The following is a 57671-nucleotide window of genomic DNA, read 5'->3' as shown; positions in this document are numbered from 1 at the left end:
TATCGTTCTGCAAGGTGCTTGTAAGCATTTTCACTCATGATGATGCCATTGTCGACAATCACGCCTATCGCCAGGGCGATCCCTGTGAGCGACATGATGTTGGAAGAAATGTCAAAGGCATTGAGCAGGATGAAACTTCCAGCTATAGTAATCGGAATCTGAATGATGATACTGAGCGCACTGCGCCAGTGAAAAAGAAAAACAATCACGATGAGCGACACGACAATCATCTCTTCAATGAGTGTATGTGTAATGGAATCTACAGACTCTTTGATCAGCTCCCCCCGGTCGTACACAATATCAAACTTTACCCCCTTCGGCAACCCTTTGGAGACTTCTTTCATTTTGGCTTTCACCTGATCGATCACCTTGGCCGCATTTTCACCATAGCGCATCACTACGATGCCTCCTGCCCGCTCGCCCTCACCGTCCTGGTCGAAAATGCCCAGCCTGGTTTCGCCCGTCATCTGGACCGTTGCGATATCGGCAACGCGTACCGGCACCCCCTGTTGATTTTTCACAGCGATGTTGGAAATCTCGGCCACCGACTGCAGGTAACCGGAGGTTTTGATGATGTAACCGATGTCGCTCATCTCAAACTTGCGCCCACCCGACTCATTGTTGTTGCTCCTTACCGCTGCAATCACCTCAGGAACAGTGATCTTATAATACAGCAGTTTATTCGGATCCACATTGATCTGGTATTGCTTCTGAAAACCTCCGAAGGAAGCAATTTCACTCACCCCAGGTACCGTCTGCAGGGCAAACTTCACATACCAGTCCTGAATGGCACGTTGTTCACCAAGGTCCATATCAGGGGCATCCAGCGTATACCACAACACGTGACCTACACCTGTACCGTCGGGACCAAGCTGTGGCGAGGCCCCTTCCGGGAGTGTCCTGGAGATGGTGCTGATTTTTTCCAGCACCCTTTCGCGGGCCCAGTAGATGTCCACATCATCTTCAAAGATGACGTATATGAAGCTCATGCCGAACATGGAGGAACCACGTACGTATTTGATCTTCGGAAGTCCCTGCAGGTTTGTCACCAGAGGATAGGTCACCTGATCTTCAATGAGCTGAGGCGCGCGGCCCATCCATTCGGTGAATACAATCACCTGGTTCTCCGAAAGATCAGGAATTGCATCTATGGGATTCTTTTTAACCGCATAAATCCCCCATACGAACAGTCCGGCGGCGAGCAGTAACACGATAAACCGGTTCTGCATCGACCATTCTATAATTTTATGTACCATGATCTATAATGATAGCTATCTAATGACCCTCTTTCTTTTGTTTGTTATCTGTCAATGAAGACTAGTGTTTCATGGTAGACTTGATTTTGCCTGTACGGTCATACTGACAGCAGGTAGGCAGCTTTTTATAGGCAGCTGTAGTAGCTTTGAACTTTTCCGTATCATAACCTACAGCAGCAACCTTTTTCTGTACTTCGTCGTTACTCAATTTTGAAGCATCATAGTTTACTTTAAGGATTTTGGTTTCTTTGTCCCAGTTGGCGGAATTTACGCCGGGCACTTTCAGTGCAGTTTCAATTGTTTTTTTACACATGCCGCAGTTACCGAGCACTTTGATACTGTCAGTTTTGGTTTGTGCGAATACAGCACTACCGATAAAGGTCAATGCGACCACAGATAGGAATCTGAATGATTTCATAAGAATAGTTTTTAAGAAAAAATGAAATGGAAAAATTGGGCTACATCATGTAGCAGGGGCAGGAATCTGCCGGATTACAAAAGAAAGAGGGTATTATATTCTGTAGGTACAGTTTTTTATGAAGACAGGAACGGGCTGCCCATCGGGCGGCGCATTGCTGAAAGCAGCTTTGTTAAGGACTGCAGGAAGTGCTACGTCGTCACTCAGAAATATCGGCGTCGACAAAATAGCCACTGAGGGTGCATTAAAATCGTATACCGTCTGATTGACTTTCTGTGAATTGTCAACCTTCACCTGCTGCTGTTCATCCTTACAGCAGGATTTGGTTTTCGACTTACTGGTAGGCATGCCACAGTAGTCACATTTGTCTTTTTTATGCTGATGAAGACCCCAGCTGACCAATTCCCCCATGCAGTAATGAAAGTGCACAGTCGCCCCACTGGAAACACCCAGGTAAAAAATGGCGAGTATAGTCAACAGGGTTCTTTTCATTGCAGATCAAATATGATCATTTCCAGGCAAATATATTTATATAATTCGGAATATGTTTTACAGAATTCCTAAATTTCTTCTGCTACATAACCTGCATCGGCCAGCGAAGACTTGATTTCAGCAGTATTCAGCGTTTCATTTCCTTGTATTGTAAGAATCTTATCTGCCGAACTGGTGTCTACTTCCCAGTTGGAGATCGAGGCGATTTTGTCCAGAAAAGGAGTTACCGTAGCGATACATCCGCCACATTTGATGTTTGTTTTAAACTTTAAAGTTTCCATATTGATATTAGTAATCGTTTAATTGTGAATATTGTTTTCTGTCAATAATTGATGTAAGCATTGAAGTGGTTTGTTGTTATTCATAAGTTTGGTTTCAGCCATCAATCAAAACCTGATGAATTTCAGTCTGAGGCTATTGCTCACCACCGAGACGGAGCTCAGCGCCATTGCGGCACCTGCAATCATCGGGTTCAGGAGGAAGCCATTTACCGGGTAAAGCAATCCTGCAGCCAGGGGAATCCCAATCAGGTTATAGATAAATGCCCAGAACAGGTTTTGCCGGATGGCGCGGACGGTAAGCCTGGAGAGGCGCAGGGCTTTTGGCACCTGCATCAGCTCAGAAGAGACCAGCGTAATTTTCGCCACGTCAATCGCAATGTCAGAGCCCCTGCCCATGGCAATAGACACATCGGCCTGGGCCAAAGCCTGACTGTCATTGATGCCGTCACCAATCATGGCGACCATCTGCCCTTCCGCCTGCAGCTGCTCAATAAATTTAGCCTTATCTGAAGGCAGCATTCCAGCTTCAAAATGATCGATGCCCACTTTCGAAGCTACCGCTTCAGCCGTCTTCCGGTGGTCACCCGTCAGCATATATACCGCAATCCCCTGTGCTTTCAGCAAGGCAATTGCTTTGGAAGAACTCTCTTTGATCTTGTCGTTGATGGCCAGTGCCGCGAGCACCTGGTTTTCCGCACAGAAATAAACAACTGTCTGCGCCTGCTCTTCCCATTGAGCCACTTCAGCAATGAGCTGCTCAGGTAACGTGAGCTGTTCATCGTCCAGCATCTTGGCGCTTCCCAGGAGGTATCGGTTGCCATCGACCTTGCCCTCCAGCCCTTTACCGGTGATGCTTTTAAAGTCAGTAACCGAGGCAGGCCTTACCTGCTCTGTTTTCAGATAGGCCACCACTGCTGCTGCGAGCGGATGCTCGGAGGCCTGCTCCAGTCCCATCAGGACTTCTTTAAATGCGGCTTGCCTGTCGTCGCCAGTGATGGCCCAGTTGAGCGCATTCACAACCGGTTTTCCAGATGTAATAGTACCTGTTTTATCCAGCACCACAGCAGTCACCTTATAAGCAAGCTCCAGTGCCTCAGCGTCTTTAATGAGAATACCATTTTCAGCACCTTTACCTACACCCACCATAATGGCCGTAGGTGTGGCAAGGCCGAGTGCACAGGGACAGGCAATGACCAGCACCGTGACCATGGCAAGCAAGCCTTGTGTAAAGGCATGCTCGCCACCGAGCAGGAGCCATAACCCTAGAGTGAGCAGGGCGATCAACATCACTACCGGCACAAAAATACCAGCAATCTTATCTACCAGTTTCTGTACCGGAGCTTTAGAGCCCTGTGCTTCCTGCACGAGCTTAATGATCTGGGCGAGCATCGTCTGGCCTCCCACCTTAAGGGCACGAAAGCGGAAACTTCCTTTCTGGTTGATGGTCCCTGCAAAGACAGGATGGTCTTTCTCTTTCCATACCGCCAGGGGTTCTCCGCTGATCATGCTTTCATCGACATAAGAGTTTCCCTGCTCAACCTTTCCATCGACGGGAATTTTCTCTCCCGACCTCACCAGCAATAAATCACCCGGCTTGACATCGGTCACAGGAATTTCCTGTTCTCCATGGTCTGTAACCAGTAAGACGGTCTTCGGCTGCAATCCGATCAGCTTTTTAATGGCCGAGGAAGTATTTGACTTTGCACTTTCCTCCAGCAGCTTACCGATCATGATGAAGACGATCACTACTGCCGCTGCCTCGAAATAGACATGCGCATGCAGGCCCCGCTGATGCCAGAATTCCGGATTTAAGGTATTGAAAACGCTGAACAGGTAGGCGATGCCCGTGCTGAGTGCAACCAGGGTATCCATGTTTGCGCGACCATGTGTTGCCTGTTTCCAGGCGTTGATAAAAAAGGGGCTTCCGAACACAAAAAGCACCGGGCTGGTTAAGGCCAGCATATAATAATTGCCATAAGGCATGTCCATAAAAAACATACCGATGACGACCACAGGCAGACTGAGTATTGCTGCAGCGATGGTCCTCTTTTTTAAGGACTGATAATTGTCGTTCTGTATCTCCTGCTGGAGCTGATCCGCACCTTCCGTTTCAATGATGAGGTCGTACCCTACCCCCTGGACTGCTTTTTGAAAAACTTCAACTGAGGTGACTGCAGGTTCGTAACTTACCTTTACAGACTGTGTCGCATAGTTTACCTCTGCCGAGCTGACACCCTTCTGTGCGGCGATCATCGACTGAACACTGGCCGCACAGCCGGCACAAGTCATGCCCAACACAGGTATCGAAATGGTTTCCATATAATTATTAACGGGTTAGATCTTCAAAATATGCCAAAATACTTCTTTAAGGCCAATACAAAGATAAGCAGCATCCAGCAACTGCTTTTTATAATATTCCAGAAAAGATTTACATAATAACGGTATGGATTAACATTCAGCTAAAAAAAGAAAGGTCGAATGTAAAAAATATCATTTTTTGTTGTGCTTATATAAATCAAATATTATTTTTTTGGTAGCTTTGTCATTATTTATTTTTTATTGATACACCATGACAGGTAAATAAAGAATTCTGCTATGTTAACGTGATCTTATCTCTATGACCTACCTCAGTTTTGAAAGCAAAGAATTATAGCATCCCACTGATCTATATCATGCTTGGTGTCCTCTGGATTATGCTGAGTGATGTGTTGTTGGGTACCTTACGACAAACCCTTCCTGCAAAAGTCATTCCTTATGCCGATACGATCAAGGGCATATTTTTCATTTTCTTTACTGGTTTTCTTTTATACCTGCTGATCAAAAGAGATAGGAATCGTATGATTGCGAGCGACAACAGGAGGATGGCGGAAATCGTCGATAAGATGAACAACATGATCATCATTTCAGATACCTCAGGAAACATCAGCTGGGTCAACCGTGCATTTGTGAACATTACCGGTTATGCGATGCATGAAGCTATTGGAAGAAAACATGGCGACCTCTTATATGGACCAAAAACAGACATGGAGGTCGTAAAGGCACTCAATCAGGCCATATATAACAAAGTCTTTTTTAGTGGCGAGCTGGTGAATTATGGCAAACATGGAAACGAATACTGGTCGCAGTTTAACTTTTCACCAATGTTCAATTCGCGCGGCGGCCTGGAAGGATACATTTCTGTGGAGAACAACATCAATGACAGCAAGCTAAAAGAAGACGAAATCGTCCGTCAGCATGAAAAGCTGAAGGCAGTCTCCTGGCTGAACTCACATGAGATCAGGAAACCTGTAGCTTCCATACTGGCACTGACAGACCTGCTGACTGACGAAAAAGATGAGGAAGAACGGAAAGAGCTTCTTGATTACCTGATACAAAGTACGACCGAACTGGACCACATCATACACCAGATTAACGAAGAAGCGGCAGTTAAATAATATTCAGGGCTACTGTTAAACACCTCTTTCCACAGATACGGTCACTCCAATCACACGGTTAATACAGTTCAGGAATACCATTAAAAATACCAATACTAAACGGTCCGCAGCATTTCCCTATGTCTGTAAATGTTATCCGGAAATCAGCTGATACCGGAGCGTTCTTATTCCTTGAATAGGTTGATCTTCAAATTGATCTCAAAATCACCTCCAGTACGCTGCCGCTCACCTGCCAGCTGACTTGTATAAAATCCCTGAATAAAGTAACGGTCATAGTTTACACCCACGCCAAATGTAGAACTCTTGTCGCTGTGGTACATCGCCAGGAAGGAAATTATATTTTTCTCCAGCTTCAGGTTGGTACCGATATCCCAGATGTTATCAATGTCTTTTGCTCCCCTGAAGCTGATTTTAGGTTCCAGCGACAAAACATCCAATTGAGTGCCGATTTTGTAGGATACCGCAGCGAAGTAGGTAGAACCATCAATCGTATTCTGGTCGTCCTTTTCGAAGAACTTTTTAAGGTTTGGCAGCGCCGCCTGCATGGTCAACCGATCATTGGTATAAGCAATACCGAAATCACCATCGATATAAGCTTTACGCTGATTGAAGCGCTCTGCGAGGATATCATCCGGTTCCGCAATGATGTTGTTATTGTCCAGTCGTTCTTTCATCACCCCAAGAGAAACACCGAAATGAAGACTCTTTTTATCGCCATTTAATGGCAGGTGGTAAGCGTAAGTTCCCATCACACGCGTACGGCCGATCAGACCAGCCTTATCATTATACAGATTGAGTCCGACACCCACTTTATTATAGCGGTAATCACCACTCACAGCCATGGTTACCGGAGAGCCAGGGATAGAACGCCATTGATTTCTGTAGCTGATGTTCATGTTCAGACCTTCGTCCATTCCCGCAAAAGCAGGATTGCTGATGTATTGATTTTCATAATATTGGGCACCCAGCGGCCTGATCTGTCCTGCTGCCTCATTCATGCAACTCAGCAGACCCAAGGTCGCGAATCCCGCCAATATGCGCTTTGTATTTATCATTGTATTATTTATAATCTTTTTTATTCCGGACCTGATATTTCAGGTCCTTTACTTTCGTCTATCCTGCCAGTGTTTGTTCGAGATGATTTACCCTTTTTCTGCATTTCCTTTTAAAGAACAGGCGATCATTTTAACCAGGTGTATCTACTCTTTGACCGGTGCTACCATTTGACACAGGTACTACTCTTTGATACAGGTGCTACTCTTTGACAATAGAGATGAAGCCTGCTTTTTTGGCTTTACCTGAATCAATATAAAGGATGTAGTAATAAGTATCTTCAGGAAGCGGGTTGCCATTGAATTTTCCGTCCCAGGTATTGTCGTAGCCAATCATGGAGAATACCACCCGCCCCTCTCTGTCATAGATTTTCAGTTCATTATTGGGATAGAGGTGTATATTTTTAACAATCCAGAAGTCATTCACACCATCCCCGTTGGGAGTAATCATGTTGTTGGCTTCAATGTCCTTGTAGGGAGTAGCAGCAGTAGATTCCATCGTTACTGCAGTCAGATCCGAGAAGCTGATTGGCGCACTGAAGAGTTGCCCTATGTAACGTTCAGCAGGATTCACCGCACTTTCCTTCACGAGGCTGAAGTCTTTATAATTGCTGCTGGTTGTTCCCGAATAAGCCAGAACAAGGTCTTCTGCTCTGTTTCCGTTAAGTTCAATATTGGCGTAGGTCAATGCAATCTCGCCTTCAAAGGTCGCCGGTCTGCTGAAGCGGTACATGCGTTGGATACTGTTGAACTTTGGCCAGATCACTACGGTTGCTTCTTTTGTCACCATCAGGTTGTTCATGCCCCAGTCGTTGGAAGGGACAAGCGTCAGACCTTCCGTGCTGAACACAGTTCCGTTCTGAATGAAGAGTCCTTCAGAGCCTACTTTCAGCTGTGCGGAAGCAGCAGTTGAGCACAACAGCCCTATGGCTAAGTAAATGGTATATATGCGGTTCATTATTGTATTTTCTTTAAGATGCTGTTGATCTGCTCCTGTTGCAGCTTCATCTGTTCTTCCTGCCTGTTCACTTGTTCCTGTTGTTTGACCATCAGCGTTTTCAATGTTTCAATCTGTTGCTGTTGTTCTTTAACCGCCTGGATCAGGACACCTGTAAGCTGGGTATAGTCGACTTTAAAAAATCCGTCAGCCCCCATGACAACCATCTCCGGATACACCTTTCTGAGCTCCTGGGCAATGACACCAATCTTCGGTCCTGCAGCATATTTGTGCTGGTCTTTATATTCGTATACCACTCCCCTCATCTGTTCCAGATTTTGTAGTACGGTAGTCAGTGTTTTAATATTTGTCTTCAACCGTTCATCCGAAGGAATGGCAAAATTTCCGTTGACAGTGACATCATGAGCAGTCAGGTTCTGTGCGAAGAAAGCATCACCGGCAGTATTAAAAGTAAGTCCTCTACCCTCTGTGCCATCGTTGCTCAGTGCATATACGCCCAGTTTAAGGTTCGTGGCTGCCTGGTGATTACCCAGGTTATCTTTACCTGCAGCAGCTGCCGTTTCCAGTCCGAGGTCCACATATTTTTTAGTAGCTGCCTCCTGATCCAGCGTAGGGTCAATCAGATTTTTCAATTTAAAACCTCCGAAATCAACGTCAGCCATTGCAGGGCCAAATCCGCTGATCGTAATATTTTCCTTTGCTGTTGATATGGCATTTCCGCTGGCATCACCGATGAACAGCTGGCCATCAGCCAGTTTATTATCCAGAGGCACCCAGGCTGTTCCATTATACACATACAACCTGTTTTCAGTAGTATTGTAATAAGTATCACCAGCAACTGCACCTGTAGGTGCTGTTGGACCAGCAGGAGTTTTTGTGGTCTTGGAGTCTACATATTTTTTTGTTGCCGCATCCTGGTCTGCAACCGGATCAGCAACATTGGTCAATTTAAAGTTGGTGGTACCGTCCCCGAAGGCGACATCTGCTTTTGCAGCCCCCAGATCACTCAGTAGAATAGTGTTTTTGGCGACCGCTTCTGCCTTATTGCTGGCATCCCCTACCAGCACATGATCTGTCGCCAGTGTCAGCGATTCAACAGCACTTGTCTTCGTGTCGACATAATTTTTCGTTGCAGCATCCTGGGCAAATATCGGATCTGCCAGGAAGCTGATTCCATATTGGGTAGTCACATCACCCATGACTACATTTTCTGCTGCCTTACCAAAGCCGCTTATGGAAATCGTATTTTTTGCTACCGCCCTCGCCTGCCCCGTAGCATTTCCGACGAACAGATTTCCTGTCGGCAATGCCAATGAAGTTGAAGGCGTTTTGAAGAGGTCGTCAATGTATTTTTTTGTGGCAGCGTCACCATCTGCCAGCGGTAACCCCAGGTTGTTTAGTAAAAAGCCACCCAGATCGATATTAGATGTGGCAGCGCCGAATCCATTTAAGGGTAATGCGGAAGGTAATATTTCAGCAGCCTTTCCATCTGCGCCACCCAAAAATAAACTTCCTGTAGTCAGGTTGATATTTGCGGCAGCAACCGTCTTTGTATCAACATATTTTTTGGTTGCCGCATCCTGATCCGCTGCCGGATCAGCAAGTCCGGTCAGTTTGAAATTGCCGAAGGCGACATCCCCTGCAGGAGTACCAAAGCCACTCAGGGGAATAGCCGTCTTTGCCGTGGCCGTGGCCACATTTGAAGCACTACCTACATAGAAATTGCCTGAAGCCAGAGAAAGATTACCGGCATTGACCTGACGGGTGTCCACGTAATTTTTTGTAGCCGCATCCTGCGCTGCAGCGGGATCAGCCATATTGATGATCTTATAATTTCCTCCGGCGACACCGCTTCCCATGGAAACATTGGCGCCTGCTTTATCAAAACCACTGATTGGAATGAGGTTTTTTGCGATAGCCGTTGCTTTATTAGTGGCATTCCCCACAAACATACTGTTGTTGGCGAGGGTTAGGTTTCCGGAAGCGGACATGAGTGCATCCACATAACTTTTCGTGGCTGCATCTGAGGCGCCCGAAGGATTTGCCAGGTTGGTGATCTTGAAATTAGTGATGCCATCTCCGAAGGAAACGTTATCCGTAGGGTTTGCAAAGCCATTCAGCGGAATTTTGGATTTATTCAGTTTTTCATCTGTAATTGCGAGTGGCTTGATGGTCAGCATACCAGTATTGTTAATCTCAGCATCACCGGACAAGGTTACTGATACTGCAATATCAGAAGCATTACCAACAAAGATATTTCCACTTTTAAGGACGTTATCCAGTGGCACCCATGTGCTGCCGTTGTACACATACAGTCTGCGGTCAGAGGTATTATGGAACAGATCACCTGCCTTAGTCACAATGGTCTGGGTATCGGGATTGGCGTTTCCACTGGGCGTTGATCCGTTTGTTGATATTTTAAGCCATCCTATTCCATTATAGATATAAGTATTGTCTTCGTCTTTATTGAAAAACATATCCCCTGTTTTCGCCGGGTTAGGAAATTCAGCAGAAGTACCGCTGGAGATACCGCCTCCTCCTACCGGCACCCAGCCGTTTTCAGTATAGGCATAAAGTTTCTTTTCTGTTTTATTGTAAAACAAGTCGCCAAACTTACCGGTAGCAGGAATTTCCGCATCAGTACCGGACTTGAAGCCCCGGATGTCCTTGTCAATATTCGCCAAAGCAATATTCTGCATGGAAATCCTAAGGTTCTCATTCGCATTTTCGGCATCATAGGTGACCAATGGATAACCATTTTCCGTCGGTCGAAAGAGTGTTCCGGTTTGAAATAACGCAGGGTAGTTATTCCAGTCTGCTGTCGCACCTGACAAGTAAGTCACATCAACCGTTATGTTGGAGCCTCCACCTGCTTCCTTTGTAATTTTATCAATTCTAAATAATTTTCCTTCATAGTCAGCAATAAAATCACCTTTCAAAATTTCATCAGCGGTACGAATATATAGCGGATCCGTAAAGGTACCTTCCACAGAATAATTGGAACCAGGGCTCGAAGGGGCATCACTCACACCCGTAATCAGAAAGCGTCCGTTGAGTGGCGTTTGTGCATTGCTGTTCAAGCTAAATAACCCGAACAACAAACTTGAAATTATGTATCTGAATATTTTCATTAGCTCCTCATCGATCTTTGAATTTCAGCTCCGTTTCCTTTGTCTAAAAAGTAACCCTGAATGTCCATTTTTTATATCCACCTAACGTGAAATATGTTTTTACAGTGTTGTCAGCTATCCCCTGGATGGCTAGAAAATAGGAGTTGACCAAAGCAATCGTCCTCGTTGGTGAAGCCGACCGATCATAAAGAAATATTCCTCCTGGATATAGCCCATCAGCATCAGAATTGGCTATGGTTTTGTCCATATAGATATAGTCCATTGTCAAATTTGGACTTGCACCTTGTGCATTTGCTTCACCAAGCAATGCGTTGTCTCCATTAATCTGAACACTTTGAAGGACTACACCCTGAGGAATAGTAAATTCAAATAAGTTAGGAAATCCCGAAGGTGAGCCATCTTGTTTACGACCTGCCTTCTGAACTACAGTAACCCCCGGTCCGGATGCATACACATAAACTGCAGCGTGACCACTTGGACGGTACATTTGCATACCACCGCCACTTCCGCCGCCTGTTGCGGGAGCTACCCATGTTGCTGCCGTTCCGGCACCATTTACAGTCAGCACTTTATTGGCATCAGCTGTGGTGATGTCTGCAATTTTGTTGAGTTTAGTTTTATCCCCAGGGATCATCAGACTAGCATCAGTTGTTGATCCTGCCGGGATGGTTGCCGATGTTCCTGTACTTGAGTTTACTGCGCCCGCAGTTGCAGAGCTGGTATAGGTCAGATTCGTCGCTCCACCAGTTCCACCGCCACCAGAACCGCTCTTCGCAGCAGTAATGCGTCCTTGCGCATCCACAGTAATATCAGCGGAGGTATAAGAGCCAGCAGTTACTGCCGTTGCAGCCAGGCCGACGGTTGGATTTCCGGAAACCCCGTTTCCATTGGTCACATCTAGACCTGTACCTGCGGTGATCGTGCGTGCAGCAAGCGTACCATCGGCAGTTTTTGCGACCACGCCATTTGCTGTCAGACCGGAAAGTGCAGTCAGGTTTACATGTTTATCCTGCTTGCTTGCATCGGCGGCAGCAGTGATGGTGATATTGGCAGAGCCATCAAATGCAACTCCATTTATTGTCCTTGCAGTAGTCAGCTTATCCGCTGTAGCCGCTTTTGTAGCCGTACCAGTCAGGTTCGCCGTGATGGTTCCCGCAGTAAAGTTTCCTGAAGCATCCCTTTTGACGATGGTACCCGCCGTATTGGCATTTGTTGCCGCATTGGCCAGGTCAACACCTGTTTTGATGTTAGCCGCAGATGCACCACCAACCTCAGAGACTCTTGGCGCATCAGCAGTACTGGTTGTACCGGCTAAGTCGCCGCCCAATCTTACAATACCTTTTGTTGTAGAACTTGCATCACCCGCCCCGGCAGTCACCTGAGCATCAACATAAGTTTTTACTGCTTTTGCAGAAGGATATTTGGTATCCGATGCAGCATCTGTGCCGCTGATGCTGATCGTTTTATTGCTGACATCCTCTTTATCACCAATGCCAAGTTCTGTTTTCAATTGAGCTGGAGTAACCTGCCCCAGTGTTGTTGCACTCGTTGCTTTGATGTAGTTACCTGCAGTATAGGAGTTGATGCCTGTACCGCCATTAGCAACACCTACCGTTCCGGAAACCGTGGTTGCTGAAGCAGCATTACCAGTGATGTTACCCGAAATATTTCCGCTGCCATCTCTTTTGACAATCGTTCCTGCAGTATTTGCAGTAGTTGCCTCGTTGGCTAGTTTAGCACCTGCAGCAACCTGAGCTGCAGTTAATGCACCGACAAAACTTACCTTTGGCAATAGCGCCGTTCCGCTCAGGTCTCCACCAAGCTGAACAAGACCTTTGTTACTGATGCTCGCATCCGGCGCACCAGCCGCGGCCGCAGCATCAACATAGGTTTTTACTGCTTTTACGCTTGGATATTTATCATCCGAGGTCGCATCTGCAGAGATACTGATACTTCTGTCGGAAGTATTTTGTTTCCCGTCCAGAGCCGCTTGTGTAAGCGTACTGATTTGTTTATTGGCATCACTCGTATTTTGTACATTTCCAAGTCCAAGGTCTGCGGCTGTAATCGTCACATTACCTGTTTTGGTATTGACACTTTGTACACCACTTCCAGGGGTCAGGATTTCTTTCCAGTTGTTGATATCGGTTGCAGGTCCCTGTGCCAGCACATAACTTTTTGAAGCTGTAGTGTTGATGGCCGTACTTCCAGCCTGGGTCACGCCCAGGGCCAGCATTTGTGCCTCAGTAGTCACGACATTTACAGAAGTAAGCGACAAGGCCGGCAATTGAGCTGTAGGAATTTTACCATCAGCACCCAAGGTAGCTACACCATTGTTCTGGGCTTTCTCGGACTTGTCAATTTTTGTACTCAGACCAGCTGTCAATGCATCTTTTGTCTTATCACTCAGTTCCTTGCTGGCATCGCTGGTGTTGTCTACCAGATTGAGACCTAAGGCCGTTTTCAGTTGTAAAGGAGTAAGCTGAGCAAGACTCTTTTGACCATCTGCAACGAGAAAATTCCCTGCAGTGTAGGAATTGATCCCTGTTCCCCCTTTTTCAACAGAAAGTGTAGTAATTAAGGGTTCTTTGTCTTTTAGTCCCGGAACCGTTGGTGCCGAAGCAAACCCGCCCAGGTCACCTGCAAGCTGTATTTTACCGAGAATCGTTGTGGTCGCATCAGGAACTCCGCCGGCTCCTATTACTGCATCATTGACCTTTTTATCTACGTAGGTCTTTGTTGCTTTTTCTGACGGATATTTATTATCGGAGTTGGTGGCAAGCGTACCATCCGTTGTTTTATTCGCTACATCTTCTTTAAGATCAACGCCCAGATCAGTTTTCACCTGATCAGGTGTTCTCTGCTGCATCGTTGTAGCATCGAGTGCATTGATATAGTTCCCCGGTGTGTAAGAAGTAATCCCAGTACCACCATTGGGTACCTTTACAACACCTGTTACTGAGCCCGCAGAAGTAGCAGTCGTTGCGTTTCCATTCAGGTCGCCCGTTACTGTTCCTACGGTAATGTTTCCAGAAGCATCTCTTTTTACAATTGTTTCTGCAATGTTTTGAGGAGTAGCGTCGTTGGCCAGATCTACCCCTTTTTTAATATCTGCAGCCGCTACGCCACCTACCTTAACAACAGTTGGTGCATCGGCTGTTCCACCAAGTTCATTGGTCAGCATCAGTTTACCTTTCAGGGAGTTTGTTGCATCAGCAATCCCACCTTTCGCATCGATGTAAGTCATCACTGCATTTACGGTAGGATACTTCACATTTGATGCAGAATCCAATTGCATATCGGTACTTTTATTTTTAGTATCTTCTTTAGCTGCGAGTGCTGCCTCTGTATCCCGGCTGACCGGCTTATCAAGGTCGCTGGTGTTGTCAACAGCACTAAGGCCGAGGTTCGCTTTTGCATCCACAGCATTGTTAGCACCTGTACCACCATTGGCCACAGCAACAACGCCGGTGACATTCGCTGCATTACCGGAAATACTGCCGGTTACCTTTGTTCCGCTGACACCAGTAATTTTAGCATCCGTTACGCTGCCATTTTTGATTTTATCAGCCGTGATCGCGTCATTAGCAATAATTGGTGCCTCCGCAGTACCACTCAGGTCACCTGCCAGCTGAACTTTACCTTTCAATAGGGTTGTAGCGTCCGGTGTTCCCGAAGCTACTATTGCATCCAGTGCATCCTGCGTCGCTTTACTGATCGGCTTATCCAGATCTTTGGTATTTTCTACATTATCCAGTCCGAGGTTTTTAAGCGCATCGGTTACATTGGTTGCTCCCGTACCACCATTAGCGATCGCTAGTGTACCAGTATTACCTCCACCAGAGGTACCATTGCTTGCAGCGATAATTCTACCGTGTGCATCTACAGTAATGTTTGCAGCAGTATAAGCCCCCGGGGTTACCGCTGTATTAGCCAAACCAAGCGGTGAAGCGGTTGTACCTGCACCTGTTAATGTAGCATCATGTGATACTGCGGAAATGCCATTACCGTTACCGTTACCGTTACCGGAACCTACCAGCGCAGCAAGGTCCACATGACTGTTGCGCGGCCCGGAAATGGACAGTATCGTTCCTGCTAAGCTCAGCGACTGGTTAAGGTCGTTGAGACTAACGGAGTTTCCTCCTTTGATGGATAAATTCTGAGCAGCATCAAAGCTAAGACTTAGTTCCGGCAGCGTGATGCCGCCTGCAATCTTATCGTCGACGTATTTTTTTGTAGCAGCATCCTGGTTGTTGACTGGTGCAGCCAGGTTAGTAAACCTGAAACCTGCCATTGGAATGTTTCTTAAAGGTGTGCCAAAGCCACTCAGAGGGATGTTTGATTTATTAAGGTCTGCATTGCTCACGGTTCCATCCGCTATTTTTGCAGAAGTCACTGCATTGTCGGCAAGCTCAAGCGTAACATCTTTAAGCACCGCCTCCGATCCATTTAGGATATTGATAGTACCAGGAGAGGTAATAGATTTCCCCGTTCCTGGCAATGAATTCCCCGGATCGCCCTTTTCACCTTTTAGGCCTTGTTCACCTGCAGGCCCGGCTACACCTGGAATACCAGGCAAACCAACAGCGCCGGAATCTCCTTTTTCACCCTTTTCACCTTTTTCACCAGGATCACCTTTATCGCCTTTCTGTGCCACAGCTCCGTCCTGGCCTTTTTCACCCTTTTCTCCAGGGTCACCTTTGTCTCCTTTATCACCCTTATCGCCTTTCTGTGCTGCGGCCCCGTCTTCACCTTTATCGCCCTTTTCTCCTTTCGCACCTACGAGGAGGATACCGTTTACAGGCCAGCTGCCGTTTATTTTTGGACCATACAAGGTGTTATTTGAGGTGTTCAGATAAAAATCGCCATTTACGCCGATGGCCGGTGCAGGAATGACCGCACCATTGAGGATCGTGTTTCCATTTGCACCGTTTCCACCATTTCCGGTACCCAGTTCAGTGTGGTTCGTCAATCTCATCCACTGTCCGTTATTGTAAAAATAGAAACCGGCAGTGTTGTTGGTTTGATATACCAACAACCCATTGGCAGGGTTATTGATAGCATCACGCTGTAATAGTGACATTCTTGGAATCAGTAAACCTTTTGAAGTTGACAAAACTTCAAGTTGTGCACTGGCATCAGGGATGCTTGTTCCTATTCCTACTTGTGCTTTCGCGCCGAATGCGAACAGTAATGCGATAAGCATGGCGTAATGCTTAACTTTTTTATTCATGAGATACCGTATTTAGATGGAGTATTATATTTTAAATAAGTGTTTAATTTGAACCGGAAGAAAAGAACTTACCTTAACGTAAGACATACACCATCAAAATCAATCAGTAAAAGTTCCATACATACATCATTCAGCTGATTACTGAATATCGCACATGGAAACCCTCTATTAACCTATCCTTTATATTGTCCGTTTACCGCAATTCAGGCGTGTTTATAACCTGCTCTTTTAAAATAAATCACTTATTCCGTAGCAAAGCTACACTCCAAGTCGGAATATCATTGCACATATAGTAAAATAATTTTGATACAGAACGCCAAAAAAAGGCTAAAATTCTTATATACAGAGGTTTATCATAATTTTTATCTTAAAAAAATTATAAAAAAATGTCATTAAAAGAACAGAATAACATTTCAGTAAATCAAAAAATGTGAAATTAGGTCAATAGTGATTATAGTTAGGTACTAATTTTAATCTTAAATTCACATTTAAGGTAAAATTAACGATGGGGTTAAAAGTTATTTTCTGAAATATATTGCGAACGAACATACATTGCGCCTAAAAATATAGACAATCCGGACTTTTATGTAAACAGAAAAAAGAAATACAATTTTTCGCCTCCTCAAATCTTTTTCTGAAGGAAAAACATTTGCATGTCGGCTCAAAACTGTATTTCTTTTTTCTTTACGCATACCCAGTCCAGTGTTTTACCTTTTTAAATGGAAAAACTGATGTGTATAACGTCGGAGTTACAGTTTTTTATTCTCGATTCTTAAGTTGAACCTTGAATAGCCTTATAAATTGCTGTTTTTAAGAGCGTGACTTTCCTGGCATATTTTTCAGTTTTTCCCTTAACACCTCATATTCTTTGATTAAATGCCGGTATTGCTTATCGTAAATGATCATGCCTGCGCCACTGAGGATCAGTTTTTTCTTAAGTATCGCATCTATGACATCAAAACGTTGTTTTGTTTCTGTGTAACGTTTGTTGTTTTCAATATCCTTCACCGTTTCGTGTTCAGCATTCAGGTTTCCCGCATAAACCGAATCAGATACCGCCTTTCCATCACTCTGCCTAAAACTGATGTAAACCTCCATGTGCTTATGCAGATAAGATTTGGGTACTTCAAAGCAGCATGATCCGTCTTTTCGTTTTCCAGCATGGAAGGTCGCTAAAGAGAAGTTCTGTTCAGGGAAATAAACCAGGACCATTACGCCGTCTTGCCCTCTACGGAGCGGTCCTGGTGGCGCTTCCTCCCACTTGATCAGTACACCCTGATCTGTTTTACTGATACTTACGCCCTCAGGTGCAGGCACAGTCCCCCTACTGAGCAGCACTTTGCTGTAGTCTATACTTAAATTAGGGTATTCGCCTTTTACTGCATTTTTTTTCACAGCAGAGGTAGCCAGGTTAAAGGCATTTTTATTTGTCCCCATTGCCTCCAGCCCGAAGCCGACGTCAATGAAAGATTGTACGGAGCTCAGGAAACTCGTGGTGACCTTCATGGACATCATGTTGGCCAGTTGTTTGATACTGCGCTTTCCCTTATATTTGCCGATAGTACGCATGACGTACTGCCCATTTAGCATATAAGAAACGGTGTTGCCCACTTTTCCGATAAAGAGGCCATTGTTGTGATTTGCGACTGCCATGGTTAATTTAGTTTTTCGTAACTGATTTTCAATTAATTAGCCGACAAATTAGCCCACATCTGTTCAAGATAAAATGATATTCCTCATTTTTTTCATTTGCTTTCCCCATTTAGGCCGATTTTTACCCTGCTTTCGTTCCACATTCATTCTGTTTTGATTGCTCGATCAACACTGTTTGATGCTGGTTTAATGGGACTATTGGTACATGGAAGGTACTATCAACCAGGAAACAAGGTTAGCTGAATAAACTGTCTATTGGGTACGAGAACACAACGAGCATGGCATAGCAGTATACCATGACAGGCCATCAAACAAATTACAAGAAAAGGGGAACGCAGGAATGCTGCGCTTTAACTACGACTTCTTTTTAAGGATTTCCGAACGGAAAATCTTATCCCAAAGATCAGAACTTACACCATAACCTTTGGTCGCATCATCATAATGATGTAACATGTGGTGTTGTTTCAGCCTTTTCAGGATGGGATGGGAAAAACGGGCATGGTGCAGGAAATAGTGCATCATGTCGTAAACCAGGTAACCGATGATGAATCCTGTAAAGAAGCCATCCAGCAGATGAACAGGAAGTATCGCTTTAAAAAGAAAATAAAAGGCAAGTGCCAATGGAATACTTGCGGAAGGAGGCATTACCAATCTGTGCGCATCATTGGGATAATCGTGATGTACCCCGTGGAAGATAAAATGTATCCTCCTGCCCCATTCAGATTTCGGGTAAAAGTGAAATATGAAGCGGTGCAGGATATATTCAGTAAAAGTCCAGATGAACAATCCTAAAGCCACAGCACCTATCGCGGTAAGGATGGGGTTATTGAAAAAAGACTGGTATCCGAAATAGCCGATCACAGGAATGTATACGATAAGCGGCACATAAAAGGGAACCTTTGAAAGGCTCTCCAGAAATGAACTTTTAAACATTCTGACGGATTCAGGCGAATTTGATACGTAATTCTTTTTCATAAAATAATATTTACCGACAAAAATAGCGCCGCCAGCCTTTTTTTTCAAGGCCGCTGCGCAAATTTGACAATAGGATAGCTGATAGTCAAAGTTACGGTTTTATCAATTTTAATCAAAAGCCAAAAAAAAGACGACTAAAATCATTTCTTACGATATGATAAGATTTAGGAATCCGGGAGCCCTTAAATTTGTATCAGATTAAAACAACAAGTCATGAAAAAAGAAATTTTAGGTATACATCACATTACTGCCATCGCAGGAAATGCAAAAAAAAACTTCAATTTTTACACCCAGGTATTGGGATTAAGACTGGTAAAGAAAACCGTCAACTTTGACGATCCGAATACGTATCACTTTTACTATGGAGATGAGCATGGTACGCCAGGCACAATCCTCACCTTCTTTCCATGGGAAGGCATACAGGCGGGTCGCCGCGGCACAAGGCAGGTTACTGAAATTGGCTACAGCGTTCCTGCAGGAAGCCTTGACTTCTGGTTAAAAAGACTCGAGAAATACAATGTCATCTACAACAAACCTGCGGAGAAATTCGGCGAACGTTACCTCACCTTTTTAGATCCTGATGGATTGAAATTTGAGCTGACAGAATCCGCCACAGCAGATGACCGTCCGCAATGGATAACAGATGAAATCAGCGCTGAAAATGCCATCCATGGTTTTCACCACATTACCATTACGACCAACAAAATGGAGCTTACTGCGAAAGTGCTGACCGACATCCTGGGGTATAAACTCGCTCAAACGGAAGTCAACAGGTCGCGTTTCGTCACAGATGCCGTATCCCAGGCCGCAATTGTTGACCTTGTAGAGGCACCAGGCGAACAGGTTGGCCATGTTGCGGGAGGTTCGGTACACCATGTGGCCTTCAGGGTAAAAGATGAAGAGACATTGATGTATTTCCGCGACAAAGTGGTAGAAGCAGGGTTGAACATTACGGAAAAAATCGACCGCAACTACTTCTATTCGCTGTATTTCCGTGAACCAGGAGGTGTACTTTTTGAAATTGCCACTGATAATCCGGGCTTTGAGGTGGATGAATCACTGGAAGAACTGGGCACCAATTTAAAACTGCCCGCACAATACGAAAGCAACAGATCCGTAATCGAAGCCATTTTACCAAAATTAGACTAATCATGTATACACATCAAAAAAATATCATTACCGCAGGTCTCCCAATTGGGGAGGCCTCAAAAGCCGTCATCTTCCTGCATGGCAGGGGCTCTTCAGCCGAAGACATCATCGCACTGAATAACCACCTTAAAATCAATGATGCTGCCTTGTTTGCGCCACAGGCGACGAACAACAGCTGGTACCCTTACAGCTTCATGGCGCCGGAAGCGGAAAACCAGCCCGCCCTGGATTCAGCATTGGCACAGATTGACGCACTCACTACCGACGTCGTCGCTCAGGGAATCCCGCTGTCGCAAATCTATTTTGTAGGATTTTCACAGGGTGCCTGTCTGACACTGGAATACATCACACGTCATGCCGCAGCTTATGGTGGCGCGATTGCTTTCACCGGCGGCCTGATCGGAGAAACGATCAACCTGGACAACTATACCGGCGATTTTGCACAGACGCCGATATGGATCAGCACAGGGAATCCAGATCCGCATGTGCCGGTATCCAGGGTGATGGAAAGTAAAGAAGTGATCGAAAGCAAAAATGGAAAAGTGGCGGTACAGGTTTATCCCGGACGACCACACACCATCACCAGGGAAGAAATTACACTGGCGGTTCAACACGTCTTCGGCTAGGGTACCGACAGCGTAATGTTATTTTATTGTATTATCTTACGCTTTAGTTTATTTAAATGATCGATTTTTTGTTATTTTGATTCCGATAACAATGCAGACCATCTTTTATCTAAAACATACATGTCTGAAGAAGAACTGAACGATAATATATTATCTATAGATATCGGAGGAACAAGTTTAAAAGCTTGCATCCTGAGCCCCGAAGGTGAGTTGCTTTCTGAATATACAAAACTTCCCACTCCTGAAGATTCCACACCCAAAGCAGTGTTAAGCAGCATCAAAGAGCTGGTTACAGGACTTCTTCCTTTTCATAAAGTCTCTATTGGCTTTCCTGGATATGTCAAATGTGGCGTGGTGCAGACTGCTCCTAACCTGGCAGAAAACAAATGGACAAATGTAGATCTGGCACAGCAGGTAAGTGACCTTTTTGGTACGCCTGTGCGCCTGATCAACGATGCCGACCAACAGGCCCTGGGCGTGGTTGCCGGTAAAGGTTTCGAAATGGTGTGTACTGTGGGCACAGGTTTCGGGACTTCATTATTGTTCGACGGGGATCTCCTGCCCCACCTGGAGCTCGCACACCTGCCCATCTCGAAAAACAAGGATTATGACGATTACATTGGGTCCAAAGCACTGGCTAAAGTCGGCAAAAAGGAATGGAACAAGCGCCTGCAACGCATCATAGAAATTTACAAAACCGTATTTAACTACGATACACTTTATATAGGAGGTGGTAACTCCAAACATATTGATTTTGAACTCGACCATAACATCGTGATCGTCTCCAACAGGGACGGCATTAAAGGCGGTGCCAAACTATGGAAGCTGGAAGAGAAATATCATGTATTTACCACCTATCCAAAATCATAAATAGCTACAAAAATGAACAAGTATACTTTAGGAATGATTGGCCTTGGAACGATGGGCCGGAACTTATTGCTCAACATGGCTGACAACGGTTTCTCGGTAACGGGTTACGACAAAAGTGCAGACATGCTGAAGAAACTGGAAGAAGATGGTAAGGCCCATCAGCTAAAAGGGTTTGCTGATTTGTCTGATTTTGTACAAAGCCTGGAATTGCCAAGAAGGATCGTTTTACTCGTTCCTGCAGGAAAAATTGTAGATAGCGTTATTGAAGAACTGCTTCCATTGCTGGACAAAGGTGATCTGATCATTGATAGTGGTAACTCTCATTTCACGGACACGACAAGAAGATCTTTGGAGCTTGCCGATCAGGGCATCCACTTCTTTGGCATGGGAATTTCCGGTGGTGAAGAAGGTGCCAGATTCGGACCTAGTATGATGCCGGGTGGCGATAAAAAAGCTTATGAAGCTGTAAAACCAATTCTGGAAGCCGTATCTGCGAAAGTAAACGGTGATCCATGTGTGACCTACATCGGTCCAGGTGCTTCAGGTCATTTCGTGAAGATGGTCCATAATGGTATCGAATACAGCATGATGCAAATTCTTGCAGAAACTTATGACCTCCTGAAAAATAGCCTTGGGTACAATAATGAGCAGATTTATAGTGTATTTGAAAAATGGAATGAAGGCAGATTGAAATCTTTTCTGCTGGAAGTGACCAGGGATGTGTTCAAAGTCAAAGACGAGAAGACCGGTGGTTATCTGATCGATGTGATTAAAGATGAAGCAAAATCAAAAGGTACAGGAAAATGGACTTCCCAGGTTTCGATGGACCTGCAGCTGCCAATTCCGACCATCAATGAATCGGTAAGTGCAAGGGACCTTTCTAAGTTCAAAACGCTTCGTGTTGAGCTATCAGAAGCACTTCCGCATGTTAAAGAAGCAATTGACAATAAGGAAGAATTTGAGGTTCAGCTGGAACAGGCGGTTTATTTTGCCATGATCACCTCTTACGCTCAGGGACTACATCTGTTGTCACAGGCATCTAAAGAATATAAATACGAGCTTAACCTTCAGGAGATCTCACAAATCTGGCGCGGGGGATGTATCATCAGGGCCGTATTGCTGGAAGATATCTACCAGGCTTATAAGAAACAAACCGATCTGCCACATTTATATGCAGATGCAGGGATCCAGAAACAATTGCAGGAAATCATTCCGGGAACGAGAAATGTGGTAATCACCGCCATCAAACATGGTGTGGCCATGCCTTGTTTTGCTTCTGCCCTCACCTATTACGATTCATTGAGAACCGCCAACTCACCGCTTAACCTGACACAGGCACAACGCGACTTTTTTGGCGCCCATACTTTTGAACGTACAGACAGCGAAGGCATTTTCCACGCAGACTGGAACTAACGAAAACTCCTAACGAGAAAATAAGAATAAATAAATTCACAGAGATGAAAACAAGCATCAACCTTAATCCAACCATAGTAGTAATCTTTGGTGGAACTGGGGACTTAAATTTGCGCAAACTTGCGCCCGCACTTTACAACCTGTATTCCGATGGCTTCATGCCTGAAAAGTATGCCATCATTGGAACAGCGCGAAAGAAGCTAAGCGATGATGACTTCAGAAATACGATCATGGAAGGTGTAAACAGCTTTTCAAGATCCGGGAAGGTGAAAAAAGAAAAATGGGATAAGTTCGCAGAACATGTTTATTATACCTCTGTAGATGTACAGGCGGAAGAAACATTCGGCGACCTGAAAAAAAATATTGAAAAACACCAGCAGGAATTCGGCCCGAATACACAGATCCTGTACTACCTTGCCGTAGCACCGAACCTGTTTCCGCTGATTGCTACCTGCCTTTCAAAATACCAGCTGGCAGAGGAAAATACGAGAATTGTCATTGAGAAACCTTTCGGAAGGGATCTTGAAACCGCAAAAGAGCTGAACAACATATTGACCAGCATCTTCACGGAGAAACAAATCTATCGTATTGACCACTACCTGGGTAAAGAAACGGTACAGAACATCATGGCTTTCCGCTTTGCCAACTCCTTCCTGGAGCCGCTATGGAACCGTACTTACATCGATCACGTACAGATCTCTGTGACAGAACAGTTGGGTGTTGGTGAGCGTGGTGGTTATTACGAAAGTGCCGGTGCCCTGAGGGACATGATTCAGAACCACCTGTTGCAGCTGCTGTGTCTGATTGGTATGGAGACACCTGTTAACTTCGATGCCGATGAGATCAGAAATAAAAAAGTAGATGTATTGAAAGCCATGCGTCCTTTCTCTCCTGAAGATATCCGTTTCAGTACCGTCCGCGGACAGTATACCAAAGGATGGGTAGAAGGAAAAGAAGTTCCCGGATATCGCCATGAGACAGGTGTTGATCCGGATTCGAATACAGAAACCTTTGCAGCCATCAAGTTTTTTGTAGACAACTGGAGATGGCAGGGCATTCCTTTTTATGTGCGTACAGGAAAAAGGTTGTTCCAGACTTCTTCATTGATCACCATTCAGTTCAAAGATGTCCCTCACCACATTTTCCCATCAGCGGTATCGGAACACTGGCAGCAAAACAGACTGATCATCAGCATTCAGCCGGAGATGAGTATCCGTTTGCAGGTACAGGCAAAAAGACCGGGACTTGACATGGTGTTAAACCCTGTGGATATGGTATTCGACTATAAAGGCACTTACAGTGCACAGGCTCCTGAAGCTTATGAAACCTTATTGCTGGATGTCATGACCGGTGATCAGACACAGTTTATGCGTGCAGATCAGGTGGAAAGTGCATGGGAACTGCTCATGCCGGTAGTCAATGCATGGGAAAACAAGAAGTCATTGAGCTTCCCGAACTATACTGCAGACTCCTGGGGACCTGAAGATGCTGAAGCCCTGATTGCCAGGGATGGCTTCCATTGGTTCACACTGCCGTTGAATAAGGACTAGTCCGGTAACGAAGGGTTCATAGGAATATGAATCCCGCCAAAATAACGTAATCGTCATTCTGAATTGATTTCGGAATGACGATTTGCATAAATATCAAATTGCAAGGAAGCAGTTTGTCAGAACCTCTTAAAAATAATCGAATGAATTTACTGATTTATAAAACACAGGATAAACTTTTTGAAGATCTTGCCAACTACATCATCACCATTGCCAACAAAGCAATTGAAGAACAGGGATGTTTCAATTTTGTACTTACAGGTGGCAATTCCCCAAAAGAGCTGTATCACTTGCTGGCAACGACGTATAAAGATAAAATCGACTGGACAAAAGTGTTCTTCTTTTTTGGTGATGAGCGGAATGTGATGCCTGACCATGAAAGCTACAATGGTCTGATGGCAAAAAAGGCAATTCTTGATCCTTTGAATATCCCTGCGAATCAAATTTTCTACATAGATACTACCCTCGCACCTGAGAAAGCTGCAATAGAATATACAAAGGCGATCAACAAACATTTCAAAGGGGCAGACCTTGCTTTCGACCTGATCCTGCTAGGTATGGGTGATGATGCACATACGGCCTCGCTCTTTCCGGAAACGACCATCCTGCACAGCAAGGAAGTGGAAGTGGACACGGTGTTTGTAGAGAAACTATCTACTTATCGCATCAGCTTTACCGCGCCATTGATCAATAAAGCAAAAAACATCGCCTTCCTGGTATTCGGTGAAAATAAAGCGAATGCAGTGAAACATGTGATTGAGGATGAAAAGAAAAACACCCAGCTTTATCCAAGTCAGCTGATCAAGCCGATCGACGGTGCCGTCACCTGGTTTATGGACGATGAAGCGGCGTCCTTACTGGATAGTTAACCCCATTCTGTTCATTTCTGTAAACGTTTTTAGAGGTATTCTTATTGTTTGATGCCTATTTAAGTCTTGAATCAATTGTCAAGAGTCCGCCTGGATACTGAACAAAATGAACAATTTAAAATAAAAGATAAATAGTTTCACAAAACAAGCCTTTACAACCGAAAGTTGTAAAGGCTTGTTTTGTTTTGGAGGAAAATTAAACTTTGACGCCGGATTAAACTGAACAAGTTGAACGGCAATTCGCTCTCTTTCTGCAGTAATTTTGGGCTAAGAAAAAAACGCTTAGTTATTTCGATTAAAGAAAAATAACAGGGATACTTTAACTCAACTCTTTAAGGCTCTTGGCAAAAGCAAAATATATTATTGTTTCGTGTTGCATGATGATGGTGTTCGTCATGGGCAGCTGGAGCGCGGTGAAGGGGCAGTCTCGAACATATGCAAATACGTTGGGACTCAGGGATGTTAGCGGCGACCTTAGCAACGCGGTCAATAGCACTGAAAGCCATGTCGAAATTATTGCTGGTGCGGGGTTTGCAAAAAAATATGTGTTTTTGATTTTCCCGACACCGGTGCCGCCCAACAGCTCTGTATATGTCAAACTTGATAACTCATCATCTGTAGCTGCAACTGCCTATACAGGAACCACACCTTCGACTACGGGTACGTTGGTTGCAACCACGTCAAAAAATATTATGGCCGCAGATGGAAATCAGTTCATTGAAATAAACTCTACATCTTCTTTTAATTCTGTACGGGTTGAGGTGACAGGCAATCTTTTAGGCTCGAATACAAGGAAACTTTACTACGCTTTTTACAACAACACCAATACCGCCGACTGCGGCTCCGGGATGGCCACTGCTACTACTGTTGATGCTGTCCTTGCAGTTGGCGCCGGCGTCACCAGCCCCAACAATGCCATCGATGCCAGCCAGGCCACCTCAGCTAATCTGACATTAGGAACCTTAGCTGTTGTAGGCGTTGTAAGTGAGACTGTTTATTTCTCTGGTCCTTCCAATACAGGGGATGCAGTGAGGACTGTATTTTCTATCCCCAGTAGTCTCCTTAGCCTCGGTTTGTTAAATGGGATCAGTGTGCAGGCTTATAATGGCGGAACGGCTATTGGCAGCCCTCAGACGCTCTCTGCATTGTTAAGTCTGGACTTACTGGGGCTGTTGGGCTCTGACGCTAAATACACTTTTTATTTTGTACCAGGGCAGTCATTTGACAGGGTCGTGTTTACTGTCGGAGGTGTAGTTAGCTTACTTGGGGGTATCAATCTTTTTGATGTACAGCGTGTGCCAAGTCCATTGATCACTAACGCAGGTCCGTTAGGTGATATATCTGCATGTGGTACAACAACTACGCTGAGTGTATCGACCCCACAAAGCGGTGTCACCTACAATTGGTATAATGTTGCCAGTGGCGGGAGCAGTCTGCATACCGGTACTTCTTATAATGTAACAGGCTTAACCCCAGGTACCCCTTCAACCTACTACGTTGAAGCAGTAAAATCAGGATGTAGTAATGCCATGAGGCATCCGGTTAAAATCAATCCAACTGCATTGCCTGTAGTTGCAGCCATAACAGGCAGTACATCGATATGTAATGGCTTGACCACAACCCTCAGCAATGCCACAGCCGGCGGCGTCTGGAGCTCCGGTAATGCGGCAGTTGCTACAGTTTCAGCCAGTGGAGTGGTCACCAGCGTAAGCCCCGGCACCGCAACCATATCTTATACCGTCACAAACTCAACCACGGGCTGCGTAAACGCGGCAACCGCCTCCATTGTGGTAAATGCTTTACCTCTGCTCAGCAGTGCCACAACAGCATCAGTGTGCAGCAGGACCCTGTTCAGCTACACAACGACAAGCAACGTACCGGGCACAACATTCTCATGGTCCAGAACTGCCGTTACAGGAATCGACAACGTAGCGGTATCCGGCAATACGGGCCAGATTAATGAAACACTGATCAATAATACTTCATCGCCGATAAATGTCACTTATTCACTCCTACTTAACAACAATGGATGCACCACACCAGCATCACTGACAGTGACAGTTAAACCCCAGCTTGTAAAACCTAATGTAAATATTACCTCAAATTAATTATAAACACCCTCAAAAATCAAAAACATGAAAACAAATCTCACCCTCCTAAAAGCAAGTGCAATCGCTTTCTTTTTGTTCATCTCTGGCAGTGCCTTTTCTGCGACCTATTACACCTGTGCCGGTACCACCTTGAATTTAGCTCCAAGTGCTGCACCTGCAAACATTACTTATTCCTGGGACATCAAAAAAGATGGTACATCAACTGGCGTAGTAACCACTGCACCTACTTCTTTTGCAGATGCGGGCGTCTATGAAGTCATACTATTATCAACAGCTACAACAGGAAGCGGAGTCTGTGCCCCGGACCCTGTGAGTAACGAGATCATTGTGCTTCCTGCTTTAACCGTAGCATTGACCGCCCCTACTACAACCTATTGCGAGGGTCTGGGAGATGCTACAAGTTCTGTGATTACACCAACAGCACAATCTACAACCTATTCAACTGACGTTGCATTCGAATACAGTTATACCATTACACGCGGTGGAACAAATGTAACCGTTGCAGAAGCAGGAACATTAGATGCAGCTACAGGCGTGCTTACCTTAAACATAAAAACACCTGGCGAGTACAGCATTGTTGGTTCTGTAAAATATATTCAGGCTTCTGGCAATACTACGAAACCATTTCTTGGCGCCGGTTGTCCTGCAACCTCGGGAACGCCAACCACAATCACTGTAACAGCGAAACCTACACAGCCTACGGTAACCATCACAGCTAGCTAATAAGGTGTAAGGGAAGTCCGTTCTATCATGTTTAACAGAAGTAAATATAGATGGTCAGGTCTGCTGTTGCTAAGCGCAACGGCAGGCTTTGCCCAATCTAATGCTCCGATTTCAGCGAATCTTCCTCAAGGAGGATCGTTGAAATTACGGGCTGCTTCTGCTAATGCAGCTAGCTATCAATGGATAAAAGATGGAACAGCAATCCCAAATGCCACAGAGCCGGATTACATAGTTTTTTCAGCCGGCAGTTACACTGTAGTATCCTTTAATGCCCAGGGCTGTGCATCAGACATTTCCGCTCCTGTAATCATTACTGGAAATAACAACCCGACCTTAACCGCGGACGTCATGATCAGAAAACAGTCGGAGCTCCGGGCAGTCACCGTAAATGACGCTTTTGAATATGTCATTCAAGTGAAAAATAACGGCGCCGGATCGGCCAGTGGTGTCCGCGTAACCGATGTACTCCCTGAAGAGCTGACCTTTGAGCAGCTTGGAACACCAATGATCGGCTTTGCCAACTACAACCAGGGCAGCAAGACCATCCTTTGGGAAATCCTGAAACTGGAAAATGGCCAGTCGGCAGACCTAAAGATCAAAGTGAGGGCCATCAAAGCAGGCGTCATTAGGAACACGGCGACGGTAACTGCCAATGAGTCCGACCCTGACCTCCTGAACAACACCTCTACCGACAACAAACAAGTAACGGGTATTGTGATTCCGAATGTGTTTACACCAAACGGAGACGGCACAAACGACACCTTTGTGATCCCCGGACTGGAGGTCTACAATGCCAATGAACTGTCTGTGTTAAACAGGTGGGGAGGAACTGTATTCAACAAAAAAGGGTATCAGAACGACTGGGACGGCGACGACCTCAATGAAGGTACCTACTTCTACCTGTTAAGGGTACAAAATGCATCAGGCACATGGGATATATTCAAGGGATACATCACCATCCTGCGTGGGAAATAACATTCAGCTAAAGAAAAAAAGGAAGATGAAAAAATCCCTCTTATTATGTATTGCGCTCACGATATCCACTGTAATAAATGCACAGCAGGATAGTCAGTTTACTCAATACCTTTTCAATGGACTTCACATCAACCCTGCTTATGCCGGTACGAAAGGAGATTATTATGTGCAGTCCTTCTACCGCTCGCAATGGCAGGGTGTTAAAGGTGCACCCAAAAGTTTTTCTGTTGCTGCAGATGGCTCTTTCTTTGACAATGCGGTAGGCCTTGGCCTGATCCTGGCAAACGACCAGATCGGTGCACAAACCAACCTCAGTGCCTATGCCAACTACGCCTATAAGTTACGCCTGAACGACGATGAGAGCTCCATCCTGTCCTTCGGTATTGCCGGCGGAATGATGCAGCTCGGCCTTGATGGCAACAAGCTGGAAGGCATAAACCCCGGCGATGGAGCCATCCCTGTGGGGGCGATTACGAGAACTTTTCCTGATGCGAGATTTGGCATCTATTATCACAATGAAACTTTTTTTACCGGTGCTTCAGCCACCAACCTGCTCGCCCGTTATGTTGCAAAAAGAAATAACGACGACCTCCTTGTCCCTGTTCCACGACCACACATTTACCTGACCGCAGGAGCTTTGTTTCCCATTGACGACGACTTCATGTTCAAACCCGTCCTGCTCATCAAGGATGACATTCAGGGACCAACCTCCTTCGACCTGAATACCTTTCTGCTGATCCAGGATAAGGTATGGATCGGCGCATTCTACCGCGCCTCATTTAACCTTCACAACAGACAGCTGGAGGGCGACCTGACCAGAAACAACTCCATAGGACTGATTGCCGAGATCTTTGCCACGAAAGATCTCCGCGTAGGTTATTCTTATGATCATTCGCTCAATGAAATCCGCAATTTTGACAACGGAAGTCACGAAATTTCGGTTGGCCTTTACATCAACAAAAAAAATCAAAGAACAAGAAGGCAACTCAGGTGTTATGACTTCTAGGGATAAAACACCTTCGAGTGGTCATGAGTGTAAAGAAAGATTTTCTGATTGTCGGTGGTGGCCTGGCGGGGCTGACTGCAGCGATTCACCTGCTGAAAGCAGGTGTACCGGTCACAATTATTGAAAAAAACAGCTACCCGCAGCATAAAGTATGTGGGGAATACATCTCCAATGAGGTACTCCCTTATTTGAATATGCTGGGTGTAACACTGGATCAGCTCCCTGTGACACAACTCAGACGCTTCCAGTTCTCCCCGAGTCAGGGCAGACAAATCCTGACCGACCTGCCACTGGGTGGTATTGGCATCAGCAGGTACCTGCTGGATGAATGCCTTTACCAGCATGCGCTGGCACTTGGCTGCCAGGTGATCCAGGATAAAGTGACCCACATTTCCTATGCGTCCAATGCATTCCACGTGGAGCTTGCACACCATGCTCCACTGACAGCCAGCCTGGTGATTGCGGCGCATGGTAAAAGAGACCAACTTGATGAACGGCTCTCCCGTCCGTTTTTTTACAAACGCTCTCCCTGGCTTGCAGTTAAAGCACACTACAAAGTTGCCTTTCCTGACGATCTTATAGGTCTTTACACCTTCAATGGCGGCTATTGCGGTGTCTCCAAAGTGGAAAATGATGTTGTCAATATTTGTTACCTGACCAGCTATAGCTCCTTCAGAAAATACAAAAACATTAAGGAACACCGGGCCGCTATACTTTATGAGAACCCGCAACTGAGGGAAATCTTTGAAAAAGCGACGATGATCAATGAACAGCCACTGACCATCAGCCAGATTTCCTTTCTTAATAAACGAAAAGTTGAACAGCATGTGCTGATGATCGGCGACAGTGGCGGACTGATCCATCCACTCTGCGGGAATGGAATGGCCATGGCCATACATAGCGCAAAATTATGTGCGGAAACAGTCATCAGCTATCATTCCGGCACAATGAGCAGAGCTCAAATGGAAAAGCGTTACACCTCCTTATGGAAACAGCATTTCGGCAAAAGGATGCTGATGGGCAGGATCTTATCTACCCTTCTTCATCAGCAAAGATTAACTGCAACCCTCACCCGGTTTCTTTCCGTATTTCCATCAGTACTGCGTTTCATTATCAGGCAAACACACGGCAAAAAACCAATTTTCACAGGATGATCAGCACCAACGAAAGAAGTCAGGCTCCTGAGCTAATGGATGACTTTAACATGGAGGGAGAAATTTTAAGGGATGCCCTGGATAAGATCGCGGCAATCAACCGGTTACTTGGTGGAAATAAAGTGACACTGGAGGGCATCAAAAAGCTGATCGGTCGACGTCAGACGATCAGTATCCTCGATGTGGGATGCGGTGGCGGAGACATGCTCAGGATGCTTGCCGCATACGCAAAAGAAAAGCGGCTGGATTTTCAGCTGAAAGGCATAGATGCAAATGCCTTTACCATAAAGCACGCCAGGGCACAATCTGCGGATTATGAAAACATCAGTTATGAATGTCAGGATATCTTTGAGCACATCAGCAGCAATCATACCTACGACATCATCATCTGCACCTTGACCATCCACCATTTCCATGACGGAGAAATCATTGAGCTGCTGGAACATTTCACTGCAAGGGCAAAGATTGGCGTAGTGATCAACGACCTTCACCGAAGTCCCCTTGCCTACTATCTGTTCAAAGCACTGTGTGCCGTATTCAGGCTAAACTACATGTCTGAACAGGACGGCCTGGTGTCCATCCTCCGGGGCTTTAAGCAAAAAGACCTGCGGCGATATGCGCAAACGCTGAACCTCAAGAAACACCGCATCCGCTGGAAATGGGCATTCAGGTACCAGTGGATCATCTATAGTGAATCCCACTCCGATACATCAACTAAAAGCAAAACTGCATGAGCGTAAGAATAACGACCGTTACCAAGTGCCTTCCCGAATATACCCGGACAACGGCAGAAATCATTACTTTTCTGGATGCCTGGCTCGTAGGACAGGACGAACGCTTTATCCGGAAAGTGAAAAAGATCTTTGCCAATGCAATGGTTGACCAGCGGTACTCTATCATGTCGCCGGAAGAAGTATTCAGCAATACCTCTTTTGAAGAACGAAATGACATCTACATGAGGGAGGTGATCAAACTGGGTTCTAAAGTACTTCAAAAAGCGCTGGACCAGGCTTCATGGAAACCGGAAGCGCTGGACTATATCATTACGGTGAGTTGCACGGGCATCATGATCCCTTCACTGGATGCCTACCTCATCAATAACCTTGGTCTACGACCCGATGTCGTCAGGCTACCGGTTACGGAAATGGGCTGTGCAGCAGGGATCTCGGGGATGATCTATGCCAGGAACTTCCTGAAAGCAAACCCCGGAAAGCGCGCGGCAGTGATTGCCATTGAATCACCGGCCGCAACCTTCCAGCTGGAAGACTTTTCCATGGCCAATATCGTCAGTGCCGCCATCTTTGGCGATGGCGCCGCCTGTGTGCTGTTGTCCTCTCATGAGGATGAACAGGGGCCCGAGCTCATTGATGATGAGATGTTTCATTTTCAGGACTCGACTGATATGATGGGCTTTCAGCTTCGGAACAGCGGACTCCAAATGGTGCTGAGTGCAGAGGTGCCTGACCATATTGAAAGACACTTCCCTGCCATCATCCACCCCTTCCTGCAACGGAATGGTCTTGACATTGCCGATGTTACACACCTGATTTTTCATCCTGGTGGAAAAAAAATCGTGCAGCTGGTGGAAGGGCTATTCTCCTCATTGGGGAAAAATATAGACGACACACGCGAAATCCTGAGACAATATGGAAACATGTCCAGCGCAACCGTTTTGTATGTGTTGGAGCGTATAATGGCCAGTCCTCCTGCTCCGGGCGACTATGGACTGATGCTGAGTTTCGGGCCTGGTTTTTCTGCCCAGCGCATCTTATTGAAATGGTAAATACAAATTTCCATAAATTAGCCGATATTTAAACGAAACAAGCCTAACACATGACTAAACAGGAAATCCTCAGCCATCTGCCATACAGCAAACCTTTTTTATTTGTAGACGAATTACAACACATCGATGAGAACAGTGTATCAGGAAGTTACACGTTCGACAAAGACCTTGATTTTTACAAGGGCCATTTTAAAGACAATCCGGTTACTCCGGGTGTCATCCTTACGGAAACAATGGCCCAGATCGGACTGGTATGCCTGGGTATATTTTTATCGGGCAGCGCAGCCTCAGGCCTGCCGGGTCATGTGATGTTAACGGCAACAGCCATCGACTTCATGAAACCTGTATTCCCCGGAGAGAAAGTCAGCGTTACTGCAGAGAAGGTGTACTTCAGGTTCAAGAAATTACATTGCAACGTGCAGATGTCCAACGAAGCGGGCGAAGTGGTCTGCAAAGGAACAATTTCAGGCATGGTGACCAATAAGATGAATGCCTAGACGTGTAGTCATCACCGGGATGGGTGTTGTGGCACCAAATGGTGTTGGCCTTCCGGCCTTCCGTACCGCCCTGCGGCTTGGAAAATCCGGCATCAGGCAGCAACCCATCCTGGAACAACTACAGTTCTCCTGCAGGATCGGCGGGAAGCCGGAACTGGACGATGTGCTGATGGCCAGCTACCTGACACCATTGGAACTCAGGAACTTTGACAGCTCAGGCATTCTATATGGGCTGATGGCAGCTGTGGATGCATGGAAAGATGCAGGTCTCCCTATGGCAGGAGAAGAAAATCCGGATTGGGACAGTGGGGCCATCTTCGGCTGTGGCAGCTCCGGCGTGGACAAGTTCAGGTCTTCCATTTACAAAATTGATGCATTGCAGACACGCTCACTGGGTAGCACTGTTGTTGCACAGACCATGTCCAGTGGCATCAGTGCCTATATTGGTGGTAAACTCGGACTGGGCAATCAGGTGAGCACCAATTCATCAGCATGCACCACCGGTACGGAAAGCATTTTGATGGCTTACGAGCGCATCAGGTCGGGCAAGGCCATCAGAATGGTTGCGGGCAGCACCAGCGATAGCGGCCCGTATATCTGGGCCGGTTTCGACGCGATGAGGGTTTGCACCTTCAAACATAATGATGAGCCTGAGCGTGGCTCCAGGCCCATGAGTGCTTCTGCGAGTGGTTTTGTGCCGGGCAGCGGTGCCGGTGCATTGGTACTGGAAACACTGGAAAGTGCGGTGGCACGTGGCGCAAAGATCTATGCTGAGGTTGTTGGTGGCCACATCAATTCCGGCGGACAGCGTGGCAGCGGTACGATGACAGCACCGAATAGCGAGGCCGTGCAACGCTGTATCAGGGAGGCGGTACTTGATGCGGGCATTTCCGCTGATGCCATTGACCTGATCAGCGGCCACCTGACGGCAACTACCAAAGATGTGACGGAACTGGAAAACTGGGTAACAGCGCTCGGCAGAAGCGGAAAAAAATTCCCTTACATCAATTCTTTAAAATCCATGGTGGGCCATTGCCTCAGTGCTGCCGGCAGTATAGAGTGTGTGGCGGCAGTGCTACAGCTACATGAGGGCTTCATTGCGCCCAACCTCAACTGTGAGGACCTCCATCCAGGGATTGCCGCACTTGTTGATCCGGAAATGATTCCCCGACAACTGATATCTCGGCCTGTCAGGGTCGTTGCAAAAGCAAGTTTCGGATTCGGGGACGTCAATGCCTGCATCATCTTTAAAAATCATCAACCGGTATAAAGATCATGAACCAGTGTAAAAACATATCGCCCAACCCGATGTTTTGGATGAACAGCTTCAAACTACACAGCTTCAAAGTACATATTCTCAAACTACAGGAACAATGACAATAGCCAGACAAGAAATGATCAACCAGCTAAAGCTGATCGTTGATGCTTATACGGAAAACAAAACCGCCCTTGAGCAGATCAATGAACAAACCGATTTCATCAAAGACCTGAACATCAACTCCGCGAACCTTGTCGACATTGTGCTGGATGTGGAACAAGCGTTTGACATTGAGATTGATAACACCTCTATGGAACGCATGCTTACCGTCGGCGCATCCATAGCAGTTATTGAAGAAAAACTGGCCGCAAAAAAACCGGACTGAGTGGTGGCGATTGGCATTGACATTGTCGACCTCCTGCAGGCCCGAAAAGAAAGCAACTGGCAACGATCTGGTTTCCTGGAGAAGCTTTTCAATACGGAAGAACGGGAGCTGATTCAACAGGCGAATGATCCCGAGCGCATGGTGTGGTTACTGTGGACAATGAAAGAATCGGCCTACAAAATCTATTCAAGGGAATTTCAATGGCATGCCTTTGCGCCAGGTCAGCTTTCCTGTAGCCTGTTATCCATTTCAAGCGATTGTGCAACCGGCCAGGTCTCTTGCAGAAATGAAAATTATCATACACAAACGATCCTTTCGCGCGACCTGATTCACACCATCGCTTTCAGCGACACGGGAACACATGATAATCGAGGAATAGATCATGATGGCGCAGCGTGTGACGACAGCTCAGCAGATAAAAATACAGGATTAGCTAAAGATATACAAACAGCTGCAGGAATGGCTAAAAAGGTGCGGGTGCTGATCCTGAAGAACCAGGATGAAAGCAAGAGTTATAGAAAGACAAAACCGGCCACGGTAAGTCACCATGGCCGGTATTTAGCACTGGCCTATTTGTAAAGCTGTGATGTTAAGTTCTCTTCAATCAGCAGGTTAATAATCCCGTCTGCCATTCCCACTTTAGGTACATAGATTTGTTTGATCCCCGTCCACTTGAGTAGTGTAATGTAAATTTCACAGGCAGGGATGATCACATCTGCACGATCAGGGTTCAGGCCAAATATCTGGATGCGCTCTTTAAGAGAATGTGCATTCAGGTTATTGTAAAGTCCTTTTAGTTTTAAGAACGACAAAGGCATCCCCTCTTTTTCATCAGACATGCGGTATAGTTTGTTGATGTTTCCCCCAGTTCCTATCGCCGCCATATTTTTGAGGGATTTGGTATGTTCCTTTACCCAGTTTTTCATGTCGTCCCAGGTTTCTTCCTTATCCTGGTTATCAAGGATGCGAATGGTTCCAATATCAAACGATTTGGAGGCCACAGGAACCTTATTTACAAATACCGAAAGTTCGGTACTACCTCCACCTACATCGATGTACAGATAGCTTCTTTTGCTGTCGAGGGTGTCTTCGATATGATTGGAATAAATAATGTTTGCTTCGCGCTGTCCTTCAATAATCTCCAGGTCAAGGTTTGTTGCCTGTTTGATCTTTTTGATGATGTCTGCCCCATTTCCGGCTTCACGCATGGCCGAGGTGGCACAGGCCAGGTACTCAGACACCTGATAAACATCCATCAGGTTTTTAAAAGCAGTCATGGTTTTCAGGAGGTCTTCCGTTTTTCGCTCAGAGATGTGATGATCTAAAAACGCATCATCGCCGAGCCGGAGCGGGACACGGATGAGGGTATTCTTTTTGTAACCATAACCTTCTTCATTTTTGGTGATGTCGGCGATTAACAATCGAACGGCGTTAGATCCTATATCTATAGCAGCATATCGTAGCATGATTTTATTGATGTTTGTTTTTTAAGTAGTTATAGGTCTGCACCTGCGCCCTAATTTTAGTGTTTATTTTATTCTTATGGTACTTATTGTTGTTTAAGCGGGTAATGTCCCTGGATTTCACATTGTCCTGAAGCTGAAACTCAATGATGTCGCGGATTTCCTGCCTTACCTCCTTGTCAAGCACAGGAAAACCAACCTCCACGCGGTGTTCAAAATTCCTGCTCATCAGGTCGGCCGAAGAAAGATACATCTCCTCCTTCTCACCATTACCGAAAATGAAAACCCTGGCATGTTCCAGGTATTTATCGATGATGCTGATGACGGAAATATTCTCACTGAAACCCGCCACTCCCGGCACGAGTGTACAGATGCCTCTTACGATTAGTTTAATGACCACACCGGCATTACTGGCCTCATAGAGCTTTTCTACAATGCCTTCATCAGCAAGGCTGTTTACCTTGAGGATCATGTAGGCCCGTTTACCTTGCTTAGCGATTTTGATCTCCCGGTCCATGAGCTGGTACATTTTTGTTCTGGACTCCAGCGGTGACACGATCAGGTGTTTGAAACCCGTGGCCACCGTCTTTTTATTGAGTGCAGTGAAGAGCTTCAGCAGGTCTCTTGTGATCTCTTTTTTTGCAGTAAAGATGCTGTGGTCGCAGTAAATCCTCGCCGTTTTTTCATTGAAGTTTCCTGTGGCCAGGTTTGCATAATACACGGCACGCCCCTTCTCTATCCTTTTAACGAGGCAGATCTTGGAGTGTACTTTATAGTCCGACAGACCATAGTTGACGTTTACGCCTTCCTCCTTTAACCTACCGCTCCAGAATATATTGGCCTGTTCATCAAAACGTGCTTTCAGCTCCACCAATACATTTACCTTTTTGCCATTCTTTGCCGCATTGATGAGGGCGTTGATGACTCTTGAGTTTTCGGCAAGACGGTATAAGGTGATGTTGATCTCTGTAACCTTCGGATCAATAGCAGCCTCCCTCAGGAAAAGAATGATGTAATCGTATGACTGGTAAGGCAGGTTGATGACATAATCGCGGTGCGCCAGTTTATTGATGATGCTCTCAGTACGGTGTAAACCAGATACCTTTATCGGAGGTGCTGAAGGGTATTCAAGCTCAGGTTTACCCACATTTGGAAAGGCAATGAAATCACCGAACTTATGATACCTGTTGCCGGGAATGAGGCTTTCCGCCTCGATCTTCATTTTATTGACCAGCACCGTCAGCATGTCGAATGGCATCTCGGTATCATAAAGTAAACGCATCGGTTTTCCCTTTTTACGCTTGTCCAAACTCGTTTTCAATTCATCAATAAACTTGTCGCTCACATTCTTATCAATATCCAGCTCGGCATCTCTGGTGAGCTGGATGGAAAAAGCTTCAATGGAGTCGTAAGTGAATACATAAAAGATGTCATCAAGACAATATTTGATGATGTCTTCCGCAAGAATGATAAACTTGAGGCCATTTGTTTCCGGAAGCACCAGAAAGCGGGGCAGATCTGGAGGCAGTTCAATCAGCGCATACTTTTCAGTGGTCTTTGTTCCGGTTTTTGACATACGTACAAAGAAGTAAAGATACCTGTCTTTAAGCTCCGGAAATGGATTGTCCAGGTTCAGCATGATCGGCACCAGGTTGGAAAGGATCTTGTCGCGGAAATGGTTTCTGACAAACTCCCCACGGGATACGTTCAGCTGCCCGTCATTTAAGATGAAAATCCTGTTCTGCGCCAGCTCATTGATGAGCGTTGCCTGGAACAGTTGTTCAAATTTCCGTTCCTGCCGGACTACGATATTTTTGATCTCATTGAGAATTTTCTTCGGATTGAAACCAAGTAGTGACTTGGTTTTTTCATTCAGATTGGACAGCCTGCTCATGGTGGCCACCCGTACCCGGTAGAACTCTTCAAGATTGGAAGAGAAGATAGATAGGAATTTGATCCGCTCAATTAAAGGAACAGTCTCATCTGCAGCTTCCTGCAGCACGCGTTCGTTAAAGTATAACCAACTGATCTCTCTGTTTAAAAATGGTGCCTTCTTCCTCGTCATGTATAAAATAAAAAATCCCTGTGTGAACAGGGATGCTCAAAACTGCAAATTCTATTGTTAAGTAAATGTTAATTTTACTAAACTGAATCTAAAACTTAATATGCCCTGCTGTTGATCTGTAAACCAGCTTTACTCTGTTAAACTGTCTTTTTTATCCGCTGCAGCAGCAGGTTTTATTGCTGGTTTCGGTGTGCCGGATTTTTGCGGAACAGTTTTCACTGCTGCAGGTTTTGCTGCCGCTGGTGCTTTACCTGTTGTAGCAGGCTTCGCAGTAGCTGCGGATTTTGCCGGACTTGCCGCTTTAGCAGGAGTTGTAGTCGCAGTTTTCGGGGATGATGCAGCATTTGCCAGCGTCGTTTTCGCTTTCGAAGCAATAGGTTTTGTTGCGGCAACCGCAGCTGTCGCACTAGATTTCCTCACCGGAGCTTTTACAGCAGTAGCCGCTTTTACTGGCCTTGCGGTCTCCTTAGCAACAGATGCGCCTTCCTTAACCGGTGCCGACACTGTTTTACTGAGTACTTCTTCTGCCTTGCTCGCGGAAGCAATTGGGGAGACTTTCACACTTTGCACTACCGGTTTAGCCTTGGATACCGCTTTACCGACCACCTTTTTCGCCTTCTTAACACCCTTGGTTTCTTTTTTACCTAGGGTAGCCAATGGCTTTTTTACTTTTTGTTTCAATTTGTCCGCCGCCTTTGCGCCTTTCTTTTTATCGGGTTGTTTTGAGGTCGTCAGGTCTTCAATTTTATCACCAACAACATCTTTGACTTCAATGAATTTTCTGGAAAGCTTTTTCGCGATTAGTTTACTGGCCTTTGCAATCTCCCCGCCGATCTTCTCCACATCATGGCCAAGCAGCTTCACTGCTTCCATAAACTTATCACCAAGACTTTGTTCTAATTCCTTCTTAGCAGACTTTTTTACCTCCTTTGACTTTAATTTAGATTTGGCAGCTTTCATTTTATACTTGTTTTAAGTTGAACTTCAGTTTTTCTGAACCATCAATGATGAATGATTCTTGCATTAATATTTTATATTTGCCATCATGAAGTGAAGATCTGTACAGAAATCATCAAAACTTCATTTTGAAATAGTAAATCTAATTTTACTTAAATCTAATATTTTTTTTATTCTAAAGCTATAATCATGCCCACTTTCGATATTGTAAGTAAGATAGACGGTCAGACTTTTGACAATGCGATGAACAACGCAAAAAAAGAGATCCTGAACCGTTACGATTTCAATGGTTCTAAATCCACTATTGACCACGATAAGAAGACGAACCTCATTACCATCGTTACTGAAGACGACATGCGTTTAAAAGCGATTCAGGATGCCATCATTTCCAGAATGGTCAAACAAAACCTTGACTCCGGAAGTTTAGACTTTGGCAAGGAGCAGTACGCTTCAGGAAACATGATCAGAAAAGAGATCTCCGTAAAAGAAGGCATCGACAGAGAAACGGCAAAGAAAATTGTTGCCAAAATCAAAGCCAGTGGATTGAAGGTGCAGGCCTCCATGATGGATGATCAAGTTCGTGTACAAGGAAAAAACATCGATGACCTGCAGAGTGTGATCGCATTGTGCAGAAAAGAAGACTTTGGACAGCCCCTTCAATTTATAAATATGAGAAACTAATGGAAATATCAGACAATGGGTTTATTTTTTCTGACGATGTGCAGAAACTCAATTTAACTGCAATACATCATTACCTGAGTACACAATCGTACTGGGCGAAAGAAATTCCCATTGCTACTGTTGCCCGATCTATCGAAAACTCACTTTGTTTTGGCATTTACAAGGATACCGTACAGGTGGGCTTCGCACGATGGATTACCGACAAAGCCACCTTCGCCTACCTGGCGGATGTATATGTCGAGGAACCTTTCCGCAATCAGGGACTTTCAAAAAAGCTGATGTCCCTGATGCTCTTTCACCCTGATCTGCAGGGCCTGCGCAGGTACATGCTGGCCACAGTAGATGCACACGGCCTCTATGAACAGTTCGGGTTTAAGCCCATCGAAAACCCGGAGCGGCTGATGGGCGTTGTCATTAAAGATGCCTACCTGACCAAAGGCCAGGAAGACTGATTCACTAAACAGTTTTTACATCTTCCTCGCGGTATTCGCGGATATCGGTGATGTACCCATTCAGGATTAAAAAGTCAAATAATGGTTTTGCATCGGGTGTAACCGGCATGTTTGCGCTGGTAATGACCTGATTGGTCTTTTTATCCAGAAAAGGATAAGCAAACAAACGGACATTCTTGCTGAACATGTCACTTACATAACTGAGCAGCTGACTCGCATAGTTATCTCCGAAGTTATTGGAGTTGAATACAAATTTCAGGTTATTGATGTTGGTAGAGATCCCCACGCTCTTAGGCTTGCAGCGGTCCAGGTATTTAGCCAGTTTATTGTGCCTTGCAAAATTAGATACAATCACCAGGTTACCCGTTTTGCACATCTCCTCAGCCCTTTTAGCAACGGCTTCCAGGTCAAAACTCTCCGGTGCTTCCTCCTCGTCATTGCTCAGCACATTGGACAAGAGTACTTCAATCAGGACGCTCAGGTTTTGTTTCTGCACATCTTCAGAGCGCACAAACTCATCCACGGCCTTATTTAACATACTGAAGTTGGGATTTGATTTCTGCGCATACTTGGTACGCAAAATCATCAGGTCTTTTTTATATAATAGGTCTTTAGGCAGACATGGTCTTCCCAGAGAGTCAAATATCGCCGCATCAGAAAAGTCTTTGACAATCAGGTACAGGTTTAAAAGGATGTTATTGATATTTTTAAACGCGGGACCACTCACAGAGATCAAATCGATCTCCACGGATCCAATCGTCAGGTTGTCTGCCAGCGATTCAATCATGGTTTTGGGATCATGATTGTAATAAAAGGCAGCATAAACCAGGTTTACGCCAATGATGCCCAATACATTTTGTTGTAAGGCAGCATCGGTATCCAGCAGCCTCACATGAAAGAAAATCTCGTTGGGCTCCCCTCCTGCTTCAGACTGAAAACGGATGCCAATCCATCCGTGAGGGTCATTGGATTTGTTGTAGTTCAATGTAGTTACGGTATCTGCAAACGCAAAGAAGGTACGGTCGTCGTACTTTGCACCGCTCAGCCGCTCATTCAGCAGGCCAAACTCGTGGTTCAGCATTTTGATCAGCCTTGACTGGCTCACATATCTCCCTGATTCCTCTACGCCATAGATGGCATCACTAAAGGTCATGTCATACGCAGACATGGTTTTGGCAACTGTACCCGAGGCGGCACCAGCGGTAAAAAAATTACGGGCCACCTCCTGTCCTGCACCTATCTCCGCAAATGTTCCGTAAATCTTAGGGTTTAAGTTAATCTTCAAAGCTTTACGCTTGGTATCAAGAATTTCTCTTTCCATGACGCAAAAATAACACAATCAGACGGATATCGGGCAAATATTTTCAGATCAAAACACTACCTTGGTTCTCAGATGCTAAACGTCAGAAACCTCCATATCCAGTTCTTTAACAAAGCCGAAAAAACCTGGCTGAATGCCGTCAACGATGTTAGCCTGCAGCTTGAAAAAGGAAAAGTGCTGGGCATTGTAGGCGAGTCAGGGTCTGGAAAATCAGTGACCTCCTTCTCGATCATGCAGCTCCACGACCCTCAATATACCAGAATTGGCGGGGAGATCATTTTTGATGGTGCGGACCTGCTTAAGCTGACGCAGGAGGAAATCCGCAGTTACCGTGGCAATAAGATCGCCATCATCTTTCAGGAACCCATGACAGCACTGAACCCGGTATTCACCTGTGGCAACCAGGTGCAGGAAGCCATCATGTTACATCAGAAAGTAGATAAAACGGCAGCAAAACTTAAAACGATTGCGCTTTTTGAAGAAGTACAGCTTCCGGGACCGGAGCGAATCTTTAACAGTTATCCTCATGAGCTTTCAGGCGGACAAAAGCAACGTGTGATGATTGCCATGGCACTTAGCTGTGACCCGGAACTGCTGATTGCAGATGAACCTACAACAGCACTGGATGTGACCGTTCAAAAGACCATCCTGCAATTGCTCCGAAAGCTGAAAGATGAACGCCAGATGTCCATGATCTTCATCTCACACGACCTTTCGGTCATCAGTGAGGTGGCCGACGAGGTGGCAGTAATGTATAAAGGAGAACTGGTGGAGCAGGCGGCAGCAAAGGAGCTCTTCAGCCATCCGCAGCATCCCTACACGCGTGGTCTGCTGGCCTGCAGGCCTAATCCGGAACTGCAGTTGAAAAGACTGCCCGTGGTGGCCGACTTCCTGGATACACCAGGTAATCCTTCCATGGCGGAAATACTGGCCGGAAACAGCTACAATCCTGAAGAAGTCCGCATCCGACGGGAAGGACTCTACCAACAGCGACCTCTGCTACAATTACAGGAGCTGTCGACCTGGTTTCCTGTAAGAAAAGGACTATTCGGCCGTACCACCGACCACATCAAAGCGGTAGATGGGGTAACGCTTGACGTCTATCCCGGAGAAACTCTCGGACTGGTAGGAGAATCCGGATGTGGCAAAACCACGCTTGGCCGGAGCATCCTCCGCCTGGTAGAACCAACTGCCGGAACACTGCGCTTTGAAGGAAGAGACCTGCTCGCACTCAATAAAAAAGCACTGCGTGCGACAAGAAAAGATATTCAGCTGATTTTTCAGGATCCTTACTCGGCCTTAAATCCACGGTTGACTGTCGGACATGCCATCATGGAACCTCTTCAGGTACATGGCCTATTTGTTAGTGATGCTGAAAGAAAAAAAGTAGTGATGGATCTGCTGGCCAAAGTGGGCCTGCTACCCTCGCATTTCGACCGTTACCCGCATGAGTTCTCGGGTGGTCAGCGCCAGCGCATTGTCATCGCCAGGGCTTTGGCACTTCAGCCAAAATTTATCATCTGTGATGAAAGCGTTTCTGCCCTGGATGTGTCCGTTCAGGCGCAGGTGCTCAACCTGCTGCGTCAGCTGCAACAGGAACTGGGGCTCACGTACATCTTCATTTCACATGACCTCTCGGTCGTCAAACACATCTCCGACCGAATGGTCGTGATGAACAAAGGAAAAATTGTGGAACAGAGTTTTCCGGAGGACATTTACCACCATCCAAAAGACCGCTACACACAGCGGCTGATCGAAGCCATCCCGGGCAGGAACCGCCAGTTTTAACCCATCTGTTCTTCCATCTGCTGAGCTGAAAGGCGCAGCAGCGCGGTATTGATCAACCTTCGCAGCACCCGTTCCTTAATCTTATCGTAGTGTTTCAGCAAGACCATGGCCTTGAATACCGCCACATCTTTGTTGATTTCAATCGTCTTAACGGACAGACCTCCTTTAACCACATTATCCATGTCGTTTTCAATCGCCTTATACAGATAGGTTTCCAGAAATTCCGGTGTGTATCCATTTTTCAGTGACATGTCAAACTCAATGCTCAGCTTTTTAATGTTCTGCTTCGACTGATTGATGATGACGGAACTGAAAGCGATGGAATTGGGGATGATGACCATGTCGTTGTCCTCATTCTGCAGGATCATGTTGATGAGGGTGATGTCCAGGATTTTCCCCTCCAGTGTGCCCACCTTAATGTGGTCCCCAAGCGATAGGCGGTCTGAAAACATGATGATGAGCCCATTGATCATATTGGAAATGTAATCCTTTGAAATGAGCGCAATGGCCGCCGCAACGATGGATACACTAAAGATAAAATCCTTAGGCTCTATCTCAAAAAGTGTCAATGCCGCAATGGCAAAAAAGATGGTATTGAGGATGGATACAATCCTGCTGATCCCGAGGATAAAGTTATCCTTGATGTTGTTTTTGAATTTATGCTTTCTGATGTACCAGTAGATCACAATCAGCCTGGCAATGGAAAATACTAAACTGGGACCGATAAAAATGAGCAGCGCCTTGGCAAAGGTATCAATTCCCGGATGCGTCATGTAAAATCCCGGTTTGGATACGTAAAAGTAGGTGAGCAACAAATAAACAGCGGCCTTGACTAATATCATAAGTAATTCACGGCCCGTTTTCCTTTCTTTATCTTCAATCATCAGTTATTATAATGGTTTCAGTTACTATAATTTTATACCTTGAATAAACAATTCACCCTGCCTGCTGGTTTTCGCGGTAACTTCTTTTCCGGTCACCATCAGCAGGCCTCAGCAGCTTTCGCTATTGCTGATCACCTTAAGACAAGCCCGGATGGCCATCAGCCTCCGCCCAGGGGCAATTACCTTTAGCCTGCAGAAACATCAGTTTTAGCTTACAGGAACATCGGTTTCAGCTCGCAGGGAGATAAACAAAGGTACAAAATTCAACAATAGTCGGTTCTAATTGTTACCTTCGAGTGAATCACAAATGATTCAATTGCATAATTATGGCAAAAAATAAATCATCTCATCTAGAAGTCGTTTTAATACAACTCATTAGCGATGTACTGGAGAAAAGCAACAATGAAGCCCTCAATTACAAACAGGTTTCAGCAAAACTCAACATTACCGATCCGGATTCGAGAGAAACCATTCTTGATATTTTAAAACAGCAGACCCAGAAAGGGGTATTTGTAGAGGCTCAGAAAGGCAAGTTCAAACTGAAGGACCTGAAAACATTTATCATTGGAAAGGTAGACATGACTGCCGATGGCGCCGCATTCATCATTCCTGATGATGAATTTGAAAAGGACGTTTTTGTGTCCGCCAGGAAGCTCCACAATGCCCTTCATGGCGACAAAGTCAAGGTTTACATCTACGCTAAAAAAAGCGGTCGTAAAAATGAAGGCGAGGTCGTGGAAATCATCGAACGTGCAAAAACAGACTTCATCGGTGTGATCAAAATCTCCGATCGTTTTGCCTTTGTGATTGCAGACGACAAGAAAATGATGCAGGACATCTTTGTACCACTATCGGACCTCAACGGTGCGAAAAACAGGCAAAAGGTACAGGTGAAGATCACCGACTGGCCGGAGGGAGTAAAAAACCCTATCGGAACGGTGATTACCATCCTTGGAGAACAGGGAGAGAACAATACCGAGATGAACGCCATCCTGGCACAGTACGGTTTTCCGCTGCAGTTCCCGCCGGAAGTGGAAAAAGAAGCCAACGCCATCCCTGAACAGATTACCGCAGATGAAATCAAAGACCGCCGCGATTTCCGCGAAACGGTGACCTTTACGATAGATCCTGCGGATGCGAAAGACTTTGACGATGCCATCTCTTTCAAAAAGCTGGACAACGGACATTATGAAGTAGGCGTCCACATTGCTGACGTTGCACACTATGTGACACCTAACAGTGCGCTCGACAAAGAGGCTTACGGCAGGGCTACTTCGGTTTACCTGGTAGACCGCGTGATCCCAATGCTGCCGGAAAGGCTTAGTAACGGTGTGTGTTCGCTCCGCCCTCATGAAGACAAACTTTGCTTCGCTGCAGTTTTTGAGCTCGATAACAAGGCCAACATCATCAATGAATGGTTCGGAAGGACTGTCATCCATTCTGACCGCCGTTTCAGCTATGAGGAGGCTCAGGAGGTCATAGAAAACAAAACCGGCGACTTCTCGGAAGAAATCCTGAAGTTGAATGAACTGGCCTATATCCTGCGCGACAAGAAGTTTAAAAACGGTGCCATCAGCTTTGAGAGCACAGAAGTGAAGTTTAAACTGGATGAAGATGGCAAGCCACTCGGTGTGTACGTCAAAGAGCGTAAGGATGCCCATAAACTCATTGAAGATTTCATGCTGCTGGCCAACAAAAAAGTGGCTGAGTTCATCGCCAAAAAGGGAAAAGGCAAACAAAAATATACTTTCATCTACCGGTCCCATGATTCCCCAAACCTGGAGAACCTGGGTAATTTCGCGCTGTTCGCAGCCAGGTTCGGGTATAAGATCAATATGAAGTCCGACAAGGACATTGCCAAATCCCTCAACTACCTGATGGAAGATGTGGAAGGTAAAAAAGAGCAGAATGTACTGACGCAGCTGGCCATTCGTTCCATGGCAAAGGCGGTATATACGACGAAAAAAACCAGTCACTATGGACTGGCATTCGATCATTACACACATTTCACCTCTCCCATCAGGCGATACCCAGATGTGATGGTACACCGCCTGCTTGCGGCTTACCTGAACAAGGAGAAGTCTGCCGATGCCGAAGAATATGAAATTGCAGCTTCGCACTCCTCGACCATGGAAAAACGAGCTGCTGATGCGGAACGTGCGTCAATCAAGTACAAACAGGCGGAATACCTGGAAGAAAACATCGGCAACCTGTACAAAGGCATCATCTCCGGAGTTACGGAATGGGGAATGTATGTGGAGCTTGCCGACAACAAATGTGAAGGTATGATCAGGCTCCGCGACCTGTCCGACGACTTCTACGTGCTTGATGAAAAAAACTATTGCATCATCGGACAACGCAAGAAAAAAACCTATCAGTTGGGTGATGAGGTACAGGTGAAAGTAAAAAAGGTAGACCTTTCAAAACGTCAGATAGATTTTTCTTTAATTCAATAAAATGCATACTCCTACCCAATTACAAGAATTCATAGACCAGGCAATTCAAAACATTATATATCCGGCACAACCGGAACGCCTTTACCTTCCAATCAGTTACATTATGAGTCTGGGTGGCAAGCGGATCAGGCCGGCACTCGTACTCATGTCGGCAGACCTTTTCGCTGCTGATGTACACCAGGTGATGCCCGCAGCATTGGCCATTGAGACCTTCCATAACTTTACCCTGATCCACGACGACATCATGGACAATGCGCCCCTCAGAAGAGGCAAAGCAACGGTACATGAGAAATGGGGTGTCAATAATGCCATCCTCAGTGGGGATGTCATGATGGTGGAGGCCAACAAACATCTGGCAATGCTGGATGCAGCAGTACTTAAAGATGCACTGGAAACCTTTAACAGCACTGCACAGGGCGTGTGCGAAGGGCAGCAGCTGGACATGGAGTTTGAATCCCGCGACCAGGTGAGCATCCCCGAATACATCAACATGATCCGCCTCAAAACAGCCGTTCTGCTGGGCGGCGCGATGAAACTGGGTGCTCAGGTAGCCAGGGCAACAAAAAGTCAGGCAGAACAGCTCTATGCCTTCGGAGAGAACCTCGGAATCGCTTTTCAGCTTCAGGACGACATCCTGGATGTCTACGGAGATCCGGAGAAATTTGGGAAACAGGTAGGGGGCGACATCATTGCCAATAAAAAGACCCTGCTGTTACTAAAACTTAAGGAGCTAACAAATCCCGCGGATGAGGACTTGCTGGAAGACCTGATGACTTATACCAATCTTGCTCAAAAGATAGAAAAGATGAGGATGCTATATGACAAGTACAACATCAGGGAGCTTGCGATGGCCGAAATGAGCGCCTATGCAGACCAGGCCTTTCAGGCCCTCTCAGAGTTGGAAGTTTCGGAAGACCGGAAGTCAGAGCTCGATTTACTTGCAAAAGCATTGATGAACAGGGAATATTAATGAGTAATCCTTTCCACATTCCACACCCCAATTGAGGTTGTTTTGCGGTTTATCCCCAGTTAAAGGCTGTTTTTAAAAGAAGGTTTACGATGTCCTTCATCTTTTTCTCAATGAATAAAAAACCCCGTTTCTGTGGCTGGAGTGTATTTCTGACTCAAAAACGGGGTTTTTGACAGTTATTCAGTCAATACATTCCTAAAATGTGATGCATATCAGGAAACATTTCTGGCGAAAACATATTCATGGTGTTAAATTTGCCTATTGATTGATGAGATGAGTTATAAAGATCCTCATCCATCAAAGGCATTTATTTAATATCATTATGAAAGATATTCTCTCAAAGAAGGAGATTGGTGAAAGGATCAAAAACCTTCGTCTGGCACATGGACTTTCACAGGCCCACATTTCGAACATCCTGTATCTGTCGAGGAGCAATTACTCGCAGATCGAACTCGGGAATCAGTTTCCATCATTCAACACCCTACATCACATCGGCAACTACTATGGTAAGACTTATGAATGGTTGTTACATGGAAGCTCCGATCCTGCGCTGGAACAGCCCGCAACAAAGGTAGATGTCATCATCAGGGATCTGGAATCTACGTTGAAAGCCCTGGCGCGCTCAATGGAGAAATTGGAGAAGGAGGTGAGCCAGTTGAAAAGTAGCAATACGTTACAACCAGCATAAAACGTAAAAATATTGATAAAGAAAAAGGCCATAACAAATGTTATGGCCTTTTCTATGTTTATTAATTCCTTTAGAAATTATTCTGCAGGAGCTGCTTCAGTTTCTGTAGCCGCTTCAGCTTCTGTAGCTTTAGCTGCTTTCTTTGCAGGTGCTTTTTTAGCAGGTGCTGCTGCCTCTACAGGAGCTTCACTTTTCGCAGCTTTAACAGCTGGTGCTTTTGTTTCTACTACTTCTTTAACTACTGCTGCAGGTAAAACAGAAACATAAGATTTGTTGTCTTGTTTCTTTTTGAAGATTACGGTACCATCAACCAGAGCAAATAAAGTATGGTCTTTTCCAATACCTACGCCTTTATCTGGATGGTGTTTAGTACCACGCTGACGTACTAAAATGTTTCCAGCGATAGCTGCCTGACCACCGAAGATTTTAATACCTAAACGTTTACTATGCGATTCACGTCCGTTTCTCGAACTACCGGCTCCTTTTTTGTGTGCCATCTTGTTTTATATTTTATAAACTACCGTAATATTGGCAATCCTTTGTTTAACAACTAATTATAAACTGATACCAGAGATCTGGATTTTAGTGAAGTACTGGCGGTGACCATTTTTCTTTTTGTAACCCTTTCTACGTTTCTTTTTGAAAACGATTACTTTATCACCTTTTAAATGAGACACGATCTTAGCTGATACTGTAGCACCCTTCAATGCAGGAGCTCCTACAGAGATTTTACCACCATCTTCAACCAACAATACATTGTCAAATTCAATACTAGCGCCTTCATCTCCTTGCAAACGGTGTACAAAAAGGTGCTGGTCTTTTGCAACTTTGAATTGCTGTCCTGCTATATTTACTATTGCGTACATTGTTAAATAATTATTATTTTAAACTGTTTATTTTTTTTATCGAGGTGCAAATATAGAATTATTTATTCTAAATCCACAACAGATTTACTTTTTATTTCCGTAACGTTCTTCTGCATCGTTAATGCTCTGGGCTACCAGTGATTTCATCTGTTCTGCCAGGCCCTGCAGCTTTGGAATTTCCGTGTAATCGGTAAGGTAGGTCACTTCCTTAGATTTCGTTTTGTAGTTGAAACGGATCACATAACGTAGAACCTTGGACGTATTCAGGTCCGTGCCCTTGTTAGCAATCACTTCAGGAAAGTTCCAGAAGCCGATTTCATTGGCTTTTCCATGCAGGTAAAGCATGTCATTCTTACGAAGCTTCACATTGGTGTGAACCACAGAATCCTTGGCATCTACATATACATATTCGCCTGTTGCAGAGTTATAGGAATTTTCCAGCTGGTTTCCCATTCCCCATTTAAAAACAATGGATTCAAAATCAGTAGACCTGAATGGTGCATTACGAAGCATTGGCCGGTAATAAATCACACAATAGGCTAAAAAGGGAACAACAATGGTTAAGAATAAAAAGATCTTCTTGGTGCGCGTACTCATATTACATTTCTGGTTTTTCTTCAATGATGAGGTCGGGGTTAAATTCCCCCTCCCACTTGGCAATAACAACTGTTGCGAGACAGTTTCCGATGACATTCAGGGAGGTTCTTCCCATGTCCATCAGCTCATCAATGCCCAATATCGCGGCAATGATAAAGGTAGGCAGACCAAACTGGTCGGCAGTAGCAATCAAAATGATTAACGAAGCCCTTGGAATGGCAGCCACCCCCTTGCTGGTAATCATCAGGGTGAAGACGATCAGCAGCTGCTCTCCGAAGGTCAGGTGCATTCCGGCAGCCTGGGCCACAAAGATGGAGGCGAGCGACAGGTATAACGTGGTTCCATCCAGGTTAAAACTATAACCGGTAGGGATCACGAAGGAAACAATTTTTCGGGGAACGCCAAACCGCTCCATGGCACTCATTGCTTTGGGAAGTGCAGCATCAGAGCTGGTGGTCGCAAAAGCGATAGATACCGGCTCCTTGATGGCCCTTGCAAACTTCAGCAAGGGAATTTTCAGGTATAAGGCTACTGGTACCAGCACCAGCAGAATAAAGGCAATCAGTGCCATGTATAAGGTGGCCACCAGCATGAACAGGTGTTTCAATATGTCTACCCCCATGTGCCCTACAGTGTAGGCCATTGCTGCCCCTACCCCAATCGGTGCAAAGTACATGATGATGTTCGTAAACTTAAACATCGTCTCTGATAAACTTTCGCAAAAGTCGACCAGCGGTTTGCGCTTCTTCTCATCCACCATGGCCAGTCCGATCCCGAAGATCACAGAGAAAATCACAATCTGAAGGATCTGTGCGTCATATACTGACTTGACGATGTTCTCAGGAAAAATATTCCTGAAGAAGGCGAGTGTTTTGTATAACCAATGTACACTATGAGGAAGTCCCTGCAGGATGCTTTCATCCACCAGGTCCTTTGGTGGTGCCGGCAATTCATTGTGTGGCATGTTTGCAACATTCACTCCCGACCCAGCCTGGGTAAGGTTGATTGCTGCCAGCCCGATGAACAGGGCAGCGGTTGTGGCGCAATAAAAATACAACATGGATTTCCAGGCCATGCGGCCCACCTGTTTCAGGTCCGAATGACCAGCAATACCATACACCAGTGTGGCGAAAAGTATCGGGCCGACAATCGTTTTCACCAACTTGATGAAACCTTTACTGAGCGGCTGCAGGGCAATGGCCACATGAGGAAAGTCGATCCCAACAAATACACCGAGCAGCATACACACCAATATCCAGGTGGTCAGATTTTTCCTCAGCAGGGCGTAGGCTACCAGCTCGAGGGCAAGCAGCCACCTTACCGTCATCATCACCTGGTCCGGGATGGCAAGCAGCTCAAAATCCTTTAAAACGCCTAGTGCCGATGCAATGGTGATGAATATCAAAGTAATCAACCCTATTCGGTTATTTTTCATATGGTTCGGATTATAGTCTCATTTAGTTGATCAGCAGATGACGGCCTGTCAGGGATCTTTTTTAGCGCAACAAAAGTAATTATTTGCGTTAAGCCCGCAAACATTTATTAATTTTGGGACTGCACACTGTTGTAACAATTTAGAATTAATGCGATCAAATCACCATCAGCCGTTAATTAATGGAAAAAAAAGACCAGTTATTTAAACAAATCTTCGACACCAATTCCAAAAAGATTTTCCATTTATGTTATGGTTATACGGGGGATGAAGATGCTGCCAACGACCTTCTTCAGGAGACTTTCCTAAAAGTATGGCAGAATCTGGACAAATTCAGAAATAAGTCGCTCATATCGACCTGGATCTACCGCATCGCCGTAAACACCTGCCTCACCTACCTACGCTCTGAAAAGAGACAGGCCAAGGACGAGCTGACGGAAAACATCATCGAAACCAGGCCTGAAGAGTTCTCCGAGAAGAACGAACAGATTGCCCTGCTTTACAAATCGATTTCCCAGCTGGAGGAAAATGACAGGCTCATCATCACCATGGTGCTCGACGAGCTTCCCTACCATGAGATTGCGGAAATCTCCGGAATCAGCGAGGGAAATCTAAGGGTAAAATTCACCGCATTAAATTAAAACTTACAGAACTATACAACCAGCATGCAAGAATTTGATCACATACAATCGCTTTGGCAAACCCACTCTGTAGAGGTAAAATCTCTTCTGATGAGATGCTGCAACAAGCGAAGAAAGAAGTGAATGCATCCGCAGCAAGTCGATCTTAAATATTGCCGGCATGCTGTTGTCACTGGTCGCACTCGCCGTGTTATGGTTCTTCTTTGAGTTTAAATCATGGACCACACATGCGGGACTGACTTTATTTATAGTTGCGGTTTCGGCCTCCACTTTTGTATTGTACAGAAACCACCTGCTCATCAGCAGAAATGATTTCACCAGCGACCCCAATGCCTTTCTGGCCAACCTGAAGCGTTACCAGCTCAGCAGACTTAGTCTCCACAATAAGGCCTACTGGTTGTATACCATCACACTGAGCCTGGGCATCACCCTTTACTTTTTTGAGGTACTCTCCTATTTCACGATATGGACACAGGTATTCATCATCCTATTTACCTTCGGATGGATGCTCTTCTGCTCAACGTTAGTCAGGAAGGCTGTAATTAAAAGAGATAAGGAGCGCATTTCATTGCTGATTGAAAAGTTTGAGCGACTGGGCAGTCAGTTTAAGGAAAACAGGTAAAACGAAAAAAGTCATCTTTGCAGATGACTTTTTTATTATTAACTAACCCAAATTTAATTCATCCAAACTAATATATGGGTCTACCTGATACAAAAATAGGGTTATTGCTGCTGGGGCAATGAGCGAAAATCACCAAAGTTAATGATGCTCATCAGTTAACGGTACTGACCCGGGGTCACCTTAAAACTGTTGCGAAACAGCCGGATAAACGAGCTCGCGCATTCAAAACCCACGATATCGACGATCTCATTCACCGGATAATCTGTATTCTTCAGTAGGAACTTCGCCTGCTTTAACCTGACGGAGGTCAGGAATTGATGCGGCGACTGTCTGTAGGCCTGTTTAAAGGTCCTCATAAAATGGTTTACCGAGAGACAGGCTGCATGAGCAATGTCTTCCAGGCAAATGTCTTTATTGTAGTTACTGATGATGTAATCTTTGGCAATGGATAGGCGGCGGAGGATTTCATCCCTGGTGCTGCCTGCAAGGAAACCCAGCGCATCGGCACGGTCCCTGATTTCAGTATCATACATCCCGTAGCAATTGAGTAAACAATGATTGAGGTATTCCCCCAACAGTAAGGGATGGAGATTACCGGCCGAGATGTGTTTTTTAAGATGCCTCAGCGTATACCGCAGGTCACCCTGCAAGGGATAGATCCCATCAGCAAAGGTCTTAGGCAAGCCTGCCCCCCCCTCAGGATTGTCCAGCAGCTGGTGTTGTTTCATCCGCAGCACACGCTCAAAATCCTGACAAAATTCGGGGTCAAAACGAAGGGAGAGACTGTCGACAGGAAGCGTAGCATCAATGGTCCTGGTGTAGGGTGTTCCTGGATTAAGGAAAATAAATGTTTCAGGATACAGTGTAAGCTGTCTTTTACTCAGCAGATAGTCTACCGAACCGCTGTAGGTAACATTGATCTCGTATTTATCCCCGGGCTCCTGACGCCGCGCAGCGGATGCATACTCCACTAAAATTTCATTTTTATCTACCAGTATACAGCTAGATTTCATGTTATAGTTCCTTGTAGTCTCGTTTTTCAATCAACACAAAGCGGTTACCCGAGGGATCTTTAAACTCCAGGAATACCCCACTATCAAAATATGCTGGTTCTTTAAGGTCAAGCATCCCCTGTTGTTTTAACCGGTAGTAGTCCCTGATGCAATCATCAGTACTCAAAATGATGTCATCTTGCACAGCATCATCTTTCCGGGCTTGTATCAGCAAATCAACATTCTGCATCATTCTATCTCAAGATCCAATTATTCTAAAAAAGATTCTAACAAAAATAACTTCCCTAAATCACCTTCTGTTACCCCTTAAGGGGGTATTTTTACCGGGGCTTCCAATATCCCCCCATAAGGGGGATTTTTTTATTCTGATGATATAAATATATTTACATTGGATAAATCAACTACGACCTTCCTGGTGCACCACAATAAGAATTATTTCATCGTTTTTCTCCTGTCCCTGATTAGCTTAAGCAGCTTTGCGCAGCGCTACAGTTTCAAACAGTTTGATGTGGAGGATGGCCTCACTCAATCGCAGGTTACGGGCATCACACAAGATTCAAAAAGAAGGTTATGGGTGAGCACACTTGGCGGACTGGGCTGTTTCAGTGGAAAGCAGTTCTGCAGTTTCACGAAAACCAGTGGGCTAAACAGCAATTTTGCCCTGGCCATTACCGCAGACAAAAAAGACAACATCTGGGTAGGTACCTCCAGGGGCATATCTGCCTTCAACGGCAAGAAAATACTGAACCATAAGCAAACCACCTCCTGGGTGGGAAACATGACTACTGCCAGCTCCGGACTGGTGTATGGTATTTCCTCATCGCAGCTCTTCAGGACGGATGGCATGCGTGCCGACTTCATCAAGGTGACGCGCGACCAGTCGGAAATGGTGACTGCAGTAAAAAAAGACGCCAATGGAAAACTATGGGCAGCGGTATACCACCATGGCCTCTTCAGTCTTGAAAACGGCAGTTGGATCCCCTCTCCCGTTAACCACCAAATAAAAGAAGCCCTGATTACGGACCTCATTGCCGACTCGTTTATTCCTGACAAACTATGGGTATTGACCGATGCAGGGCTGCTCATGATCCAGGAAAAAAAAGTGATCCTTGCCGTGCAGACTTCCATCAAGCTTACAGCTATTGAGCAAGATGCACGGGGAAACATCTGGCTGGGTTCCGGCAAGGGCGCTTACTGTTTGAGTGCAAAGGGCATCTTGCATTTCACAGCCAACAATGGCTTTACGGACAATACGGTAAATGCGATATTCAGAGATGCCGAAAACAACATCTGGCTCGGTACGGATGGTGAAGGTCTGTTCAGGTTTAACGATACGAATTATTTTGTCTTCGATGAATCCCAGGGATTGAGCAACCGTGTGGTCATGAGCCTGGCAAAAGGCCCATCGCTCAATGAGGTATGGATCGGCACCTATCGGGGCCTGTTTAAATTTAAGAACAATAAAATCACACAGGTGCTGTTTTCTAAGAATAAAGAGAACAACAATAACATCAATTTCCTTTACAACGACAGCAAACAGCAGATCTGGATTGGTACCGTCAGCGGCGGATTATGGTTGTACGACGGCAAAAAGTTCAGGAACATGACCGGCAACCAGACCGGCGTGGCGTACAACGCAGTATTAGAGGACAGTCGCAAACGCATCTGGCTGTCGACCAATATGGGCTGTTTCCTGCTGGACCAGCGAAACGGCAAAATGAAATGGATCAGCAGGGAGTTCGGCAGCACCCTGATGGAAAGCGATGAGGGCAACATCCTGGTCGGCACTCAGGATGGTCTTTATATCATCGATGAAAACAAAAAGTCGGTACCCTTGAAAATCAAGGGCATGGAGAACATGAGCATCCTGTGCATGACAAAGATGGGCAGCAACCTGTTTTTTGGAACGTCCGACAATGGCATTTTTTGCTGGAATGAAAAAACGGCACGTATTACAAGGATCGGCACCAGGGAAGGACTGGCATCAGACCATGTCTATAGCATGCTGATCGACCCCAAGGGCATACTCTGGGCGGGCAGCGGCAAAGGCATCAACATGGTGGATGTACACCGCATGAAGGTGCTCCGGGAAGCAGGGGAACACAGCCTTCTGGTGGAATGCAATCAGAATGCCATTCTTCGCGACAGGGAGCACATCTGGATCGGAACCACCAAGGGTGCAATTGTCTACCACAGCGATCAGAAGACTTCTAAAACCACAAAACCATTCATCTACCTCAACACACTGAAAGCCTTTTCCCAGTACCGGAACCAGAAAGATTCACTCCGGACCGTATTTCATGAAAAGGAACTGAAGAAAGTCATCCGCCTTCCGCATGATCAGAATAACCTGTCGATCGATTTTACAGGTATTTTTCTAAGCAACCCGGAGGCGCTGATGTATGAATATAAATTAACCGGTGGCGAAGGAGGTTTTACCGAAACCATCTCCAATCCTTCCATGAACTTCACCGCGTTACCTCCTGGAAAGTATACCTTTCAGGTCAGGGCAGTGACGAAATCCGGCATCAAATCTTCAAATAGTGCTACAGTTACATTCGAAATCACACCACCCTACTATCAAACGAGCTTTTTCAGGTTATTCGCATTTTTCGTCATCATACTGGTCATCCTTGCTGCCGTGTATACCATCCTTACCTTGAAAGAACGTAAGCGCAAGCTGCGCTTGAAGATCAAACTGGAAGAACAGGTAAAGGTCAGAAAACAAACCGCTGAAGATTTTCATGACGATCTTGGTAACAAACTCACCCGTATCTCCGTCTTATCAGAAGTATTGTGCAGCATGATCTCCGAAGAAGATCTTGAAAAAAGAGCAATCATTGGAAAAATCAATGAAAATGTAAACGATCTTTACAATGGGACAAGGGATATCCTGTGGTCATTGAATCCAAAGAATGACCTGCTCAGCCAGCTGATTGCACACATCATCAGCTTCGGATGGGAAATGTTCAACAATACGGCTATTGAATTTGAGGAGGATATTGACCTCGGGCAGTTCGATGGGAAATTATCTTTGGACATCAGCCGAAACCTGCTGATGATCTTCAAAGAGGCCATTCATAATGTGCTCAAACATTCAAAGGCCACAAAAGTAACCTTTACGGCAATCATTCATAATGAATTGCTGGAAATAAGAATTAAAGACAATGGCATGGGCATTTCCGGTGCGGCAACCATTGAGGGACATGGGATAAATAATATGAAAGTGAGAGCTAGGAGAATTAGTGCGCGGTTAAATATCAGGACAGCCGATCAGGGCACAGCATTGAGCCTTCAGATTAGTTTAAAGACTTTAATGCGACTAAAAAATGTATAATCAGTCAGGAGCAAGAATTGTGATCATTGAAGACGATCAGACGATCAGGGAAGGATATGCTTATCTGATTGACCACACTTCAGCTTATACCGTTGTAAACACCTATCCTTCTTTTGATGCGGCACGATCACGCATTGTAAAAGACCAGCCTGATGTCATCCTGCTGGACATACAGATGCCTGGAACAAA

Annotated in this window: 50 protein-coding genes and 1 pseudogene (2 of these 51 cut by a window edge); 29 read left to right on the top strand and 22 right to left on the bottom strand. The window is 45.5% G+C overall.

The features are described 5' to 3' along the window. The 5 genes from PBAL39_RS25805 to PBAL39_RS11455 form a co-directional block, all read right to left on the bottom strand. Positions 1 to 1256 carry the 5' portion of an efflux RND transporter permease subunit gene (locus tag PBAL39_RS25805; protein WP_039866452.1) on the bottom strand. It extends 43 nt beyond the left edge of the window, so the window shows 1256 of its 1299 coding nt (coding positions 1-1256); it begins with the start codon at positions 1254 to 1256; the stop codon falls past the left edge of the window. Positions 1257 to 1317: 61 nt separating this feature from the next. Next, positions 1318 to 1674, bottom strand: a complete 357-nt coding sequence (locus PBAL39_RS11470; protein WP_008241530.1) for a heavy-metal-associated domain-containing protein — start codon at positions 1672 to 1674, stop codon at positions 1318 to 1320. A 93-nt stretch (positions 1675 to 1767) separates the two neighbouring features. Continuing rightward, positions 1768 to 2166 (bottom strand): hypothetical protein, encoded by a 399-nt coding sequence (locus PBAL39_RS11465; RefSeq protein ID WP_008241528.1) that lies wholly within the window; start codon positions 2164 to 2166, stop codon positions 1768 to 1770. 68 nt (positions 2167 to 2234) lie between these two features. Further along, entirely contained in the window at positions 2235 to 2447 is a 213-nt protein-coding gene (locus PBAL39_RS11460; protein WP_008241526.1) for a heavy-metal-associated domain-containing protein, read from the bottom strand. Positions 2448 to 2552: 105 nt separating this feature from the next. Then, positions 2553 to 4766: a cation-translocating P-type ATPase gene (locus PBAL39_RS11455; RefSeq protein ID WP_008241524.1), complete on the bottom strand. Its 2214-nt coding sequence runs from the start codon at positions 4764 to 4766 to the stop codon at positions 2553 to 2555. 314 nt (positions 4767 to 5080) lie between these two features. On the opposite strand from PBAL39_RS11455, the gene PBAL39_RS11450 reads away from it, so the two are divergent. Beyond that, the gene (locus PBAL39_RS11450; RefSeq protein WP_008241517.1) at positions 5081 to 5881 is read left to right on the top strand and encodes a PAS domain S-box protein; all 801 of its coding nucleotides are present in this window, start codon (positions 5081 to 5083) and stop codon (positions 5879 to 5881) included. Between the two features lie 164 nt (positions 5882 to 6045). Here the strand turns inward: PBAL39_RS11450 and PBAL39_RS11445 are convergent, their stop codons facing one another. From PBAL39_RS11445 to PBAL39_RS11415, 6 genes are all read right to left on the bottom strand, one after another. Further along, entirely contained in the window at positions 6046 to 6936 is an 891-nt protein-coding gene (locus PBAL39_RS11445) for a PorP/SprF family type IX secretion system membrane protein (RefSeq protein ID WP_083801740.1), read from the bottom strand. Positions 6937 to 7135: 199 nt separating this feature from the next. Continuing rightward, on the bottom strand, positions 7136 to 7891 hold the full coding sequence (locus tag PBAL39_RS11435; protein ID WP_008241514.1) for a gliding motility-associated C-terminal domain-containing protein: 756 nt from the start codon (positions 7889 to 7891) through the stop codon (positions 7136 to 7138). Beyond that, positions 7891 to 11022: a tail fiber domain-containing protein gene (locus PBAL39_RS24670; protein WP_083801739.1), complete on the bottom strand. Its 3132-nt coding sequence runs from the start codon at positions 11020 to 11022 to the stop codon at positions 7891 to 7893. Before PBAL39_RS24670 ends, PBAL39_RS11435 begins: the two co-directional genes overlap by 1 nt. A gap of 43 nt (positions 11023 to 11065) precedes the next feature. Then, entirely contained in the window at positions 11066 to 16255 is a 5190-nt protein-coding gene (locus PBAL39_RS11425; protein WP_008241512.1) for an S-layer family protein, read from the bottom strand. An 810-nt stretch (positions 16256 to 17065) separates the two neighbouring features. Next, a complete protein-coding gene (locus tag PBAL39_RS11420) occupies positions 17066 to 17908 on the bottom strand; it encodes a DUF6266 family protein (RefSeq protein WP_008241510.1) in 843 nt (280 codons plus the stop codon). 354 nt (positions 17909 to 18262) lie between these two features. Next, on the bottom strand, positions 18263 to 18883 hold the full coding sequence (locus tag PBAL39_RS11415; RefSeq protein ID WP_039866478.1) for a sterol desaturase family protein: 621 nt from the start codon (positions 18881 to 18883) through the stop codon (positions 18263 to 18265). Between the two features lie 213 nt (positions 18884 to 19096). Here PBAL39_RS11415 and PBAL39_RS11410 point away from each other — a divergent pair, with 213 nt between their 5' ends. From PBAL39_RS11410 to PBAL39_RS24665, 17 genes are all read left to right on the top strand, one after another. Then, positions 19097 to 20032 (top strand): ring-cleaving dioxygenase, encoded by a 936-nt coding sequence (locus tag PBAL39_RS11410; RefSeq protein ID WP_008241506.1) that lies wholly within the window; start codon positions 19097 to 19099, stop codon positions 20030 to 20032. 2 nt (positions 20033 to 20034) lie between these two features. Next, positions 20035 to 20658 carry an alpha/beta hydrolase gene (locus PBAL39_RS11405; protein ID WP_008241504.1) on the top strand — a complete coding sequence of 208 codons (624 nt, stop codon included), beginning with the start codon at positions 20035 to 20037 and terminating at the stop codon, positions 20656 to 20658. Between the two features lie 120 nt (positions 20659 to 20778). Next, on the top strand, positions 20779 to 21528 hold the full coding sequence (locus PBAL39_RS11400) for an ROK family protein (RefSeq protein WP_008241502.1): 750 nt from the start codon (positions 20779 to 20781) through the stop codon (positions 21526 to 21528). A 12-nt stretch (positions 21529 to 21540) separates the two neighbouring features. After that, a complete protein-coding gene (gene gndA / locus PBAL39_RS11395) occupies positions 21541 to 22941 on the top strand; it encodes an NADP-dependent phosphogluconate dehydrogenase (RefSeq protein ID WP_008241501.1) in 1401 nt (466 codons plus the stop codon). Positions 22942 to 22985: 44 nt separating this feature from the next. Next, positions 22986 to 24491, top strand: coding sequence for a glucose-6-phosphate dehydrogenase (gene zwf / locus PBAL39_RS11390; RefSeq protein ID WP_008241499.1), 1506 nt, complete (start codon positions 22986 to 22988; stop codon positions 24489 to 24491). Positions 24492 to 24631: 140 nt separating this feature from the next. Then, positions 24632 to 25357 (top strand): 6-phosphogluconolactonase, encoded by a 726-nt coding sequence (pgl, locus tag PBAL39_RS11385; protein ID WP_008241498.1) that lies wholly within the window; start codon positions 24632 to 24634, stop codon positions 25355 to 25357. 341 nt (positions 25358 to 25698) lie between these two features. Continuing rightward, positions 25699 to 27465 (top strand): Ig-like domain-containing protein, encoded by a 1767-nt coding sequence (locus PBAL39_RS11380; RefSeq protein WP_157273999.1) that lies wholly within the window; start codon positions 25699 to 25701, stop codon positions 27463 to 27465. Between the two features lie 27 nt (positions 27466 to 27492). Next, complete coding sequence (locus tag PBAL39_RS11375; RefSeq protein WP_008241496.1) at positions 27493 to 28191, top strand: hypothetical protein; 699 nt, start codon at positions 27493 to 27495, stop codon at positions 28189 to 28191. A gap of 27 nt (positions 28192 to 28218) precedes the next feature. Then, positions 28219 to 29166: a T9SS C-terminal target domain-containing protein gene (locus PBAL39_RS11370; RefSeq protein WP_008241495.1), complete on the top strand. Its 948-nt coding sequence runs from the start codon at positions 28219 to 28221 to the stop codon at positions 29164 to 29166. 25 nt (positions 29167 to 29191) lie between these two features. Next, complete coding sequence (locus PBAL39_RS11365; protein ID WP_039866477.1) at positions 29192 to 30172, top strand: type IX secretion system membrane protein PorP/SprF; 981 nt, start codon at positions 29192 to 29194, stop codon at positions 30170 to 30172. Between the two features lie 23 nt (positions 30173 to 30195). Next, a complete protein-coding gene (locus tag PBAL39_RS11360; RefSeq protein ID WP_008241493.1) occupies positions 30196 to 31326 on the top strand; it encodes an NAD(P)/FAD-dependent oxidoreductase in 1131 nt (376 codons plus the stop codon). Then, positions 31323 to 32060, top strand: coding sequence for a methyltransferase domain-containing protein (locus tag PBAL39_RS11355; protein WP_008241492.1), 738 nt, complete (start codon positions 31323 to 31325; stop codon positions 32058 to 32060). The genes PBAL39_RS11360 and PBAL39_RS11355 overlap by 4 nt, the downstream gene beginning before the upstream one ends. Then, complete coding sequence (locus PBAL39_RS11350) at positions 32057 to 33109, top strand: type III polyketide synthase (RefSeq protein WP_008241491.1); 1053 nt, start codon at positions 32057 to 32059, stop codon at positions 33107 to 33109. The genes PBAL39_RS11355 and PBAL39_RS11350 overlap by 4 nt, the downstream gene beginning before the upstream one ends. A gap of 50 nt (positions 33110 to 33159) precedes the next feature. Next, positions 33160 to 33606 carry a 3-hydroxyacyl-ACP dehydratase FabZ family protein gene (locus PBAL39_RS11345; protein ID WP_008241490.1) on the top strand — a complete coding sequence of 149 codons (447 nt, stop codon included), beginning with the start codon at positions 33160 to 33162 and terminating at the stop codon, positions 33604 to 33606. Beyond that, positions 33599 to 34876, top strand: coding sequence for a beta-ketoacyl synthase (locus PBAL39_RS11340; protein ID WP_008241489.1), 1278 nt, complete (start codon positions 33599 to 33601; stop codon positions 34874 to 34876). The genes PBAL39_RS11345 and PBAL39_RS11340 overlap by 8 nt, the downstream gene beginning before the upstream one ends. A gap of 103 nt (positions 34877 to 34979) precedes the next feature. Next, positions 34980 to 35249, top strand: a complete 270-nt coding sequence (locus PBAL39_RS11335) for an acyl carrier protein (RefSeq protein WP_039866451.1) — start codon at positions 34980 to 34982, stop codon at positions 35247 to 35249. Positions 35250 to 35252: 3 nt separating this feature from the next. Next, positions 35253 to 35828: a 4'-phosphopantetheinyl transferase superfamily protein gene (locus tag PBAL39_RS24665; protein WP_157273998.1), complete on the top strand. Its 576-nt coding sequence runs from the start codon at positions 35253 to 35255 to the stop codon at positions 35826 to 35828. Here the strand turns inward: PBAL39_RS24665 and PBAL39_RS11325 are convergent. From PBAL39_RS11325 to PBAL39_RS24660, 3 genes are all read right to left on the bottom strand, one after another. Continuing rightward, the gene (locus tag PBAL39_RS11325; protein WP_039866450.1) at positions 35819 to 36715 is read right to left on the bottom strand and encodes an exopolyphosphatase; all 897 of its coding nucleotides are present in this window, start codon (positions 36713 to 36715) and stop codon (positions 35819 to 35821) included. The genes PBAL39_RS24665 and PBAL39_RS11325 overlap by 10 nt on opposite strands. 4 nt (positions 36716 to 36719) lie before the next feature. Continuing rightward, a complete protein-coding gene (gene ppk1 / locus PBAL39_RS11320) occupies positions 36720 to 38777 on the bottom strand; it encodes a polyphosphate kinase 1 (protein WP_008241483.1) in 2058 nt (685 codons plus the stop codon). A 129-nt stretch (positions 38778 to 38906) separates the two neighbouring features. Beyond that, positions 38907 to 39737 carry a hypothetical protein gene (locus PBAL39_RS24660; RefSeq protein ID WP_008241481.1) on the bottom strand — a complete coding sequence of 277 codons (831 nt, stop codon included), beginning with the start codon at positions 39735 to 39737 and terminating at the stop codon, positions 38907 to 38909. A gap of 186 nt (positions 39738 to 39923) precedes the next feature. On the opposite strand from PBAL39_RS24660, the gene PBAL39_RS11310 reads away from it, so the two are divergent. Together PBAL39_RS11310 and PBAL39_RS11305 are read left to right on the top strand one after the other, a co-directional pair. Then, positions 39924 to 40415: a YajQ family cyclic di-GMP-binding protein gene (locus PBAL39_RS11310; RefSeq protein WP_008241479.1), complete on the top strand. Its 492-nt coding sequence runs from the start codon at positions 39924 to 39926 to the stop codon at positions 40413 to 40415. After that, the gene (locus PBAL39_RS11305; RefSeq protein WP_008241477.1) at positions 40415 to 40867 is read left to right on the top strand and encodes a GNAT family N-acetyltransferase; all 453 of its coding nucleotides are present in this window, start codon (positions 40415 to 40417) and stop codon (positions 40865 to 40867) included. Before PBAL39_RS11310 ends, PBAL39_RS11305 begins: the two co-directional genes overlap by 1 nt. 4 nt (positions 40868 to 40871) lie before the next feature. Here PBAL39_RS11305 and PBAL39_RS11300 read toward each other — a convergent pair whose 3' ends face one another. Further along, positions 40872 to 42188 (bottom strand): hypothetical protein, encoded by a 1317-nt coding sequence (locus PBAL39_RS11300; protein ID WP_008241475.1) that lies wholly within the window; start codon positions 42186 to 42188, stop codon positions 40872 to 40874. A gap of 72 nt (positions 42189 to 42260) precedes the next feature. Between PBAL39_RS11300 and PBAL39_RS11295 the strand changes: the two genes are divergently transcribed. Continuing rightward, the gene (locus PBAL39_RS11295; RefSeq protein ID WP_008241471.1) at positions 42261 to 43976 is read left to right on the top strand and encodes an ABC transporter ATP-binding protein; all 1716 of its coding nucleotides are present in this window, start codon (positions 42261 to 42263) and stop codon (positions 43974 to 43976) included. Here the strand turns inward: PBAL39_RS11295 and PBAL39_RS11290 are convergent. Then, a complete protein-coding gene (locus PBAL39_RS11290; RefSeq protein ID WP_232282938.1) occupies positions 43973 to 44818 on the bottom strand; it encodes a mechanosensitive ion channel family protein in 846 nt (281 codons plus the stop codon). The genes PBAL39_RS11295 and PBAL39_RS11290 overlap by 4 nt on opposite strands. An 81-nt stretch (positions 44819 to 44899) precedes the next feature. Here PBAL39_RS11290 and PBAL39_RS25345 point away from each other — a divergent pair, with 81 nt between their 5' ends. The 4 genes from PBAL39_RS25345 (at position 44900) to PBAL39_RS11275 (ending at position 48974) form a co-directional block, all read left to right on the top strand. After that, on the top strand, positions 44900 to 45049 hold the full coding sequence (locus tag PBAL39_RS25345; RefSeq protein ID WP_008241469.1) for a hypothetical protein: 150 nt from the start codon (positions 44900 to 44902) through the stop codon (positions 45047 to 45049). Positions 45050 to 45186: 137 nt separating this feature from the next. Further along, on the top strand, positions 45187 to 47316 hold the full coding sequence (gene rnr / locus PBAL39_RS11285) for a ribonuclease R (RefSeq protein ID WP_008241468.1): 2130 nt from the start codon (positions 45187 to 45189) through the stop codon (positions 47314 to 47316). 1 nt (position 47317) lies between these two features. Beyond that, a complete protein-coding gene (locus PBAL39_RS11280) occupies positions 47318 to 48286 on the top strand; it encodes a polyprenyl synthetase family protein (protein WP_008241466.1) in 969 nt (322 codons plus the stop codon). A gap of 322 nt (positions 48287 to 48608) precedes the next feature. Further along, complete coding sequence (locus tag PBAL39_RS11275; RefSeq protein WP_008241465.1) at positions 48609 to 48974, top strand: helix-turn-helix domain-containing protein; 366 nt, start codon at positions 48609 to 48611, stop codon at positions 48972 to 48974. Positions 48975 to 49051: 77 nt separating this feature from the next. On the opposite strand, the gene rpmA is transcribed toward PBAL39_RS11275, so the two are convergent. From rpmA to PBAL39_RS11255, 4 genes are all read right to left on the bottom strand, one after another. After that, positions 49052 to 49471, bottom strand: coding sequence for a 50S ribosomal protein L27 (gene rpmA, locus PBAL39_RS25035; RefSeq protein ID WP_008241464.1), 420 nt, complete (start codon positions 49469 to 49471; stop codon positions 49052 to 49054). A 57-nt stretch (positions 49472 to 49528) separates the two neighbouring features. After that, positions 49529 to 49840: a 50S ribosomal protein L21 gene (rplU, locus tag PBAL39_RS11265; RefSeq protein WP_008241463.1), complete on the bottom strand. Its 312-nt coding sequence runs from the start codon at positions 49838 to 49840 to the stop codon at positions 49529 to 49531. Between the two features lie 84 nt (positions 49841 to 49924). After that, positions 49925 to 50437 carry a hypothetical protein gene (locus tag PBAL39_RS11260; protein WP_008241454.1) on the bottom strand — a complete coding sequence of 171 codons (513 nt, stop codon included), beginning with the start codon at positions 50435 to 50437 and terminating at the stop codon, positions 49925 to 49927. A 1-nt stretch (position 50438) separates the two neighbouring features. Continuing rightward, entirely contained in the window at positions 50439 to 51872 is a 1434-nt protein-coding gene (locus tag PBAL39_RS11255; RefSeq protein ID WP_008241452.1) for a dicarboxylate/amino acid:cation symporter, read from the bottom strand. 179 nt (positions 51873 to 52051) lie between these two features. Here PBAL39_RS11255 and PBAL39_RS11250 point away from each other — a divergent pair. Together PBAL39_RS11250 and PBAL39_RS11245 are read left to right on the top strand one after the other, a co-directional pair. Then, positions 52052 to 52548: pseudogene (locus PBAL39_RS11250) on the top strand (RNA polymerase sigma factor). Between the two features lie 122 nt (positions 52549 to 52670). Then, complete coding sequence (locus tag PBAL39_RS11245; RefSeq protein ID WP_008241447.1) at positions 52671 to 53132, top strand: hypothetical protein; 462 nt, start codon at positions 52671 to 52673, stop codon at positions 53130 to 53132. 155 nt (positions 53133 to 53287) lie between these two features. Here the strand turns inward: PBAL39_RS11245 and PBAL39_RS11240 are convergent, their stop codons facing one another. Together PBAL39_RS11240 and PBAL39_RS11235 are read right to left on the bottom strand one after the other, a co-directional pair. Then, on the bottom strand, positions 53288 to 54145 hold the full coding sequence (locus PBAL39_RS11240; RefSeq protein ID WP_008241446.1) for an AraC family transcriptional regulator: 858 nt from the start codon (positions 54143 to 54145) through the stop codon (positions 53288 to 53290). A gap of 1 nt (position 54146) precedes the next feature. Then, positions 54147 to 54377 (bottom strand): VOC family protein, encoded by a 231-nt coding sequence (locus PBAL39_RS11235; protein ID WP_008241444.1) that lies wholly within the window; start codon positions 54375 to 54377, stop codon positions 54147 to 54149. Between the two features lie 156 nt (positions 54378 to 54533). Here PBAL39_RS11235 and PBAL39_RS11230 point away from each other — a divergent pair, with 156 nt between their 5' ends. Then, positions 54534 to 57482, top strand: coding sequence for a two-component regulator propeller domain-containing protein (locus PBAL39_RS11230; protein WP_008241442.1), 2949 nt, complete (start codon positions 54534 to 54536; stop codon positions 57480 to 57482). Continuing rightward, positions 57475 to 57671, top strand: partial view of a response regulator transcription factor gene (locus tag PBAL39_RS11225; protein ID WP_008241440.1) — the beginning only. It continues 436 nt past the right edge of the window; 197 of the gene's 633 nt are visible here — the first part of the coding sequence; its start codon is at positions 57475 to 57477; its stop codon lies beyond the right edge, outside the window. The genes PBAL39_RS11230 and PBAL39_RS11225 overlap by 8 nt, the downstream gene beginning before the upstream one ends.

The sequence above is a fragment of the Pedobacter sp. BAL39 genome (genome assembly GCF_000170795.1).
Lineage (GTDB): Bacteria > Bacteroidota > Bacteroidia > Sphingobacteriales > Sphingobacteriaceae > Pedobacter.
Note: the sequence above shows the minus strand (reverse complement) of the source record. Positions and strands in the feature narration are given on the sequence as shown.

Bases quoted from the DNA above. Each gene is read 5' to 3' on its own strand.
- PBAL39_RS11300 (WP_008241475.1), bottom strand. From the start codon at position 42,188: ATGGAAAGAGAAATTCTTGATACCAAGCGTAAAGCTTTGAAGATTAAC.
- PBAL39_RS11360 (WP_008241493.1), top strand. From the start codon at position 30,196: ATGAGTGTAAAGAAAGATTTTCTGATTGTCGGTGGTGGCCTGGCGGGG.
- gndA (WP_008241501.1), top strand. From the start codon at position 21,541: ATGAACAAGTATACTTTAGGAATGATTGGCCTTGGAACGATGGGCCGG.
- PBAL39_RS11400 (WP_008241502.1), top strand. From the start codon at position 20,779: ATGTCTGAAGAAGAACTGAACGATAATATATTATCTATAGATATCGGA.
- PBAL39_RS11255 (WP_008241452.1), bottom strand. From the start codon at position 51,872: ATGAAAAATAACCGAATAGGGTTGATTACTTTGATATTCATCACCATT.
- PBAL39_RS11245 (WP_008241447.1), top strand. From the start codon at position 52,671: ATGCTGTTGTCACTGGTCGCACTCGCCGTGTTATGGTTCTTCTTTGAG.
- PBAL39_RS11260 (WP_008241454.1), bottom strand. From the start codon at position 50,437: ATGAGTACGCGCACCAAGAAGATCTTTTTATTCTTAACCATTGTTGTT.
- PBAL39_RS24670 (WP_083801739.1), bottom strand. From the start codon at position 11,022: ATGAAAATATTCAGATACATAATTTCAAGTTTGTTGTTCGGGTTATTT.
- PBAL39_RS11445 (WP_083801740.1), bottom strand. From the start codon at position 6,936: ATGATAAATACAAAGCGCATATTGGCGGGATTCGCGACCTTGGGTCTG.
- zwf (WP_008241499.1), top strand. From the start codon at position 22,986: ATGAAAACAAGCATCAACCTTAATCCAACCATAGTAGTAATCTTTGGT.
- pgl (WP_008241498.1), top strand. From the start codon at position 24,632: ATGAATTTACTGATTTATAAAACACAGGATAAACTTTTTGAAGATCTT.
- PBAL39_RS11340 (WP_008241489.1), top strand. From the start codon at position 33,599: ATGCCTAGACGTGTAGTCATCACCGGGATGGGTGTTGTGGCACCAAAT.
- PBAL39_RS11420 (WP_008241510.1), bottom strand. From the start codon at position 17,908: ATGGCAGTCGCAAATCACAACAATGGCCTCTTTATCGGAAAAGTGGGC.
- PBAL39_RS11350 (WP_008241491.1), top strand. From the start codon at position 32,057: ATGAGCGTAAGAATAACGACCGTTACCAAGTGCCTTCCCGAATATACC.
- PBAL39_RS11365 (WP_039866477.1), top strand. From the start codon at position 29,192: ATGAAAAAATCCCTCTTATTATGTATTGCGCTCACGATATCCACTGTA.
- PBAL39_RS11425 (WP_008241512.1), bottom strand. From the start codon at position 16,255: ATGAATAAAAAAGTTAAGCATTACGCCATGCTTATCGCATTACTGTTC.
- PBAL39_RS11460 (WP_008241526.1), bottom strand. From the start codon at position 2,447: ATGGAAACTTTAAAGTTTAAAACAAACATCAAATGTGGCGGATGTATC.
- PBAL39_RS11335 (WP_039866451.1), top strand. From the start codon at position 34,980: ATGACAATAGCCAGACAAGAAATGATCAACCAGCTAAAGCTGATCGTT.
- PBAL39_RS11290 (WP_232282938.1), bottom strand. From the start codon at position 44,818: ATGATATTAGTCAAGGCCGCTGTTTATTTGTTGCTCACCTACTTTTAC.
- PBAL39_RS11375 (WP_008241496.1), top strand. From the start codon at position 27,493: ATGAAAACAAATCTCACCCTCCTAAAAGCAAGTGCAATCGCTTTCTTT.
- PBAL39_RS24660 (WP_008241481.1), bottom strand. From the start codon at position 39,737: ATGAAAGCTGCCAAATCTAAATTAAAGTCAAAGGAGGTAAAAAAGTCT.
- PBAL39_RS11325 (WP_039866450.1), bottom strand. From the start codon at position 36,715: ATGCTACGATATGCTGCTATAGATATAGGATCTAACGCCGTTCGATTG.
- PBAL39_RS11470 (WP_008241530.1), bottom strand. From the start codon at position 1,674: ATGAAATCATTCAGATTCCTATCTGTGGTCGCATTGACCTTTATCGGT.
- rnr (WP_008241468.1), top strand. From the start codon at position 45,187: ATGGCAAAAAATAAATCATCTCATCTAGAAGTCGTTTTAATACAACTC.
- PBAL39_RS11280 (WP_008241466.1), top strand. From the start codon at position 47,318: ATGCATACTCCTACCCAATTACAAGAATTCATAGACCAGGCAATTCAA.
- PBAL39_RS11370 (WP_008241495.1), top strand. From the start codon at position 28,219: ATGTTTAACAGAAGTAAATATAGATGGTCAGGTCTGCTGTTGCTAAGC.
- PBAL39_RS11415 (WP_039866478.1), bottom strand. From the start codon at position 18,883: ATGAAAAAGAATTACGTATCAAATTCGCCTGAATCCGTCAGAATGTTT.
- PBAL39_RS11465 (WP_008241528.1), bottom strand. From the start codon at position 2,166: ATGAAAAGAACCCTGTTGACTATACTCGCCATTTTTTACCTGGGTGTT.
- PBAL39_RS11345 (WP_008241490.1), top strand. From the start codon at position 33,160: ATGACTAAACAGGAAATCCTCAGCCATCTGCCATACAGCAAACCTTTT.
- PBAL39_RS11310 (WP_008241479.1), top strand. From the start codon at position 39,924: ATGCCCACTTTCGATATTGTAAGTAAGATAGACGGTCAGACTTTTGAC.
- PBAL39_RS11405 (WP_008241504.1), top strand. From the start codon at position 20,035: ATGTATACACATCAAAAAAATATCATTACCGCAGGTCTCCCAATTGGG.
- ppk1 (WP_008241483.1), bottom strand. From the start codon at position 38,777: ATGACGAGGAAGAAGGCACCATTTTTAAACAGAGAGATCAGTTGGTTA.
- PBAL39_RS11305 (WP_008241477.1), top strand. From the start codon at position 40,415: ATGGAAATATCAGACAATGGGTTTATTTTTTCTGACGATGTGCAGAAA.
- PBAL39_RS11295 (WP_008241471.1), top strand. From the start codon at position 42,261: ATGCTAAACGTCAGAAACCTCCATATCCAGTTCTTTAACAAAGCCGAA.
- PBAL39_RS11355 (WP_008241492.1), top strand. From the start codon at position 31,323: ATGATCAGCACCAACGAAAGAAGTCAGGCTCCTGAGCTAATGGATGAC.
- rpmA (WP_008241464.1), bottom strand. From the start codon at position 49,471: ATGGCACACAAAAAAGGAGCCGGTAGTTCGAGAAACGGACGTGAATCG.
- PBAL39_RS11275 (WP_008241465.1), top strand. From the start codon at position 48,609: ATGAAAGATATTCTCTCAAAGAAGGAGATTGGTGAAAGGATCAAAAAC.
- PBAL39_RS11240 (WP_008241446.1), bottom strand. From the start codon at position 54,145: ATGAAATCTAGCTGTATACTGGTAGATAAAAATGAAATTTTAGTGGAG.
- PBAL39_RS11235 (WP_008241444.1), bottom strand. From the start codon at position 54,377: ATGATGCAGAATGTTGATTTGCTGATACAAGCCCGGAAAGATGATGCT.
- PBAL39_RS11435 (WP_008241514.1), bottom strand. From the start codon at position 7,891: ATGAACCGCATATATACCATTTACTTAGCCATAGGGCTGTTGTGCTCA.
- PBAL39_RS11455 (WP_008241524.1), bottom strand. From the start codon at position 4,766: ATGGAAACCATTTCGATACCTGTGTTGGGCATGACTTGTGCCGGCTGT.
- rplU (WP_008241463.1), bottom strand. From the start codon at position 49,840: ATGTACGCAATAGTAAATATAGCAGGACAGCAATTCAAAGTTGCAAAA.
- PBAL39_RS11410 (WP_008241506.1), top strand. From the start codon at position 19,097: ATGAAAAAAGAAATTTTAGGTATACATCACATTACTGCCATCGCAGGA.